Genomic DNA, 55,514 nt, shown 5'->3' with positions numbered 1-55,514 from the left:
CGCCGAGGTCCCGCCCCGGGTCGCCGAGAAGATCATCGCGCGCTGAGCCCCCCGAGGCCGGGGCCGCACGGGACGTGCGGCCCCGGTCAGCTCCAGATGGTCACGTAGACCGGGGGCCGGAAGCGGGACGGCGGGACGCCCGAGCCGGGGGAGCGCATGATGTGCAGCGCCTCGGCGGTGGCCAGGAACCGGCGGAACGCGCCCGCGAGCGGCGGGCGCCGGTCCGGCGCCAGCGTGGTGGCGTGCCAGGTGATCTCCACCGGTGTGGCGGGCGTGCCGATGACGCGCAGCTCGCCGCGCTGCACGCGCGGCGCGACCAGGTGCGCGATCGCCACCGCGAGGCCGTCGCCGTCGGCCGCCGCAGCCCACGCCGCGGTCTGCGTGGGGTAGACGCGGACGCGGTCCTCCGGCACCTTCAGCCGGCGCAGCAGCCGGGACGTCTCGCTGGACGGGTCGGTCCCGGACGGGTCCACCAGCCACAGCGGGCGGGGGGCGGGCGCGGTGCCGACGGCGATGAGCCGGGCCCGGAAGACGGGCTCGCCGACCAGGCCGCCCTGGTCGTCGGCGAGGGGCGGGCCGAGGGCGATGTCGGCGAGGCGGTTGTGCAGCAGGACGGCCATCTCCCGTCCGGCCGCGACACCGGCGTCGCCCTCGACGCCGCGCGGGGAGCGGGCCGCGAACGCCTCCAGCAGCGGGGTCGCGACGAACTCGGCCAGGGCGGGGACGGCGACGACCCGCAGCGTCTCGGGCGCGCCGAGCGCGGCGCGGACCGCGCCCTCCGCCTCCGCGCCGAGCACCACCATCTGCGAGGCGATCGGCAGCAGCCGCGCGCCGCCCTCGGTGAGCGTCATCCCGCCGGGCCCGCGGACCAGCAGCGGGTCGCCCAGGTGCTGGCGCAGCGCGGTGAGCGCCTGGGAGACGGCGGGCTCGCTCACGTTCAGCGCCCGCGCGGCCTCCTTCACCGAGCCGAGCCGGGCGACGAGCACGAACGCGCCGAGCTGCGTCAGCGTCATACCGACCAGTCTGCGCGGTTTCGGGCCCCACGTTAAGGCTTCCCTTATTCGGCCGTTGTGGCCGCATGCGGGCGGGGTGAGAATCCGGCCACATCCACTCCGAGGGGGGGCGCCGTGCAGGTTCCCGCTAATTTCGAGTACGCGAAGGCGACGACCGTCGAGGAGGCCCTCGCACTGCTGGCGCGGCACGGCGACGAGGCCCGGGTGGTGGCCGGCGGCCACAGCCTCATCCCGATGATGAAGCTGCGGCTGGCCCAGCCCGAGGCGCTGATCGACATCAACGACGTGGACGAGCTGGCCCGCATCCGGATCGACGGCGACGAGCTGTGCGTGGGCGCCCTCGTCCGGCACGCGGAGCTGCTCGGCTCCGCCGTCGCTGGGGAGCACTTCCCGATCCTGCACGACGCGGAGCGGGTGATCGCGGACCCGGTCGTGCGCAACCGGGGGACGGTCGGGGGCTCGCTCTGCCAGGCCGACCCGTCCGAGGACCTGTCCGCGGCGTTCGGGGCGCTGCGCGCGTCGGCGGTGATCCGGGGGCCGGACGGGGAGCGGGTCGTGCCGCTGCGCGAGTTCCACACGGGTCCCTACGAGACGGTCATCGAGCCCGGCGAGCTGCTCACCGAGCTGCGCGTCCCGATCAGGCCCGGCGGGTCGAGCGCCTACGTGAAGGTCGAGCGGCGCGTCGGGGACTGGCCGCTCTGCGCCGCCGGCGCCGCGCTCTGGCTGGCGGACGGCCGCATCGCCGAGGCCGGGATCGGGCTGACGGCGGTGCGCGCCGAGCACTTCGTCGCCGCCGAGGCCGAGGACGTGCTGCGCGGCGCCGCCCCGTCCGAGGAGCTGTTCGCCGAGGCCGGGCGGGTCGCCGCCGAGCACTGCGACCCCGGCTCGGACCAGCGCGGCCCCGCCGACTACAAACGCCACCTCGCCGGTGAGCTGACCACCCGCGCGCTGCGCCGCGCCTACGAGAGGTGCCTGACGTGAACATCACCGTGACGGTCAACGGGCAGCCGTACACCCGCGACGTCGAGCCGAGGCTGCTGCTCGTCCACTTCCTGCGGGACGAACTGGACCTCACCGGGACGCACTGGGGCTGCGACACGTCCAACTGCGGCGCGTGCGTCGTCTGGCTGGACGACGTGCCGGTGAAGTCGTGCACGGTCCTGGCGGTGATGGCCGCGGGCAAGGAGGTCCGCACCGTGGAGGGCCTCGAACGGGACGGGGAGCTGGACCCCGTCCAGAAGGGCTTCACCGAGTGCCACGGCCTGCAGTGCGGGTTCTGCACGCCGGGGATGATGATGACGTCGCGGTGGCTCCTCGACCGCAACCCCGACCCGACCGAGGCGGAGATCCGCGAAGCGCTGTCGGGGCAGATCTGCCGGTGCACCGGCTACGAGAACATCGTCCGGTCCGTCCGCTGGGCGGCCGAGCACCCCGTTGAGGACGCGGCCGAGGAAGTGGCGCGATGAGCGAGAACGGGCAGGCCGGGAACGTCTCCGCGGGCAACGGCCACGCGGGCGACGGGCACGCGGGCAACGGGCACGGGTTCGGGCGGGTGCCGCGCAAGGAGGACGCCCGCTTCATCCGCGGCAAGGGCAACTACGTCGACGACCTCAAGCTGCCGGGGATGCTGTACGGGGCGGTGCTGCGCAGCCCGTACGCGCACGCCCGGCTCGTGTCGGTCGACACGGCGGCGGCCGAGGCGCACCCGCAGGTGCGGGCCGTGATCACGGGCGAGACGCTCGCGGGGCTGAACCTGGCGTGGATGCCGACCCTCTCCGGGGACGTCCAGGCCGTCCTCGCGACCGACAAGGTGCGGTTCCAGGGGCAGGAGGTCGCGTTCGTCGTCGCCGACTCGCACTACGCGGCGCGGGACGCCCTCGAACTCATCGACGTCGACTACGAGGCGCTGCCCCCGGTCATCGACGCCCGCCGCGCGCTGGACGAGGGCGCACCGGTCATCCGCGACGACGTCGAGGGGCGCACCGACAACCACATCTTCGACTGGGAGGCCGGCGACGCGTCCGCCACCGACCGCGTCTTCGAGGAGGCCGAGGTCGTCGTCGCGCAGGACGTCCTGTACCCGCGCGTCCACCCGGCGCCGCTGGAGACGTGCGGGATCGTCGCCGACATGGACAAGGTGACCGGCAAGCTCACCGTGCACACCACCACCCAGGCCCCGCACGCCCACCGCACCGTGTACGCGCTGGTCGCCGGGCTGCCCGAGCACAAGATCCGGGTGGTGTCGCCGGACATCGGCGGCGGCTTCGGCAACAAGGTCGGCATCTACCCCGGCTACGTGTGCGCGATCGTCGGGTCGATCGTGACGGGCCGCCCGGTCAAGTGGATGGAGGACCGGTCGGAGAACCTGATGACGACCTCGTTCGCCCGCGACTACCACATGCGGGGCGAGATCGCCGCGACGCGGGACGGCCGCGTCCGGGGGCTGCGGGTGAAGGTGCTCGCCGACCACGGCGCGTTCAACGGGACGGCGCAGCCGACCAAGTTCCCCGCCGGGTTCTTCCACGTGTTCACCGGCTCGTACGACATCGAGGCCGCGCACTGCGCCGTCACCGGCGTCTACACCAACAAGGCGCCCGGAGGCGTCGCCTACGCCTGCTCGTTCCGCATCACCGAGGCCGCCTACCTCGTCGAGCGCATGATGGACGTGCTCGCCGCCGAACTCGGCGCGGACCCGGCCGAGCTGCGGCTCCGCAACCTGCTGCGCGCCGAGCAGTTCCCGTACTCGACCGCGACCGGCTGGGAGTACGACTCCGGCGACTACCCCCGCGCCCTCCGCAAGGCGATGGAGATCGCCGGGTACGAGGAGCTGCGCGCCGAGCAGGCGGCCCGGCGCGAGCGCGGCGAGCTCATGGGCATCGGCATCAGCTTCTTCACCGAGGCGGTCGGCGCCGGGCCGCGCAAGCACATGGACATCCTCGGGCTCGGCATGGCCGACGGCGCCGAGCTGCGCGTCCACCCGACCGGGAAGGCCGTGCTGCGGATCTCCGTCCAGTCGCAGGGGCAGGGCCACGAGACGACGTTCGCGCAGATCGTCGCGCACGAGCTCGGGATACCGGTGGACGACGTGGAGGTCGTCCACGGCGACACCGACCAGACGCCGTTCGGGCTCGGCACCTACGGGTCGCGGTCCACCCCGGTGTCGGGCGCGGCGACGGCGGTGGTCGCGCGGAAGGTGCGCGAGCGCGCCCGGATCGTCGCGGGCGCGATGCTGGAGGCGGCGCCGGAGGACCTGGAATGGACGCCGGGGCGCTGGGGCGTGCGCGGCGACCCGTCGTCCGGCGCGACCATGCAGGAGATCGCGATGGCCGCGCACGGCAGCCTCGAACTCCCCGAGGGCGTGGAAGGCCACCTCGACGCGACGACCGTCTACAACCCGCCGAACCTGACCTACCCGTTCGGCGCCTACATCGCGGTCGTCGACGTCGACCCGGGGACGGGCAAGGTCTCCGTCCGGCGGTTCGTCGCGGTGGACGACTGCGGCGTCCGCATCAACCCGATGATCGTCGAGGGGCAGGTGCACGGCGGCCTCGCCGACGGCGTCGGGATGGCGCTCATGCAGGTCATGGCGTTCGACGAGGACGGCAACCACCTCGGCGCGTCGTTCATGGACTACCTGCTGCCGACCGCGATGGAGTGCCCGTCGTGGGAGCTGGGCGAGACCGTCACGCCGTCCCCGCACCATCCGCTCGGCGCGAAGGGCGTCGGCGAGTCCGCGACGGTCGGCTCGCCCGCCGCGATCGTCAACGCGGTCGTGGACGCGCTCGCGCCCTACGGCGTCCGGCACGCCGACATGCCGCTCACCCCGGCGAACGTCTGGCGCGTCATCCAGGGACGGCCGTTCCGCACGGACCTGGCGATCCCATGATGGACAAGACGGAGAGGCTGCGCGGCGAGCGGACCCCGTACGTGCTCGCCACGGTGGTGCGGGCGGAGCGCCCGACGAGCGCGAAGACCGGCGACCGGGCGCTCGTCCTGCCGGACGGGACGATGGAGGGGTTCGTCGGCGGCCACTGCGCCGAGTCGGCGGTGCGCGACCAGGCGCTGCGGCTGCTGGAATCGGGCGAGTCGACGCTGCTGCGCATCACCCCCGACGCCGGGGGCGATCCGCTGGACGGGCTGGTCACGGTCACCAACCCGTGCCTGTCCGGCGGGACGGTCGACGTGTTCCTCGAAGCGGTGATCCCCCCAGCGCTGCTCAGCGTGTACGGGGACGGCCCGGTCGCGCGTGCGTTCGCCGACGTCGGCCGCGCGGCCGGTTTCGACGTCCGGCCCTCGGCCGCGGCGGACCCGCCGCCGCCGGACGCGGCGGCGGTCGTCGTCGCCACCCACGGCCGCGACGAGGAGGCCGTCCTCAAGGCCGCGCTGGACGCCGGCGTCCCCTACATCGGGCTCATCGCCAGCCGGAAGCGGGGGACGGCGGTGGTCTCGGGGCTGGACGGCGGCGACCGCGTCCGCACCCCGGCGGGCCTGGACATCGGCGCCCGCACCGCGCCCGAGATCGCCCTGTCGGTGCTGGCGGAGATCCTCTCGCTGCGTCCGGCCCGGCCCCGGAGGACAGGGACCGGGGCCGAGCCGGACGTCCACCACCACTGCTGCGACTGAGGGAGGGATCAGGGCGTCGCGCTCGCCGGCGCCCGCCGCCGGCGGCCCGCGAGGCGGGAGTCGAGCGCCCACGCGCCCGGCCCCAGCACCGCGATCAGCAGGAACGCCCAGCAGAACAGCGCCGCGCTCTCGCCGCCGTTGCGCAGCGGCAGCAGCGCGTGCGGCTGGTGGACGGTGAAGTACGCGTACGCCATCGAACCGGACGCCAGCACGGCCGCCGCGCGGGTGCCGAGCCCGGCCAGGACCAGCGCGCCGCAGCCGAGCTGGATCAGCGCGGCCCACCAGCCCGGCCACGCCCCGGCCTCGATCGCGTGGCCGCTGCCCCGGTTGCCGCCCAGCACCCCGAACAGCGACGCCGCGCCGTGGCACAGGAACAGCAGCCCGACGACGCCGCGGAACAGCGCGAGCACGGGCCCGGCCAGCCGGTCCACCGGGATCATCCCTCGGTCACCCACCCGTGCATGATGCCCATGACGTCCGCGAGGCCGGCCTCGGACGCCTTGTACGACGCGGTGATCTTCAGGGTGTCGCCCCGGTTGATCCAGCCGATCGGCGAGCCGCTGCACGACGGCATCCGGGAGACCTCCGTCATGCCGTGGTGGTCGATGAACTCGGGCGTGCCGCCCTCCTCGGCCGCGCTGCGGCAGAGCAGCTGCCCGGTGGTGGTGTTCTCGGTCTGCACCGCGATCCCGCCGTGGTGCAGGTGGCCGCGGATGTGGACGAGGTTCCCGGAGACCGTCGAGCGCCACGTCCGCGACCTCTCGCTCGGCTCGGCGGGGGTGTCCCAGGTGGAGTCGATGCAGCCGCCGACGTCCAGCCAGAGCGGGATGACCGGCGTGATGTGCGAGCCGAGCACCGGCTGGTAGGTGAACGTGAACTCCAGGTAGGCGGTCTTCTCCTCGTGCGCGTGGTTCATCAGGTCGGCGAGCAGCGTCCACCGGTCGAACGGGCCGATCCGGAACCCGTAGCCGGCCGGGAACACGCTCTCCATCCGCTCGTTGCCGGACGCGAGGACGCGCCGCGGCCCGCCGCACACCGTGTCCCACGCCGCCGAATTGAAGATGACGGCGTGGTGCAGCATCGGCCCGGTATTGATGTTGGCATTGCTGCCGTCCGCGTACACGAGATTCGGTTTGAATCCCGTGATGTAGCAGTTCTCGCACGGCTTTTCGACGTTGAACGCGAGCTGGTTCGGCAGCATGCCGTGCTCGCCGTTCTCCGCCTTGGGAATGGTGTAGGGCCCGTACCGCAGCGTCACGGTCTGCGGCGCCGCGGCCTTCGCGGGCGGTGCGGCCTGGGCGGTGGCGGGTGCGGGCGCGGTGCCGGCGAGCGCCATGACCGCGCAGGCGAGGACGATGATCCGTCCGAGGAGCGTTCGTCCGGGGGATGTTCGTGCGGGGGGCGTTCGGTCGAGGGACATGGGTCTCCTCCTTGGGGAGCCGCGCCGCGCGGAGAACCGCGGCGCATTTTTCGGCATGCGGCGGCCGACCGGTGGAAAAGGGAGCTCCGCGACGATGCGGGAATGGTCGGCCGCGACGCACCACACAGTGAACGGCGCCCGGCGCCAAGTCAATTGTGCCGGTTCACAGTGATCGCGGGGCGGACGCCTGAGCTGCCATTCCATGGGGCGCCCGCGAACACGGACCGGCGATTTCACCGATGGACGGGCCGGGGCGCGGCGCCGCGATCAGGGCTAGGCTGCGTCGGGCGCGGGGCGCCGGGCCCCGCCCGGTCGCGGGAGGGAGAGTCCGCAGTGTTCGAATCGGTGCTCGTGGCGAACCGCGGGGAGATCGCCGGCCGGATCCTGCACACCGCCCGCGCGATGGGCCTCAAGGCCATCGCCGTGCACTCCGCGGCCGACGCCGACCTGCCGTTCGTCGCCGAGGCGGACGAGGCCGTCCTGATCGGCCCCGCCGACCCGGCCCGCAGCTACCTCAACGTCCCCGCGATCCTGGAGGCCGCGCACCGCACCAACGCGCGGGCGATCCACCCCGGCGACGGCGTCCTCGCCGAGAACGCCTCGCTCGCCCGGCAGGTCGCCGAGCGCGACCTGGTCTGGGTCGGTCCGCCGCCGCTCGCCATCGCCCGGATGGGCGACAAGATCAACTCGCGGAACCTGATGAAGGAGGCGGGCGTCCCCGTCGCGCCCGGCGCGTGGGAGCCGGTCCCGGACGCCGGCACGGCGGCCGAGGAGGCCGAGCGCATCGGCTACCCCGTCATGGTGAAGCCCGCCGCGGGCGACGGCGGCGTCGGCCTGGCCGCCGCGCACGACGAGCCGTCCCTGCGCACCGCCTACGAGACGGCCCGTGCCGCCGCCGACCGCGTCTTCGGGCACGGCGAGGTGCTGCTGGAGCGGTACGTGCCTGGCGCCCGGCACATCGAGGTGCAGATCCTCGGCCTCGCCGACGGCACGGTCGTCCCGTTCGACGAGCGCGACTGCTCCGTCCAGCGCCGCTACCAGAAGATCGTCGAGGAGACCCCGTCGCCGGGCGTCACCCCCGCCCTCCGGGAGCGCATGCTGGCCGCGGCCGTCCGCGCGGGCGACGCGGTCGGCCACCGGGGCGTCGCCAGCGTCGAGTTCCTCGTCGACCCCGCCGCGCAGGAATTCTGGTTCCTGGAGATGTGCACCCGACTGCCGTCCGGTCACGTCGTCACCGAGATGACCACCGGGATCGACCTCGTCGAGCAGCAGTTCCGCATCGCCGCGGGCGAGCCCGTCTCGTTCACCGGCCCGGACCCGCGCGGCCACGCCATCGCGTTCCGCGTCCACGCCGAGGACCCGCGCGAGTTCCTGCCCGGCTCCGGCGAGATCAAGGTGTGGGAGGAGCCCGTCGGCGACGGCATCCGCATCGACGCCGGGTACGCCGAGGGCAACACCGTCACGCCCGTCTACCACCCGCTGCTCGCCAAGCTGACCGTCCACGGCGACGACCGCGCCCACGCGCTGGCCCGCGCCCGCGCCGCCCTCGGCGCGTTCCGCATCGAGGGCCCGCCGACGAACCTGCCGTTCCTGCGCGAGCTGCTGGACTGCCCCGAGTTCGCGGACGGCTCCTACGACACCGGCGTCGTGGGCCGCATGCGCACGCCGTCGTAAGGTATGGCCGTGTACTGCGACCGCTGCGGCGAACCCGCCGCCGAGGGCGACCACGCCGCCTGCCGCGCCGCCCGCGAGATGGAGCCGCCCCGCTACTGCGCGCACTGCCGCCGCCGCATGGTGGTCCAGGTGACCCCGCTCGGCTGGACGGCCCGCTGCGCCGAGCACGGCGCGCTGCGGAGCGCGTCCTAGAACGCCAGCGCGTAGGTCAGCAGGTCCACTCCCGGCGCCGGTGCCCAGTCCCGCTCCGGGGTGCGCACGAACCCCAGCCGCTCGTACATCCGCTGCGCCGCGCGCATGTTGCGCTGCGTGGAGAGCCGCAGCCCGCGCAGCCCGGCCGCCCGCGCCCGCTCCACGCACGCCGTCACCATGGCGCGCCCCGCGCCCTTGCCGCGCGCCTTCTCCAGGACCGCGAGCATCCGGAGCTCCGCCTCGCCGGGCCCGGCCAGCTCCGCGTAGGGGCTGTCGGGCGGGCAGTAGGCGACGGCCCCCGCGACCTCGCCGCCGACCTCGGCGACGAGCAGCTCGGCCTTCTCGGCCCGGTCGCCCGCGTTCCGCAGGGTCTTCACATAGGACGACTCCGGCGACACCAGCCCGCCGTGCACATAGACCTCGACGGTCAGATCGCCGACGAGCTCGTACTCCTCGGGCCGCGCCACCCGTACGACCAACGCGTCGGACATGGGTCGTCGATCCTCCATGCGGGCCGTGCGGGTGGACGACCTGCCGCCACCGACGACCGCCCGATCAGCGTAGTCGCCGCGGCGGCCGCGGCGGCACCGGCTCCGGTCCCTTGACGGCGCCGCGGCCGGACGGTTGATTGGCGGGGAGCCAATAACACCTGGGAGGGCTGATGCCGGTTCCCCGCTCCATCCTCGGCACGCAGGGCGCCACCGACATGGACCTGGAGGTCGTCGCCGGCGCCTGGCCGGACGACGTGCGCGGCCACTACGTCGTCAGCGCCTCCGACCAGCGGACCCGTCCGCGGCACGCGTTCTTCGGCGACGGGATCATCGCGCGGATGCCGCTCAGGCCGGACCCCGGCGGGCGGTTCCCCTGGCGGGCGCGCGTCATCGACACGCCGTCCGTGCGGCTGCGCGGCAAGCGGCCCGACCTGTTCACCGCCGGGCCGGTAGGCACCGACTCGCCGTGGGGGTTCGTCAACGCCGCCAACACCGCGCCGCTCCCGTGGGGCGACCGGCTCTTCGCGACCTGGGACGCCGGGCGTCCCGTCGAGGTCGACCCCGTCACGCTGGAGTTCGTCGCCGAGGTCGGGCACCGCGACGACTGGAGGCCCGCGATGGACCACGCCGTCCTGCCGCTGGTCTCCACCACCGCGCACCCGGTCGTCGACCCCGAGCGCGGCTGCCTGTGGAGCGTCAGCCGGGACGTGCTGACCGGCGCCGTCTCCGTCATCCGCTACGACGGGACCGGCACCCGCGTCCACCGCTGGGAGGTCGAGGACGCGGCGCTGCCGCAGGCCACCCACACGATCACGCAGACCCGCGACTGGCTGGTCCTGGCCGACACCGCCTACCGGATCGAGGTCGAGGAGATCTTCGGCGGGGACCGCACCGCGCCCAACAACCCGGACGGGCCCGTCCTGCTGATCCGCAAGGACGACCTGCTCCCCGGGCGGAGCACCGTCGCCTGCACCGTGTTCCGCCTGGCCCCCGAGGTCAACCACTTCTACGCCCGCTACGACGACTCCGACGGCGTCGAGGTCGTCATGGAGCACGGAGAGGGCGTCGACATCGGGATGTACCTGCGCGAGGACGACGTCGACGTGTACGGCCGCCCGATCGACCCGGCGCTGCGCGGCATGTACTGCCACGGCATGGCGCCCGCGCTCACGACCGTCCTGCGGTTCGACCCGGAGACCGGCCGGATCACCGAGCGCGCCCGCGCCCGCGACCCGGAGCGCTGGTGGCAGGCCGAGCTGTCCGCCATCGACTGGAGCATCGAAGGGCAGACGGCGCCGACTCGGCACCACCTCGTCTACCTGGGCTTCCACCCCGAGGCGGTCAACCGGCGGGCCATGCGCAACTACGCGGGCCGCGTCGACCCGGCGCTGTTCCCGCCCGAGGAGACCCCGGCCGTCCTGGTGAGCCACGACCGCGAGGACCTCAAGGCGCTGTCCGAATGGACGTTCGCGCTGGACGACTACCCGACCTCGCCGTCCTTCGTCCCGCGCGGGCACGGCGGCAGCCGGTACGCGGGCGCGGAACCCGGCGGGCACGACGGGTACCTGGTCGTGGCCGTCCACAACGACGACCGCTTCCGCGTCGAGCTCTTCGACGCCGCCGACGTCGGGCGGGGCCCCGTCGCCGTGCTGGCCCCGCCGCGCGGGACCACGGTGCCGTTCCTGATCCACTCGGCGTGGATGCCCGAAGCCGTCCCGGCGCCCGACGTCGAGCGCCTCCGCTTCGCCGACGACCTCGACGCCCGCCTGGACCGGCTGGACCCCGGCCTGGCGGCGACCGCCCGCGAGGTGGCCGCCGAACTGGACGCCCGCCGGAGCCCGCGGCGCGGCGGTACCGGGTCGTCCGGCACGGAGGGCGGCTAGCGCAGGTCCGCGCAGGACGACTCGGCGGGGAGCAGCGGCCGGAGGCGGACGGAGTAGGTCTTGCCCCCGCTCCGCCAGGCGGTGCCGGGCTCGGACTCGGGCACCTTCGCCGACGGCGCCAGGGTGCAGATGCTCCCGGCCACCCGGACCCCGTCGCCGAGCGGCTCCAGCGGCCACTTCTTCGCGGTGCCGCTCCCGGGCATCTCACCGGCGAGGACGGCGGTCCTCTCCGGCCTGTACGGCTTCGGCTCCGCGGCCTGGTCGGACGCCGCCCACCCGGCCGGGTCCAGCTTCTTCAGGAAGCGGGCCTCCGGGCCGGCCTGCGACTCCGGCTGGATGATGCGGGTCGTCGCGCCGTCCAGGGTGACCACGGTGACGACCGCGTCGGCGATCCGGTCGGAGCCGACCGTGTGCGAACGGCCGAGGCCCGCGGCGCGCGCCTCGTCCAGGAGCCGGCGCAGCGCATCGGGTCTCAGGCGGTACTCGGTCAGCTCGCCCCGGGACGCGACGACCGCGCGCCCCGTGGAGTAGAGCGAGAACCCGGGGACGGAGCCGGGGCCGCCGATGCCGGCGATGCCGCCGGTCTCCCTCCGGCGCAGGACGAGGTGCTCGCCGGCGGGGGTGTCCTTGGCGGGGGGCGATGCCGCGGACGCGGACGGTGCGGGCGGAGCCGAGGGCCCGGCCTCACCGGAGCCGCCGCCGCAGGAGGTCAGCGCGCAGGCGGCCAGCGCCGCGCAGGCGAGAGCCGGCGCCCGGCGGGAACGCGTGTACGGTCCGGCCATGGAGCTTGGACGCTCCGCCCCGCCCGCGGGTTCCGCCCGCTACAAAGACGCCCGCCGAAGACTGTGGGATCCGGCGGGAGTCCGCGCCGCGGGCCCGCGCTAGTGTGCCGCCTTGTGAGCGTGCTCGTGGTCACCGGGACCTGTACCGGGGTGGGCAAGACGGTCGTCACCGCGGCGCTGGCCGCGGTCGCCGCCGCCCGCGGCGCGTCGGTCGCCGTCGTCAAGCCCGGCCAGACCGGCGCGGGCGACGGGGAGCCCGGCGACCTCGACGAGGTGCGCCGCCTCGCCGGCGTCGCGGACGTGCACGAGTTCGCCCGCTTCCCCGACCCGCTGTCCCCGGCCGCCGCCGCCCGCCGCGCCGGGCTCCCGCCCCTCCGGCTCGCGGACGCGGCGGAACGCGTCCGCGACCTGGCCGGGAGCCGCCGGCTCGTCCTCGTCGAGGGCGCGGGCGGCCTCCTCGTCCGCTACGACGAGGACGGCGCCACCATCGCCGACCTTGCGCGCCGGCTCGGCGCCCCCGCCGTCGTCGTGACCCGCCCCGGTCTCGGCGCGCTCAACCACACCGCGCTCACCCTGGAGGCGATGGCGCACCGCGGCGTGCAGCTCGCCGGGGTGGTGATCGGCGCGTGGCCGGACGACCCGGACCTCGCCATGCGCAGCAACATCCGCGACCTGGAGACCATCGCGGCCCGCCCGCTGTCGGGCGCGCTGCCCGCGGGCGCCGGCGCGCTCGACCCGGCGGAGTTCCTGCTGGCCGCGCACCGCGGCCTGGCCCCCTCGTTCGGCGGCGGCTTCGACGCCGCCGCGTTCCGCGACAGCTACGGCCTCGACAAGGAGAACACGTGACGGACATCCTCGAAACCGCCCGCCGCCAGGTCCTGGACGAGGGCGGGGGCCTGTCCGGACAGCAGGTCCTGGAGGTCCTGACCCTGCCGGACGACCGGCTGGAGGAGCTGCTCGCGCTCGCCCACGAGGTCCGGATGCGCTGGTGCGGCCCCGAGGTCGAGGTCGAGGGGATCGTCTCGCTGAAGACCGGCGGCTGCCCCGAGGACTGCCACTTCTGCTCCCAGTCCGGCAAGTTCGAGTCGCCCGTCCGCTCGGTGTGGCTGAACATCCCCGAACTCGTGGAGGCCGCCAAGGAGACGGCGAAGACGGGGGCCACCGAGTTCTGCATCGTCGCCGCCGTCCGCGGCCCCGACGAACGCCTCATGTCGCAGGTCCGCGAGGGCGTCGAGGCCATCAACGACGCCGTCGAGATCAACATCGCGTGCTCGCTCGGCATGCTGACCCAGGACCAGGTGGACGAGCTCGCCGCGATGGGCGTCCACCGCTACAACCACAACCTGGAGACGGCCCGCTCCCACTTCCCGAACGTGGTCACCACCCACTCGTGGGAGGAGCGCTGGGAGACCCTCCGCATGGTGAAGGACGCCGGCATGGAGGTGTGCTGCGGCGGCATCGTCGGCATGGGCGAGACCACCGAGCAGCGCGCCGAGTTCGCCGCCCAGCTCGCCGAGCTCGGACCCGACGAGGTCCCGCTGAACTTCCTGGCGCCCCGCCCCGGCACCCCGTTCGCCGACCTCCCCCTCGTCGAGGGCGCGGAAGCCCTCAAGACGATCGCCGCGTTCCGCCTGGCCCTGCCCCGCACCATCCTCCGCTACGCCGGCGGCCGCGAACTCACCCTCGGCGACCTCGGCACCCGCGCGGGCATGCTCGGCGGCATCAACGCCATCATCGTCGGCAACTACCTGACCACCCTCGGCCGCCCCGCCCAGCAGGACCTGGACCTGCTCACCGACCTCCAGATGCCCATCAAGGCCCTGAGCCGGACTCTCTGAGGCCGCCGCGGACTCCCGCGCCGGCCGGTCGCGCGCTCACGCGGCCTAGAGCGCTCCCCGGCCTCGACGGGGGTTCCGATCAGCCTTCCCACGTCGTCCAGTGCGCGGTGTCGATCTCGAGATCGAACGGGTCGGGCAGGTGGACCGTCTCGCCGAACGCCCAGGATTCCTGATGGAGGTAGGCGCCCGTGGCCCGATCGGGGATGCAGTACAGCGTCGACCGGGCGATCTTGGGCGCGCGGTCGATGAGGAGGTAGTAGGGGACCTCCGCCTTGGCGTAGCCGGTCCATTTGTTCTTCTCACGGGGCGGGGTCTGCCGGGGCGGGCGATCTCCGTCGGCCCCCCACTTGGAGGTCACCTCCACGGCCATCTCGATGGGTGCACCCAGCGTAGTCGGCTTCTTCGAACCCGTGGTCGAAGATCTTGAGAGCGAGGGGGACGGGTCAGCGGCTCAGGCGGGTGATGAACTTGTAGCGGTCGCCGCGGTACAGGGACTGGGCCCACTCGACCGGCTGGCCCGTCGTGTCGAAGGCGTGCCGGGAGAGCAGGAGCATGGGCAGGCCCACGTCGACGCCGAGGAGCTGGGCGTCGTGGGGGGTGGCGAGGACGGTCTCGATCGTCTCCTCCGCCTCGGTCAGGTGGACGTCGTAGGCGGTGGCGAGCGTCTCGTAGAGGGAGTGGTGGCGGGACAGCTCGCGGCGCAGCCCGGGGAAGCGGCGGGCCGGGAGGTGGGACGTGTCGATCGACATCGGCTCGCCGTCGGCGAGGCGGAGGCGGTGCACCCGCAGGACCCGGCCGCCCGGGCGGATGCAGAGGAGGGTGGCGAGGCTCTCGTCGGCGCTGACGTAGCCCGCCTCCAGGATGCGGGTCTCGGGGCGCAGCCCGTGGTGCCGCATGTCCTCGGTGTAGCTGACGAGCTGGAGCTCCTGCGCGACCTTCGGCTTGGCGACGAAGGTCCCCTTGCCCTGGATGCGCTGGAGGCGCCCCTCGACGACGAGCTCGGCGAGCGCCTGCCGGACGGTGGTGCGGGACGTCTCGTACTTCTCGGCGAGCGACCGCTCGGGCGGCAGCGGGCTGCCGGCCGGAAGCGACTGGATCAGCTCCACCAGCAGCTCTTTGAGCTTGTAGTACTTCGGGATGCGGGGCGCCTGGTTCGGATGGCGTTTACCGAGGCCCGCGAGGGAGGCGCGGTCGAAAGCGTGCTCGAACCCGCCCCCGTGCCGGGGTCCGCCCCTGACCTCCGTCACGGCATCTCCTCACGTTCATCATCGGTTTTCCCCGATGTTATGCGTGCAGACTACGGCCGGTAGAAGACGCCACCGCGGCCAGGGCCTCCCGGAGGCGTGTGAGGTCCGCCTCGTCCAGCGTGGCGCGGGCGGTGAGGCGCAGGCAGGCGCGGCCCTTCGGGACCGACGGCGGGCGGAAGCATCCGGTGCGGAGCCCGTGCTCAGCGCAGATCTCCGCGGCCCGCAGGGCGGCGTGCGGCTCGCCGAGGAAGACGGGGACGACGGCGGCGGCCGGGGCCGCGGTCTCCAGGCCGGAACCGGCCGCGATGTTTGCGATGCGGGCGGCGCGGTCACGCGCGCGGGCGGGCAGCGCCGGGTCGGACTCCAGCACGTCGAGCGCGGCGAGCGCGGCGCCCAGCGCGGGCGGGTTCAGGCCGGTGTCGAAGATGAACGAGCGCCCGGTGTCGACCAGCGCCTCGATCACCTCGGGGGCGCCGAGGACCGCGCCGCCCTGGGACGCGAGCGACTTCGACAGCGTGGCCGTCAGGACCACGTCGGGCTCCCCGGCGAGGCCCGCGGCGTGCGCGGCCCCGCGGCCGTGGTCGCCGACGACGCCGAGCGCGTGCGCCTCGTCCACGACAAGCAGCGCGCCGTGCGCCCGGACGGCCGCGTGCAGCGCGTTCAGCGGGGCCATGTCGCCGTCCACGGAGAACACCGCGTCGGTGACCACGAGGGCGTCGTCCTCGTCGCGCTCGGCGAGCGCCCGCTCGACGGCGGCGGCGTCCCGGTGCGGGACGATCACGACGCGGGACCGCGACAGCCGGCACGCGTCCACGATCGAGGCGTGGTTGACCTGGTCGGAGACCACCAGCGTGCCCGGCCCGGCGAGGGCGGTGACGGCGCCCAGGTTGGCGAGGAAGCCGGAGGAGAAGACGAGCCCGGCGGCGCTGCCGGTGAACGCGGCGAGGCGCCGGTCGAGTTCGGCGTGCAGCTCCGTCGTGCCGGTGACCAGGCGCGACCCCGTCGAGCCGGTGCCGAAGGCGCGGGCCGCCGCGCACGCGCCCGCGACCAGCCGGGGGTCGCCGGCGAGGCCGAGGTAGTCGTTGGACGCCAGGTCGGTGAGCCCGTCCGGGCGGGGGCGCGCCGTCCGGCGCAGCCCCGCGGCCGCCCGCCGCGCCGCCGCGTCCCGGAGCCGCGCCAGGGGGTCTCGTCCTGCGGTCATGCCGGGAATCCTGCCAGGTGGCGCACCGGGCGGGGGATCCGCCCGGGCACAAGGAGGCATGGGCGATGATGGTCGCGTGCCTACCTTGACCGATCTGGTCCGCGATCACACCGATCTCACCGAGGCCGACCTGGAATGGCTGCACGCGCTCGTGTCCGACTGGCAGCTCCTCGCCGACCTGTCGTTCGCCGACCTGCTGCTGTGGGTGCCGCTGCGGTCGGCGGAGGCGCTGCCCGCCGAGGGGGCGTCCCCGAGCCGGCGGACCCGGGTGGACACCGGCGCGGCCGTCCCCGGCTGGGTGGCGATCGCGCAGATGCGCCCGACGACCGGCCCCACCGCCTACCCGGAGGACCTCGTCGGCAAGGTCGTCCGGACGGGGCGGCGCGGGCTGATCGACGTGGCGTGGCGGGAGCGCCGGATCGTCCGGGAGGGCGACCCCGAGTGGGGCAGCGGCATCCCCGTCCGCGAGGAGTCCATCCCGGTGCGGCGCGGCGCGAAGATCCTCGGCGTGATCCAGCGGAGCACCAACCTCAGCTCGGCGCGCACCCCGTCCCGGCTGGAGCTGACCTACCTGCAGAGCGCCAGCGACCTCGCCACGATGATCTCCGAGGGGCGGTTCCCGGTGCCCGGCGAGGAGCCGAACATGGTGCGGTCGCCGCGCGTCGGCGACGGGCTGATGCGCCTCGACCGGTCCGGCAGGGTCACCTACGCCAGCCCCAACGCGCAGTCGGCGTACCGGCGGCTCGGCTTCCCCGCCGACCTGGTCGGGGAGGCGCTCGGCCAGATCACCGCGGACCTGTGCGACACCGGCGAGCCGATGGAGGAGGCGCTGAGCGCCGTCCTGTCCGGCCGCGCGCCCCGCGAGGTCGAGGTCGAGTCGCGCGGCTCCATCATGCAGCTGCGGACGATCCCGCTGGTCGTCGGCGGGACGCGGATCGGCGCGGTCGTGCTGTGCCGGGACGTCACCGAGCTGCGGTGGCGGGACCGGGAGCTGATGACCAAGGACGCCACCATCCGGGAGATCCACCACCGGGTGAAGAACAACCTGCAGACGGTCGCGGCGCTGCTGCGGCTGCAGGCGCGGCGGCTGCGCATCCCGGAGGGGCGCGCCGCGCTGGACGAGGCGGTCCGGCGGGTCGGGTCCATAGCGATCGTGCACGAGACGCTGTCGCACACCCCGGACGAGCTGATCGACTTCGACGACATCGCGGACCGCGTGATCACGATGGCGGGGGAGGTGTCGACGCCGGAGACCAAGGTCACCCCGAAGCGGACCGGCAGCTTCGGGGTCCTGCCCGCCGAGGTCGCGACGCCGCTGGCGATGGCGCTCACCGAGCTGCTGCAGAACGCCCTGGAGCACGGCCTCGCCAACCGGTTCGGGACGCTGGAGGTCGTCGCGCACCGCTACGGCGAGGGGGAGGAGCACCGCGAGCCGCGCGGGATCGCGGTCTGGGGGGAGTGGCCGGAGCCGGGGGCGCACGAGCCCCGCGCCCCGCACGAGGCGGAGCCGGCGGAGCGGCCGTCCGGGCGGCGGCTGGTGACGGTCATCGCGGACGACGGCGTCGGCCTGCCCGAGGACTTCGACGTGGAGAACAGCACCAGCCTGGGGCTGCAGATTGTGCGCACGCTGATCGTGGGGGAGCTGGGCGGCCGGCTGGACTTCCGGCCCCGTCCCGGCGGCGGCACCGAGGTGGTGGTCGACGTCCCGCTGGACCACACCCACCGGCTGGGACGCGCGTGATGGGCGCCGGCCGCGCTGTCAGTACGGTCTCCCGTTACTGCACCCGGAGCGGCCGGCGCCCGTGGCCGCGGCGGCGGCCGCGAAGGCGCTCTAGCGCCGGAGGCTGAGGGCGTTGCGGTTGGCGCGCGCCCGGCGCTTGAGGGCGCGGCGCTCGTCCTCGCCCATCCCGCCCCAGACGCCGGACTCCTGGCCGGACTCCAGCGCCCAGCGCAGGCAGGCGTCGGACACGTCGCAGCGGCGGCATACCTGCTTGGCCTCTTCGATCTGCAGGATCGCGGGCCCGGTGTTGCCGATCGGGAAGAACAGCTCGGGGTCCACGTCACGGCAGGCTGCGCGGTGGCGCCAGTCCATGCGGTCCACTCCTTCGTCAGGTGGTGGAGAAACTCCACATTTGTGAACGGTTTCACATGTCGCGAACGCCCGGGAGGCTGTCGACCAGGTCCAGGGATGAATGTTCGGCGGCGGCCGCGAGCGGGGGACCGGCGGCGTCGGGGTCCCCGTCCAGCGGGCGCACTTTGAGCGTGTCAGGGCGGGTCGGGGCGACGCAAGACCTTTGAGAAAGGATTCTCAAAGTATGGGTGTCGCATGTGTCACACCCGTGGGTCGGCCGTGTTACTTGGCTCTCACCTGACCGCCCATGCGGCCGGAATGACCGCGCTCCACGAACGGCCGCGCACTCAAATGACGATGCGTATCGCCTTCGGAACCGACCGGAAGGTCACGCTCCGCTGTTCCCCGAGGTAGTCCCCGTCCAGCTGAAAGGCCACCGGGCGCGACCCGCGCAGCGTGACCTCCGCCGCGTCGTGGACGTTCACCACGTGGCGTCCCTGCAGCGGGCGCGTCCGCGCGGTCAGCATCTGGACCAGCGCCCCCACGGTGGGGCCGACCTCCAGCGAACGCATCCCGAACACGTCCAGTCCGCGCGCGAAGTTCGCCTTCGGACTCGGATTCACCGGCAGCCGGCCCATGAAAGTCCACGGCGACGTATTGGAGATGAACGCGAGGAACACCCCCGATATCGGCGGGCGCCCCGGCCGTTCCAAAGTGAGCGCGGGACGCCGCCGATCCGTGCCGGAGAAGAAATGCCGGACGGCGGTCCGCACGTACAGCGACGGGTCGGCGCGGACCCCCGCGTCGCGCCTTCGCTCCACCTCCCGGACGACCTCGGCGTCCAGCCCGACGCCCGCGCAGAACGTGAAGTACCGCTCCCCGCCGTCCGGCAGCGTCGCCGTCCCGAGCCCGACCGTCCGGTGCCGGCCCGCCCGCAGCGCCTCCAGCACCGCCGTCGTCGCGCCGATCGGGTCGTCCGGCAGGCCGAGCGCGCGGGCGAACACGTTCGCGCTCCCGCACGGCAGCACCGCCAGTGCCGGGAGGTCGGGGGACGGGCCCTCCGCGAGCAGGCCGTTGACCGCCTCGTTCACCGTGCCGTCGCCGCCGAGCGCGATCACGGCGTCGTAGCCGTCCACCGCGGCCCGCCGGGCCAGTTCGGTCGCGTGGCCGCGGTGGCCGGTCTCGGCGAGCACGAGGTCGAGGTCGCCGGTGAAGGCCCGCACGAGGATGTCGCGGGCCCGCCGGGAGGTCGAGGTCGCCTTGGGGTTGGCGATGAGCATGGCGCGCACGTGCGCAAGGGTAGGGGACGCGCACGTCAGCGGGACGAGTAGGGTTCAGGGTGTGAGCAAGCGCCCCATCACCGTCCAGGCCGCCGCCGCCCTGGAGGCCGCGGAGGGCCTCGCCGCCCTCGGGTTCGGCGGCTACACCGGCGTGGAGACGGCCGTCGGCGCCGCCGTCGACCCGGCCAGCGCGATCGGGGTCACCGTCCTCGCCCTCGCCGGCGGCATCGGCATGCTGGCCTGCGCGCGGGGCCTGCTGCGCGCCGACCAGTGGAGCCGCGCCCCCACGGTGCTCACCCAGCTGTTCGCGCTGCCGATCGCGTGGTCGCTGTGGCAGAGCGACCGCCCCGGCATCGCGATCCCGATGGGCGCGGCCGCCGCTATCGCGCTGGTCGCCGTGCTCAGCCCGCCGAGCACGGCCTGGCTGATCGAGGACGACGACGAGGACGAGCGGGCGGCGCCGGCCGGGCCGGCGAAGCCGGTGAAGGCCGCGCCCGCCGAACCCCGCTCCCTGGGGCGGCGGCTCATGGACCGCCTCAAGGAGCAGCCGACCAAGAACTGACCGTCATGCCGAGGGGCCCGGGAAGCGGACCCGGGCCCCTCGGCATGTGCGGACTTCACTCGTCGGCGGTCAGGCCCTCGCGGAGCTGCGCCAGCGTGCGGGCGAGCAGCCGGGACACGTGCATCTGGGAGATGCCGAGCTCGGCGGCGATCTGCGACTGCGTCATGTTGCCGAAGAACCGCAGCAGCAGGATCTTCTTCTCCCGCGCGGGGAGCTTCTCCAGCAGCGGCTTGAGGGACTCGCGGTACTCCACGCCCTCCAGCGACTCGTCCACCATGCCGAGCGAGTCGGCCACCGCGGGCGCGTCCTCGTCGCCGGAGTCGGGGGCGTCCAGGGAGACGGTGGAGTAGGCGTTCGCCGACTCCAGGCCCTCCAGCACCTCCTCCTCGCTCATCTGCAGGTGCGCGGCCAGCTCGCTCACCGTCGGCGCGCGGCCCTCGCGCTGCGCGAGGTCGCTGATCGCCTTGGTCAGCGACAGCTTCAGCTCCTGCAGCCGGCGCGGAACGCGGACGGCCCAGCCCTTGTCGCGGAAGTGGCGCTTGATCTCACCGACGATCGTGGGCGTCGCGTACGTGGAGAACTCCACGCCGCGCTCCAGGTCGAACCGGTCGATCGACTTGATCAGGCCGATGGTGGCGACCTGGATCAGGTCGTCCAGCCACTCGCCGCGGTTGCGGAAACGGCGGGCGAGGTACTCCACCAGCGGCAGGTGCAGCTCCACGAGCTGGTCGCGGATGCGCTGGCGCTCCGGATCGCCCTCGGGCAGCTCGGCGAGCCGCTCGAACAGCGCGCGCGCCCGCGCCCGGTCGGGCACCGCGCTTTCGGTCCGCTCGGTGCTCGCGGCGGCGACCGTCGTCTCCTCCGTCGTCGTCTTCTCCGTCACGGGGCCCCCGCCGCACCGCGCCGCTTCTGCAGCGTCACGGTGACCCGGTCGTCGGAGCCCACCGCGGCGTCCACCTCGCCCGCCAGGGACGACAGGACCGTCCAGGCGAAGGTGTCGCGGCTGGGCTCCTCGCCGTCCACGGTCAGCACCGACACGGAGATGCGCATGGCGTCCCCGGTCAGCTCGAACTCGCACGTCAGGTCCGTCCCGGGCAGGGCCTGGGCGAGCAGCATCGCGCACGCCTCGTCCACGGCGATGCGCAGGTCCTCTATTTCGTCCAGCGTGAAGTCGAGCCTGGCCGCGAGGCCGGCGGTCGCCGTCCGCAGCACGGACAGGTAGGCGCTCGCGGCCGGCAGCTTCACCGTCACCACGTCGCGGACGGACAACTTCGTGCTGGCCGGCATTGCAGCGGTTTCCTCGGTCACGTCACTCCCTCGCAGGATGGTCCCGCTGCTTCGAAACTACCGCCTGCGGGCCGTGCTCGGAGACTTCGCCGCGCGTGGCTTTCTTACGAAGTCCGCGCCCACCTGACCGGACGCGTCCCAAACCTCGCGAAGGCGAGGTGCGGGTCACGCCCCCGGCCTTCCGTACGCCCCGTTCGTCCTGTTCGAATACCCTGCCGGAGTGATTCGGTATGCGACTCCGGACGACGTCCCGGACATCCTGCGGCTGATCCGCGAGCTGGCGGACTACGAGCGCGCCCTCCACGAGGTGAAGGCCACCGAGCGGCAACTGCACGAGCGGCTCTTCGGCGACGACCCGAAGGTCTTCGCGCACGTCGCCGAGCACGAGGGGAAGGTCGTCGGCTTCGCCCTCTGGTTCCTGACCTTCTCCACGTGGAACGGCACCCACGGCATCTACCTGGAAGACCTGTTCGTCGAGCCGGACGTCCGCGGTCACGGCTACGGCAAGGCCCTTCTGACCGAGCTGGCCCGCATCGCGGACGCCCGTGGCTACGAACGCGTGGAGTGGGCCGTCCTCAACTGGAACGAGCCGGCCATCGCCTTCTACGAGTCCCTCGGCGCCCGCCCGCAAGACGAGTGGACGGTCTACCGCCTCACCGGCGACGTCCTCACCAAGGTCGCCCGCTCCTGACGCCGTTTCCGCGGACCGGGCCGGGACACGGCCGAGGCCCAGCCCCTCGCGGGCTGGGCCTCGTTGTTCACGCAGGTCAGGACTGCTTGGTCTCCCAGAAGATCTTGTCGATTTCCGCGATCTTGCTCAGCAGGTCCTCGGCGACCTTGACGTCCATGGTGGCCTTGGTGCCGCCGCCACCGCCGGCGAGCTTGGTGGCCTCGTTGAACAGCTGGTGCAGCTGCGGGTACTTCTCGAAGTGCGGCGGCTTGAAGTAGTCGGTCCAGAGCACCCACAGGTGCTCCTTGACCAGCTGGCTGCGCTGCTCCTTGATCAGGATCGCCCGGGTGCGGAACTCCGGGTCCTCGTTGGCGGCGTACTTCTCGCAGATCGCCTTGACCGACTCGGCTTCGATCCGGGCCTGCGCCGGGTCGTAGACGCCGCACGGCAGGTCGCAGTGTGCGGACACCGTGGTCTTCGGGCGCAGAAGCTTGAGCAACACCTGCGAATCCCTTCCCTCGTTGCGGATCATGCTCAGGTCACCGACATTACCCTTGTGCCCCTGGGCGCGTCCGGCCAGGGCGCTCGGTATTTCGGCCTAAGACCCGGACCGCGCGGCGGCCCGGAACCTTCCAGGACTGTTGTGACCGCCGCCCGCCGGAGTATGCGGGCGGACGAGGAGGATCATCGCGGCCCGGGACGCGGACCGGCCCGATCGGCGGCCCGGGGGAGAAGGCCGGAGGTGTCGGCGATGTTCGCCTACGCCGTGGGTCGCAGCGGGAGCTCTTGAGCAGGTGTCCGGGGCTCATCGCCACAGGATGAGCGCGGCCCCGCGCCATGGCAGGTCAGGAGGAGGGGCATGGGAATCCGGGCGGTGCTCTGGGGGCTCGGCGGCGCGGCGGTGCTCGCCGCGGCCGGGGCCGGGGTGCGGCGGCTGCGGCCGGTGGAGGTCACCGGGGAGTCGATGCTGCCGGGGCTGCGGCCGGGGGACTGGCTCATCGTCCGGTCCGGAGCCCGTCCCGCACCCGGCGCGGTGGTCGTCGCGGAGCATCCCGGGCGGCCGGGGCTGCTCATCGTGAAACGCGCCGTGCGCCGCACGGATGAAGGCTGGTGGCTGGAGAGCGACAACCAGCGCGCCGCGGGGCGCCAGGACAGCTGGGACTTCGGCGCGGTCCCGGACGGGCTCGTGGTCGGCCGCGTCGTCGCCCGCTACTGGCCGCTGTCCCGCGCGGGGACGGTCACGCGGGGGCTGTCCGGGCGGCACGCCGCGGTCACGCTCGGGCGTCCCGCGCACCGGTCGGAGCAGTAGCGCCGCGAGCGGTTCGCGGTCGTGTCGAAGAACACGCGCTCGCAGCCCTCCGCGCGGCAGATGCCGAGCCGGCCGGGGCCCTGCGCGGCGATCTTCGCGGCGAGCCCCATCGCGGCGCGGGCCGCGTAGCGGTCCGGGACGGAACCGGCGTCGTTGAAGTGCAGGTGCCAGTCCTGGCCGCCGTGCCGCGCCAGCTGCGGGTGGACGGGGTGGTGGATGAGCATGGCGTTGAGGCGCTCCACGGCGTCGTCCTCGTGACCGCGCGCGGCCGCGTCGAAGATCGCGCGGAGCTGGGCGCGCAGCTCGCGCATGGCGTCCAGGTCGCGGTGCGCGATCCGGCCCCCGAAGTGCGGCCGGTGCGCCAGCAGGGCCCGCAGCCCGTCGAGATCGCGCAGGTCGTCGCCGTCGGGGCGGCGCGTGTTCACGAGATCGATCGCCAGGTCTGCGTACGAGGCCAGATTCACTGTCGCTCCCGACGGACTCGACCTTCATCGGACGAATTGCCAGGATCTATTCCCGCTTGACGTGAATTACACCGGTCTCAGGGGAAGATATGCGGCCCGTATGCGAGAGGTAGCGCAAAATTACTCGGATTCGGTCTGCCGGAAGCCGAGTTTGCGGACCAGTCGAACGGCCCGTGCTCCGCGGCCGGAGCGCGGGCCGTTCGAGGACGGTCGGCTCAGATCCGGTTGACGCCCTCGCGGCGGGCCTGCTCGGCCACCGCGGCGGTCACGGCCGGGGCGACCCGGTCGTCGAACGGGTTGGGGATGATGTAGTCGGCGGTCAGCTCGCCGCCGACGATGTCGGCCAGCGCGTTCGCCGCCGCCAGCTTCATGCCCTCGGTGATCGAGTGCGCCCGGACGTCCAGCGCGCCGCGGAAGATGCCGGGGAACGCCAGCACGTTGTTGATCTGGTTCGGGAAGTCGCTGCGGCCGGTCGCGACGACCTTGGCGTGCCGGCGGGCGACCTCGGGGTGGACCTCGGGGGTCGGGTTGGAGAGCGCGAACACGATCGCGTTCTCCGACATCGTGGCGACGCACGACTCGTGGACGGTGCTGCCGGACAGGCCGATGAACACGTCGGCGCCGCGCAGCGCCTCCTCGGTGGAGCCCTTCAGGTGCGACCGGTTCGTGATCGCGGCGATGCGCTCCTTGACCGGGTTCAGGCCGTCGCGGCCCTCGTAGATGAGGCCCTTGCTGTCGGACAGCGCGATGTCGCCGATGCCGCCCTCGATCAGCATCTTGGAGACCGCGATGCCGGACGCGCCCGCGCCGGCGACGACCGCGCGCAGCTCCGACAGCGGCTTGCCGACGAAGCGGGCCGCGTTCTTCAGCGCGGCGAGCGCGACGATGGCGGTGCCGTGCTGGTCGTCGTGGAAGACGGGGATGTCGAGCGCGGCGCGCAGCCGGTCCTCGATCTCGAAGCAGCGGGGGGCGCTGATGTCCTCCAGGTTGATGCCGCCGAAGCTCGGCGCCATCCGGATCACCGTGTCGACGATCTCGTCCACGTCCGTGCAGCTCAGCGCGATCGGCACGGAGTCGACGTCCGCGAACTCCTTGAACAGAAGGGACTTGCCCTCCATGACCGGCATGGACGCGGCCGGGCCGATGTCGCCGAGGCCGAGCACGGCGGTGCCGTCGGTGACGACGGCGACGACCTTCGAGGTCCAGGTGTAGTCGTAGGCCAGCTCGGGGTTGTCGGCGATGGCGGTGCACACGCGGGCGACGCCCGGCGTGTAGGCCAGCGAGAGGTCGTCCTTGTTGCGGACGGGGATGGTCGACCGCATCTCCAGCTTGCCGCCGCGGTGCAGCGGAAAGGCCGGATCGTCGTCCAATGAGAGCGGTTCGGTGGTAATGGGCTCAGCAGCCACAGCGACCCCTGTCAGTGAAAGTTGGCTTTCTGGCGATGCCGCCGCGGTGGTGGTGGTCTGGTGGCCTCGTCACCTGGTGGACATCTCGCGACGTACGGGGGTCACCCGTTGTCCGATTGTGCCACACGGGGTAGTGCCTCCCCGGTGGCCGGGTCAGGTGTTGACCGTCACGTGACGGTCGCCACATGTAGCGGGTCGGTAGCAAAGGGTGCAGTATGCGGAGGTTGCCACGCCGTTCCGGGGCTACCTCGTTGCGTGATTGTTTCGGACCCTTTATCCAGATCAGGGAGGTTGTGCGCCAAACTGTGCACCTGACCTTCGGATCTACGCGGATCCGACGCAACCATCTGGAGGGGGACCAGTGACCACCGGTTCTCTGCGCCGCCGCCTCGTCGCGGCGAGCGCTCTCGTGCTGACCGGCGCCCTCGCCCTGTCCGCATGCGGGGACAGTGACGACTCCGGCGACTCGGGCGGCTCCGCCTCGAACACGAGCGTGGACAGCAAGCTCGCGGCCATGGTCCCGGACGCGATCAAGAGCGACGGCAAGATCTCGATCGGGACTGACGCGTCCTACCCGCCCAACGAGTCCGTCGACCCGGCGTCGCAGAAGATCGTCGGCTGGGACATCGAGCTGTTCGACGCCGTGGCGGCCAAGCTCGGCCTGAAGACCGAGTACCACAACGCGGGCTTCGACACGATCATCCCGGGCGTCCAGTCCGGCAAGTACGAGATCGGTGTCTCCTCCTTCACCGACAACAAGGAGCGGGAGAAGGCCGTCGACTTCGTCACCTACTACTCGGCCGGGACGGCCTGGGCCGCGCTCAAGGGCAACCCGAAGGGCGTCAACCCCGACGACGCCTGCGGCAAGAGCATCGGCGTCCAGCAGGGCACCGTCCAGGTCGACGACCTCACGGCGCGCAGCAAGAAGTGCACGGACGCCGGCAAGCCGGCCATCAAGCAGGTCGTCCGCAAGCAGCAGACCGAGGTCAACAACGACCTGGTCGCCGGCAAGGTCGACGCGATGGCGGCCGACTCCCCGATCGTCGGCGGCGCGGCCAAGCAGACCGGCAAGCTGGAGATCATCGGGCAGGTCTACGACACCGCGCCCTACGGCTACGCGCTCGGCAAGAACTCCGGCCAGTTCAAGGACGCCGTGCTCGGCGCGCTGAAGGCGCTGATGGCGGACGGCACCTACCAGAAGATCCTCACTGACAACGGCGTGGAGAGCGGCGCGATCAGCGAGCCGGCGATCAACGCCGCGCAGAGCTGATCGATGACGGACGACAAGGAGGCCGCAGGGGGACGGCCGGAAGCGATCAAGGCCGTCCCCGTCCGGCACCCGGGCCGCTGGCTGGGCGGGGCCGTCGTCCTCGTGCTGGTCGCGATGTTCGTGCACTTCCTGCTGACCAGCAAGGCGCTCGAGTGGTCGGAGCAGTGGAAGTACCTGTTCTCCGCCCCGGTGCTCAAGGGCGTCCGCAACACCGTCTGGCTGACCATCGCCGCGATGGTCGGCGGCGTGGTGCTCGGCATCATCCTCGCGCTGATGCGCCTGTCGGCCAACCCCCTGCTCAGGGGCGCCGCGTGGGGCTACCTCTGGTTCTTCCGCGGCACCCCCCTCTACACGCAGCTGCTCATCTGGGGCGCGATCGGGACGCTGTTCCCGACCGTCGGGGTCGGCATCCCGTTCGGCCCCGAGTTCGCGACGTGGAAGACCCAGGAGCTGGTCAACGCGGCGATCGCGGCGTCGCTGGGGCTGATCCTCAACGAGGCGGCCTACATGGCCGAGATCGTCCGGGCCGGGATCCTGTCGGTGGACGAGGGGCAGCAGGAGGCCGCGAGCGCGCTCGGCATGTCCAAGATGCAGACCATGCGGCGGATCGTGCTGCCGCAGGCGATGCGGGTCATCGTGCCGCCGACCGGCAACGAGTCGATCTCGATGCTGAAGAACACCTCGCTGGTCGCGGCGGTCCCGTACTCGGAACTGACCTTCACCGCGCAGACGATCTACGCCAGCACCTACAAGATCATCCCGATGCTGGTGATGGCCTGCCTTTGGTATCTGCTGATCTCCTCGGTGATGATGGTGGGGCAGTACTACCTGGAGCGCTACTACAGCAAGGGCACCAGCAAGGGTGCGGAGGCGCGGCAGCGGCTCCGCTTCCGCGGCGGAGGCGGCGGCCAGTGAGCGAGGTGTGGACATGACGGACCTCTCCAAGGGGCCGGCGCCGGAGAGCGGCGGCCTGATGGTCAAGGCCGAGAAGGTGCACAAGTCGTTCGGCCGGCTGGAGGTGCTGAAGGGCATCGACCTGGAGGTCAGGCCCGGCGAGGTGATGTGCGTCGTCGGGCCGTCCGGGTCCGGGAAGTCGACGTTCCTGCGCTGCATCAACCACCTGGAGAAGATCAACGCCGGGCGGCTGTGGGTGAACGGCCACCTGGTCGGCTACCGGGAGTCCGGCGGCAAGCTCTACGAGCTGCGCGACCGGGAGGTGGCCGCGCAGCGCCGCGAGATCGGCATGGTGTTCCAGCGGTTCAACCTGTTCCCGCACATGACGGCGCTGGAGAACGTCATGGAGGCGCCGTGCCGGGTGAAGAAGCAGCCGAAGGCGGAGGTCAGGGAGCGCGCCGTCGCCCTGCTGACGCGGGTCGGGCTCGGCGACAAGGTGCACAACTACCCGTCGCAGCTGTCCGGCGGGCAGCAGCAGCGGGTGGCGATCGCGCGGGCGCTGGCCATGGAGCCGGCGCTGATGCTGTTCGACGAGCCGACGTCCGCGCTGGACCCCGAGCTCGTCGGCGAGGTGCTGGAGACGATGAAGCAGCTCGCGCTCGACGGCATGACGATGGTCGTGGTCACCCACGAGATGGGGTTCGCCCGCGAGGTCGGCGACTCGCTGGTGTTCATGGACGGCGGCGTCGTCGTCGAGGAGGGCACCCCGCGGGAAGTCCTGGCCAACCCGCAGCACCGCCGCACCCAGGACTTCCTCTCCAAGGTCCTGTGACGTTTCAAGATCCTGTGATGTCCGCGCACGGCCCGTCCCCTCATCCGGGGGCGGGCCGCCGCGCCGTCCGCCCGGCGGCTAGTGTCGGGGCATGTTCGCTGTCACCGCCACGCAGATCGACGCAGACAATCCGCTCAACGGGCTGACGCTGGGGGAGCGCCCCGATCCCGAGGCACCGGACGGCTGGACGACCGTCACGGTGCGGGCCGCCGCGCTCAACCACCACGACCTGTGGTCGCTGAAGGGCGTGGGGCTCCCCGCCGACAGGCTCCCGATGATCCTCGGCTGCGACGCGGCCGGGGTGGACGAGGACGGCAACGAGGTCATCGTCCACTCGGTGATCGGCGACCCGGACCGCGGCGGCGGCGACGAGACCCTCGACCCGAAGCGGTCGCTGCTGTCGGAGGTCCACCAGGGGACATTCGCGGAGAAGGTCGCGGTGCCGCGCCGCAACCTCGTGCCGAAGCCCGCCGAGCTGTCGTTCGAGGAGGCGGCCTGCCTGCCGACGGCGTGGCTCACCGCCTACCGGATGCTGTTCGACAAGGCCGGGCTGCAGCCGGGGTCGTCGGTGCTGGTGCAGGGCGCCGGGGGAGGCGTGGCGACGGCCGCGATCGCGCTGGCGTCGGCCGCCGGGTTCCGCGTCTACGCGACGAGCCGGAGCGAGGCCAAGCGCAAGCGGGCCGAGGAGCTGGGCGCGGACGCCGCGTTCGAGTCCGGCGCGCGGCTGCCCGAGCGGGTCGACGCGGTCATCGAGACCGTCGGGCAGGCGACCTGGTCGCACTCGCTGAAGTCGCTGCGGCCCGGCGGGCGGATCGTGGTGTCCGGCGCCACCAGCGGGCAGGTGCCGCCGGCGGAGCTGAACCGGGTGTTCTTCCTGCAGCTGTCGGTGGTCGGCTCCACCATGGGGACGCGGGCGCAGCTGGAGCGGCTCGCGCGGTTCCTGGTGAAGACGGGCACCAAGCCGCTGATCGACCGGGCGCTGCCGCTCGGCCGGGCCCGCGAGGGGTTCGCCGCGATGGCCGAGGGCGACCTGTTCGGCAAGATCGTCTTCACGTCGTGAGGCGGGGGAGCCGCGGCCGGGCGGGCCCGGTCACGGCTCCCTGCGGAAGACCTCGTCCTTCAGCCGCTCCCGGGTCTCGTCCAGCAGGGCCTGGGCGGCGGCGAGGCCGTCCTCGTCCAGGCGGGCCTTGTGCGCCGACCTGCGGACGTCCTCGACGAACTTGCGGAGCAGGCGCTCCAGCTTGAGGCGGGCGACGTCCTCGCGGGTGCCGGTCGCCGTCTTCCAGGCGTCGTCCCAGTTCTTCCGCCACTCCTCCTTCCACGCCTGCTTCTGCTCGCGCCAGTACTCCTTCTGCCGCTTCCACTCCTCCTTCTGGCGCTCGGCGGTCTCCTTCCACGCGTCCTTGGAGGCGGCCTTGTGCTGGTCGCGCATCGTCCGGGCGGCCTGCGTCAGCTCCTCGCGCAGCGTCCGCACGGTCTGCCGGACGTCCTCCTGCACGCCGCGCGCGAACTCCTGCGCCGAGGCGGCGATCTCCTCCTCCAGCTCGGCGAGCTCGTCCATCCGGCGCTCCAGCTCCTCGCGGCCCTTGGCGGTCAGCGAGTACACCTTCTTGCCCTTGATCACCTCGTGCGTGACCAGGCCCTCCGCCTCCAGCCGGGCGAGCCGCGGGTAGATGGTGCCGGGGGACGGCGAGTAGACCCCGAGGAACCGGTCCTGCAGCAGCCGGATCACCTCATAGCCGTGCCGCGGGCTCTCTTCCAGCAGCTTCAGCAGGTACAGCCGCAGCCGGCCGTGCCCGAAAACGGGGCTCACGTGCTCACTTCTCCATTCGGGGACCGGTGGTGATCTCGGGGGAGTCGTCGTCGCGGCCGAGAAGGGTGATCGCGCCGGACACGGTGTTGACCGTCAGCCGGCCGGAGCCGTCGCCGAGCTTGCCGGCGACGCTCTGCGCGATGGTCCGCTCCTGGCGGCCGAGTTCGGGGAAGGACGTCTCGATCCGCCCGGCGGCCGAGCTGAGCGAGACCTGCGCGCCGGCGGACTCGGGGATGCGCAGCGCCACCTCCCCGGACACGGTGTTGACGTCCACGCCGGCGCCGCCGGACAGCTCGACGTCGGCGGCGATGCGGCCGCTGACCGTGCGGGCGCCGAGCCGGCCGACGGACGCGGCGGCGAGGGCCAGGTCGCCGGACACGGACGTGAACGAGACCGTCCCGTCCAGGCCCTGCGCCTCGATCGCGCCGGACACGGTGTTGGCGTCGATGGCGCCCGCGACGCCGTCGAGCGTGACGTCGCCGGAGGCGCTCTTGATGGACGTGCGGGTCGTCATGCCGGTCACGATCGCGTCCGCCGACACGAGGTTCAGCGAGACCGGGCAGTCGTGCGGGACGGTCACCGTGATCTCGGCGCGCGCCTTGTGGGTGCGCAGCCAGCTCAGCACCCCCTCCCACAGCTTCTCGTGGGTGACGGTGAGCATGCCGGCCTCGTGCGTGACCACGAGCGGCGGGCCCTCGACGCCGCCGACGATGACGGACGGGCGCTCGTCGGACGCGAGGACCGAGACGCTGCCCGCGATCACCGTGACCCGCAGGGCGACCACGCCGTCGAAGTCCAGGGTGGTGGGTTCCTCGATCGTCCAGCGCGACATCGCGATGTGCCCTTCGTCCAGCTCGTCCGTCAGTAACACGATATGTCGCGTGTCTCGAAAGTCAAGACATATCGCGTATTGCGGTGCGGGTCACTCGTCGTCCTCGTCGTCCAGGCGGGCGAGCCAGGTGGCGAGGCGGTCGACGGGCGTCTCGAACTCGGGGTTCAGGTCCACGAACTCGCGGAGCCGCTCGGCCAGCCAGGTCAGGCTGACCTCCTCCGCGCCGCGCCGGTCCGTCAGCTCCTCGATGCCCCGATCGGTGAAGTACATGAGACTGGTCTTCCTATTTGATCTTGCGCTCGGGACGCCGAGGGCCCCGGCGCGAACGCACCGGAGCCCTCGGGTCTGCGTGAATCCTGCCGCCGTCAGGCCTGCTTCCGCTCGCCGAAGAGTCTGGCGATCAGCGCCTCCTGCTCGGCCTGGTGCAGCTTCGCCGAACCCACCGCGGGCGACGACGACGCCGGGCGCGACACCCGCGACATCTTCAGGCCCTCGATGTGGTGCGGCAGCTTCAGCGCCATGAACGGCCAGGCGCCCATGTTGGCGGGCTCGTCCTGCACCCACACGATCTCGGCGTCCGCCGGGTACTTCGCCAGCTCCGCCTTGATCTCGTCGACCGGCGGCGGGTAGAGCCGCTCGATCCGGACGACCGCCGTGTCGGTCGCGCCGGTCTCCCGCCGGGCCTTCACGACGTCGTAGTAGATCTTGCCGGTGGTGAGCAGCACCCGCCGCACGCCCGCCGGGTCGATCGCCGGGTCGCTCTCCGGGATGACCGGCTGGAACGCGCCGCCGGTGATCTCCGCGACCGGGGACGTGGCCGCCTTCAGCCGCAGCAGCGACTTCGGGGTGAACACGATCAGCGGCTTGTGCCGGCCCGACAGCACCTGCCAGCGCAGCAGGTGGAAGTAGTTCGCCGGCGTGGTCGGGTACACCACGGTCATGTTGTCCTGCGCGCACAGCTGCAGGTACCGCTCGATCCGCGCGGACGAGTGGTCGGGCCCCTGGCCCTCGTAGCCGTGCGGCAGCAGCAGCACGACGCTGGAGTGCTGGCCCCACTTCTGCTCGCCGGACGAGATGTACTCGTCCACCACCGACTGGGCGCCGTTGGCGAAGTCGCCGAACTGGGCCTCCCAGCAGACCAGGGCGTCGGGGCGGGTCATCGAGTAGCCGTACTCGAAGCCCATCGCCGCGTACTCGCTGAGCAGCGAGTCGTGCACGTAGAACTTCGACACGCCCTGCCCGAACTGCTTCAGCGGCGTGTACTCCTCGCCCGTCTTGCGGTCGACGAGCACCGCGTGCCGCTGGCCGAACGTGCCGCGGCGGGTGTCCTGCCCGACGAGCCGCACCGGGTGGCCGTCGATCAGCAGCGAGCCCATCGCTAGCAGCTCGCCGGTCGCCCAGTCGACCGCGTCGTCCTCGATCATCTGCGCGCGGCGCTGCAGGATCGGCTGGAGCCGCGGGTGCGGGGTGAAGCCCTCCGGCAGGCTGACCTGGGTCTCGATGATCCGCTTGACGGTCTCCTGCGGGATCGCCGTCCCGGCCTTGCCGTGGTCGATCGGGATGCGCTCCTCGACGTCCGGCTTCACGACCGAGCCCGGCTCCAGGGGCTTCTTCGCCGCCTCGCGGGTCTCGGTGAAGGCCCGCTCCAGCTGCTCCTGGTAGTCGCGGAGCGCCTGCTCGGCCTCCTCCACCGTGATGTCGCCGCGGCCGATCAGGGCCTCGGTGTAGAGCTTGCGCACCGAGCGCTTGGCGTCGATCAGGTCGTACATCAGCGGCTGGGTGAACGAGGGGTTCTCGCCCTCGTTGTGGCCCCGGCGCCGGTAGCAGACCATGTCGATGACGACGTCCTTCTTGAACGTCTGCCGGTACTCGAACGCCAGCCGGGCGACGCGCGCGCACGCCTCCGGGTCGTCGCCGTTCACGTGGAAGATCGGCGCCTGGATCATCCGCGCCACGTCCGTCGCGTACACGCTGGACCGCGAGTACTCGGGGGCGGTGGTGAAGCCGACCTGGTTGTTGATGATGACGTGCACGGTGCCGCCGGTGCGGTAGCCGCGCAGCTGCGACAGGTTCAGCGTCTCGGCCACCACGCCCTGCCCGGCGAACGCGGCGTCGCCGTGGATCAGGATCGGCAGCACGGTGAAGCCGGCCTCGCCGACGTCCAGGACGTCCTGCTTGGCGCGGACGACGCCCTCCAGCACCGGGTCGACGGTCTCCAGGTGCGACGGGTTCGCGACCAGCTCGCAGTGGATCTTGGAGCCGTCGCGCGCGACGAAGTCGCCGGACGCGCCGAGGTGGTACTTCACGTCGCCGGAGCCCTGCGCGCTGCGCGGGTCGAGGTTGCCCTCGAACTCGCCGAAGATCTGCCCGTAGGACTTGCCGACGATGTTGGCGAGGACGTTCAGCCGGCCGCGGTGCGCCATGCCGATGACGACCTCGTCCAGGCTGGCCTTCGCCGCAGCCGAGATCACCGAGTCCAGCAGCGGTATGACGGACTCGCCGCCCTCCAGGGAGAAGCGCTTCTGCCCGACGAACTTCGTCTGCAGGAACGTCTCGAACGCCTCGGCGCTGTTGAGGCGGCGCAGCACGTGCAGCTGCTCCTCGCGCGACGGCTTCTCGTGCGGGACCTCGACGCGCTCCTGGATCCAGGCGCGCTCCTCCGGGTCCTGGATGTGCATGTACTCGATGCCGACCGTGCGGCAGTACGCCATCCGCAGCACGCCGAGGATGTCGCGCAGCTTCATCGTCGGCTTGCCGCCGAACCCGCCGGTGGCGAACTCGCGCTCCAGGTCCCACAGGGTGAGGCCGTGCTTGAGGATGTCGAGGTCGGGGTGGCGGCGCTGCTTGTACTCCAGCGGGTCGGTGTCGGCCATCAGGTGGCCGCGGACCCGGTAGGCGTGGATCAGCTCGTGGACGCGGGCGACCTTGGCGACGTCGTCGTCGTGGGTGGCGGAGATGTCCTTGACCCAGCGCACCGGCTCGTACGGGATGCGCAGCGCCTCGAAGATCTCGTCGTAGAAGCCGTCCGCGCCGAGCAGCAGCTCGTGGATGCGGCGCAGGAAGTCGCCGGACTGCGCGCCCTGGATGATCCGGTGGTCGTAGGTGGAGGTCAGCGTCATCACCTTGCTGATCCCCATGCGCGACAGCGTCTCGCCGGACGCGCCCGCGAACTCGGCCGGGTACTCCATCGCGCCCACGCCGATGATCGTGCCCTGGCCGGGCATCAGCCGCGGCACCGAGTGGACCGTGCCGATCGTGCCCGGGTTCGTCAGGCTGATCGTGGTGCCCTGGAAGTCCTCCAGGGTGAGCTTGCCGCCCCGGGCCTTGCGGACGATTTCCTCGTAGGCGGCCCAGAACTGGCGGAAGTCCAGTGTGTCGGCGGCCTTGATGCTCGGCACGACGAGCTGCCGGGAGCCGTCGCTCTTCTGCAGGTCGATGGCCAGCCCGAAGTTGACGTGCTCCGGCCTGATCAGCACGGGCTTGCCGTCGACCTCGGTGTAGGCGGCGTTCATCTCGGGCATCGCCGCGAGCGCCTTGACGATCGCGTACCCGATGAGGTGCGTGAACGAGACCTTGCCGCCGCGCCCGCGCTTGAGGTGGTTGTTGATGACGATGCGGTTGTCGATCAGCAGCTTCGCCGGGACGGCCCGCACGCTCGTCGCCGTGGGGACGCCGAGGCTGGCCTCCATGTTGGCGGCGGTCCGGGCGGCGACGCCGCGCAGCCGGACCTCCTCGGCGCCCGCCGGCACCGGCGGCGGAGCAGGCTTCTCCGCCGTCTTCGGGGCCGGCTGCGGCGCGGGCTTCGGCGGCGCCGGGGGCGGCGCCACCGGGCGCTGCGCCGTCGGCGGAGCGGCCGCGGTGCCGTTGGCGGCCTGGGCCGCGCTCTCGGCGTTCGCCGGCGGGGACGCGGGGCCCGCGGACGGCGGTCGGCTGTCCGGCTGGTAGTCCGCGAAGAAGTTCCACCAGGCTTCGTCAACGGAGTTCGGGTCTTCGAGGTACTTCTGGTACAGCTCGTCGACCAGCCACTCGTTGGCGCCGAAATCTGTGATCTTTGGGTCGGCACTAGTTTGCGACGACTCTGTCGACACGGCGGAGATCGCCCTCTTCCGCTGCTCGCAGGTGAGTTCTGAGACGTCCCCCAGGCTACTGTAGAGACGGCGCCGCCGGGCGAATCAGTGCGTGTGGGGCGGGACGGTCGGCCCCTCGCTGGCCTGGACGAGGACGAAGCCCTGACCCTGGTAGGCCAGCTGCATGGCCTCGCCGCTGCCGCGGCCGATGAGCGCGCCCGCCTTGAAGGTGCGGTTGACGCCGACCTGGAGGCTGGTGCTCCACGCCACGGCGGACTGGCCGTCCGCGAACGTCGGGGCGCGGCCGCAGTCGAGCATGACGGGGGTGCCGTGCGTGGTGAGGGCCACCCAGCCGGTGCCGGTCAGCGTGGTGTTGAACAGGCCGCCCGCGGCGATGCCCGCGCCCTGGACGCGGTTGATGTCCCACTGCAGGGTCGAGTCGAAGGCGAGGATGTTCTTGCCGTTGACGGTGAGGCCCTCGTTCTCCAGGTAGAAGAGGTGGATGTCGTCGGCGTCGTTCGCGACGAACAGCAGCCCCTGGCCCTTGACGCGCATCAGCGGCACGCCCTCGCCGGTGAGGGCCTTCTTCATGAACTTGCCGATGCCGCCGGAGCCCTCGTAGTCGAACTCCATCTGGCCCTGGAACGCGACCATGGAGCCCTGCCGGGCGAGGACGTCCCCGTTGAGGTGGACGCGGAGCATCTTGGAGTTCTGGAGGGCGAAATGGCCGGGAAGCTGCTGGCCCTGATCGAGGTTGCCGAAGAACTGGCTGCGCATGGTCGGGTCATGCCTTTCGTGCGGATCGGTGCAGATCCGCCAGCATAACTACGGACGGAGTCAGCGGTCCCGGCCGTGCGGAGCGGTCCAGTCGACGGCCGGGCCCTTGGCGACCACGCCGGACGGATTGATGTTGCGCTGCGTCACGTAGTAGTGGCGCTTGATGTGGTCGAAGTTCGTCGTCTCGCCGAACGCGGGGATCGAGTACAGGTCGCGCGCGTACGCCCAGAGGTTCTCGTAGTCGACCAGGCGCCGCAGGTTGCACTTGAAGTGCCCGTGGTAGACGGCGTCGAAGCGGGCCAGCGTGGGGTAGAGGCGGACGTCGGCTTCGGTGATCTCGTCGCCGAACAGGTAGCGGCTGGAGGAGAGGCGCTCCTCCAGGCGGTCGAGGGTGTCGAAGAGGGCGTCGAACGCCTCCTCGTAGGCGTCCTGTGACGTGGCGAACCCCGCCTTGTAGACCCCGTTGTTGACGGTGGTGTAGACGAGGTCGTTCAGCTCGTCGATCTCGGCGCGGAGCGCCTCCGGGTACAGGTCGGGCGCCCCCGGCCGGTGGTGGGCGGTGAACTCCGTCTCGAACATCGTGGTGATGTTCGGGAAGTCGTTGGTGACCAGGCGCCCGGTCTCGGTGTCCCAGATGCACGGGACGGTGTAGCGGCCCTGGAACGACGGGTCGGTGGAGAGGTACAGCTCGGACAGGAAGACCGCGCCTGTGACGGGGTCGCGGTCGGGGAACCGCCAGCCCCTCTCGTCCCTGATGGGGTCGACGACGGCGACGCTGATCGCGTCCTCCAGGCCGAGCAGGCGCCGCACGATGAGGGTCCGGTGCGCCCACGGGCACGCGTAGGAGACGAACAGCCGGTAGCGGCCGGGTTCGGCGGGATACCCGGACGACCCGTCCGCGGTGATCCGGTCGGTGAACCGGTTCGGCTGCCGGACGAACCGGCCTCCTTCGACCTCCTGAACGCTCATGCGTGCCTCCATGGTCGCCGGGCCCGGTCTCGGCCGCCGGGCCCGATGTCCGGCCGCCGGGCGCCATCATCGTCCGAACGGCCGATCCGGGCAGGGGAACCCCGCGGCTACCATAACCGTCGTTACCAGGTGTGAAACGGCCGCGGTCGCGGTCCCGGCGTACGAGATGGCGGGGGTCCATGCTCGAGCAGTTCAACGCCCTGGTGGACGGGCTCCCGCCCGCGACGGTCTACCTCCTCATCGCGGCGCTGGTGTTCGCCGAGGCGGCGCTGTTCGTCGGGTTCGTGTTCCCGGGCGAGACGGCGATCGTCGTCGGCGGCGTCCTCGCGAGCCAGGACGTGCTGTCGCTCGCGCTGCTGCTCGTCATCGCGGTGGCCGCGGCGGTCGTGGGCGACTCCGTCGGCTACGAGATCGGCCGCAGGTACGGGCCGCGGCTGCTGGACGTCCGGATGATGCGCAAGCACCGAGCCAAGGTCGCGGGCGCGCAGGACCTCATCCGCCGCAGGGGCGCGTTCGCGGTGTTCATCGGGCGGTTCACCGCGCTGCTGCGGGCGCTCATGCCGGCGCTGGCGGGCAGCTCGCGGCTGCCGTACCCGAAGTTCCTGGCGTTCAACGTCGTCGGCGGCGTGACCTGGGTGGTGACGTTCACGCTCGGCGGCTACTTCGCCGGCGCGGCGTTCGAGCACGCGGCGAAGCTGGCGGGCCGGGGCCTCGCGATCGGGCTCGCGGTGGCGGCCGTCGCGGCGCTGGCGGTGTGGCGGGTCCGCAAGCGCCGCAGGGAGGCCCGCGAGGAGGCCGGGGCGCAGGCCGGCGCGGAGGGGGGCGCCGATGCCGGCGCGGAGGCCGGGGGCGCTCCCGCGCGGCCGCTGCCGTAGCGGCCGCGGCGGGCGGTCACACGTGCATGCGGCCGCTGATCATCGGCAGGTCGAGGTAGGTGCGGATCCCGGGTTCGGCGGCGCACACGGCCGGGACGGAGTTCAGCGCGTGCGCGGACGCGGCGGAGATCACATCGGAGACCCAGTCCTCGCCGGCGGCGAGCGTCAGCGACGGGCGGCCGTCCACCCGCAGCGAGTACCCGGGCCGCCCCCACTCGTCGGACATCCGCGCGGCGTCGGCCTTGTGCACCACCTCGACGGTGATGACGGGGCGCCCGGCGGCGATGCCGCTGAACGTCCAGCGGGCCGCGGCGACGGTGCCCCGCGGGATCGGGCCGGCGGCGGTGGCGAGGTCGGTGCCGGCGAGCCGGTAGTCGACGTCCACGTCGATCTCGTCGAGGTCGACGCCGAGGCCCGCCGCGACCAGGTGCAGGCTCTCGCCGAACATCGCGCGCATCGCGGCGCGGTTCGGCCGCAGCGCCCGCTGGTAGGCCTCCTCGGACTTGCCGAAGCCGAGCATGTCGTGGATCATCCGCCAGGACGGGTGGCGGGCGAAGTCGGAGCACTCGCGGGCGTAGACGTGGGTGATCCGCCGGGACAGCCGCGACAGCACCAGCGGCATCACGTCCGCCATGAAGCCGCCGCTGACGCCGCTGCCGTGCACGGTCGTCCCGCCCCGCTTGCACGCCTGCTCCAGCTCGCCGACGAACTGCGGGCCGTGCGCGTGCGGGTAGACGAGCCCGCTGAGGGAGATCAGGTTCTTGCCGGACGCCAGCAGCGCGCAGATCGTGTCGAGCTCGGCGAACCGGTCGTGCACCGGGCTCGGGGCGTAGATCACGCAGTCGGCGTCCAGCGCCAGGATGTCCTCGATGTCGCGGGTCGCGGCGACCCCGATGGGATCGCGGCCGGCGAGGGCCCCGGCGTCGGCGCCCTCCTTGGCGGGGGTGTGCACCCAGACGCCGGCCAGCTCCATGTCGCCGCGGTCGAGGACGCCCCTGATCGCGCTGCGTCCGAGCGTGCCCGTCGCCCACTGCACGATGCGGTACGGGCGGCGGCCTGCGGTCGGCGCATCGGCAAGGGTCATCGAGACGGGACCTCCGTTGCTCCTCGCGCGTTGCTCCCTGCGTTCGCCCGAGACTACGCGGCGGCTCCGGCGAATTGCGGCGTTCAGCGCAACTTCCCTTCCGCCCATCGTACGCGGGGGAGGACCCCGGTGGAGCGTGCCCGAGCGAGATTCGGTTTAGTGGGTACCACTTGGTAACCCCCGGATGGTTTCCTGGGGGCGGGCCCCACGATGTGAGGAGAAGCGAATGTCGGAACTGCGCTACGACGGCCGGGTCGCGGTCGTGACCGGGGCCGGCCACGGCCTCGGCCGGCAGCACGCCCTGGAGCTCGCCGCGCGCGGCGCGAAGGTCGTCGTCAACGACCTCGGCGGCGACCGGTCCGGTGTCGGCGCCTCCGCCGGCCCCGCCCAGGAGGTCGTGGACGAGATCGCGAAGAACGGCGGCGAGGCCGTCGCGAACCCCGACAACGTCGCGACCCCCGAGGGCGCGCAGGCCGTGATCAAGACCGCGCTGGACGCGTTCGGCAAGGTCGACATCGTCGTCAACAACGCGGGCATCCTGCGCGACAAGTCCTTCAAGAACATGTCCGTCGAGGAGTTCGACGCGGTCATCGCCGTCCACCTGCGCGGCTCGTTCCTGGTGTCGAGCGCCGCCTGGCCGCACCTGCGCGAGCAGGGCTACGGCCGGATCGTGAACACCTCGTCCCCGGCGGGCCTGTTCGGCAACTTCGGCCAGGCCAACTACGCCACGGCGAAGATGGGCCTGGTCGGGTTCACCAAGACCCTCGCCCACGAGGGCGCCAAGTACAACATCAAGGCCAACGCGATCGCCCCGGTCGCCTGGACCCGGATGACCGAGGACCTGCTGCCCGCGGACTTCGCCGACAAGCTGGGCGTCGAGCAGGTGACGCCGCTCGTCGCCTGGCTGGTGCACGAGGCCAACGAGGACTCCGGCGAGGTCTACACCGTCGGCGGCGGCCGGATCGCGAAGATCTTCATCGCGGAGGGCCCCGGCTACGGGCAGAAGACCACCCTGACGGTCGAGGACGTCCGGGACAACTGGGCGGCCGTCAGCGCCGCCGAGCCGCTGACGGTGTTCAAGAACGTCGGCGAGCAGATGGGCCCGCTGATCCAGCAGCTCACCTCCTGAGCCGTTGAGCGGGATCAAGCTCGACCGCCGGGACGGGGTCGTCACGATCACCCTGTCCCGGCCGGAGCGCCTGAACGCCGTCGACGGCGCCCTGACCGAGGAGATGCTCGACGCCCTCAACGAGCTGGCGCGCGACCCGTCCACCCACGTGGTCGTGCTCACCGGCGAGGGCCGCGGGTTCTGCTCGGGCATGGACATCCAGGGCGGCGACCCGGGCGGGGAGAGCGCCGAGGGCCGCGTCCAGCGGCTCTACCGGGGCATCGCGCGCGGCGCCGAGGTCACCGCCCGGCTGCGGGAGATCCCGCAGCCGGTGATCGCGGCGCTGCACGGCCCGGTCGCGGGCATGGGGGTGTCCTGGGCGCTGGCCTGCGACCTGCGGGTCGCCGACCCGACCACCCGGTTCGTCGTGCCGTTCACGAACCTCGGCCTGTCGGCCGGGGACTGCGGGCTCTCCTGGCTGCTGCCGCGCCTGATCGGCCCGGCGAAGGCCGCGGAGGTCGCCTACCGCGCGCAGCGGCTGGACGTGCACCGTGCCGACGAGCTCGGCCTGATCACCGAGATCACCGCCGAGGGCGCGGACCTGGCCGGCGCGCAGGCGCTCGCCGGCGAGCTGCTCGCCAAGTCCCCGTACGGCCTGCGCCGCACGAAGGAACTGCTCAACGCGTCCCTGGACGCGCCCGGCCTCCGCCGCCAGCTCGCCGCGGAGACGGCCGTCCAGACGCTCGCCTTCTTCAGCGAGGACCTCGCGGAGGGCATGGCGGCGACGCTGGAGAAGCGCGCGCCGGAATTCAAGAACCGCTGACGACGCCGGCTGGAAAGGCCCAGGGGGACGGCCCCTGGGCCGCCCGGCGAGCCGCCCGGGGAGGGGCCTACTCGGCGAGGGCGGTGGAGAGCGCCTCCACGTAGCGCAGGGCGGCCAGGCGCGCCAGGGCCGGGTGGGCGCCGAGCGGCGCCGAGTAGGGGGCGCCCACGACCGCGGCGGCGGACGCGACCAGCGCCGCCTCCGGCTCGGGGCCGATCAGGTGCGGCGCGACCGCGATGGACGCGGCGCCCGCCGCGCGCAGCTGCTCCGCCGCGGCCTTGACGGACGCCTCGTCGTTCAGCGAGGCGGTGAAGACCGGCGCGGCCAGCCGGGAGGCGAGCAGCACGCCGGTGACCTCGGCCTGCCGGACGGCGGTCGCGTCCCCCGGCGTCGCGACGATGACGCCGGACGCGGCGGTCACCATCGTCATCAGCCGGATCCGGTCGGCGCGGGCGAGGCCGGCGTCGGCGAGCCGGTCGTGCAGCGCCTCGGCGATGAGCGGGTGCGGGCCGAGCGGCTCGGCGGCGACGGCGCGCACCGGCGAGGAGGCCACGGCGCCGTGCACGGCCCGGTCGAACCTCGGGTCGGGGCCGGTGGACAGCGGCACCACGACGGCCGCTAGCTCGTCCGGCTCCTGCCGCAGCCCGGCGAGGACGCCGTGCAGGCCCGCCTCCTCGCCGTCCAGGTAGCCGACGGCCGCGGGCTGGCCGGTGTGCTCCATCTCGACGAGCCTGGCCAGCTCGGCGGCGGTCTCGGCGCCGGCCTGCCGGGCGTGCCCGGGCACGGCCAGGACCAGCGTGGGGGATCCGGGGGGCAGGAGGAAGGACTCGTCGCCGCGGTGCCGGCCGCCGCGGGGGGCGCGGCGGCGTCGCGACGGCAGTGCCTCGGATGCCTGGCTTTCGGGACTCACGGCGGGAATCGTAACGCCCTCGGGCCCGGGAGCAGTCCTCCCGTCCCGGTGGACCGTGTCCCTCGGCCCGGCGGGGGCGACCTCGTTCCGGCCTCCGTCGTTGCCTGTATGGATCGCGGGTCTCCTTCCCGTGCCGGCGCGACGCGAGCGGTGGTGAAGAAGCAGAGTATGGCGCAATGCTCCCGAGCAACAGGGGGAAATGAAGCAAATTGTCCTGATTTGCCGCTATCCGGTTGCGGCGGATGCGGCAAGATCACCCGGGCCGTGCGCATCGCCGCAGGTGACGCGGAAGGACACCAATGCGTCCGAAAGGCGCCAAAGGGGTTGCGGTCCCGTCACGGGCCGCCTTTATGATCCATGGACCCTCCTGGCCGGAACGTTCGAGGTCACATGAAAACCCCCCGTACGCGATCGATTCGCTCCAAGGTGACCGCGCTGCTGCTCGTGCCACTGCTCTCGCTGGTCGCGCTGTGGGGGTACGCCGCGAGTGCCAGCGGCCGCGAAGCCCTGGCCCAGCGCAAATACCACACCCTCGACCGCAAGTTCGGGCCGAGCGGCCAGAGCGTGCTGGTCGAGCTGGGCAGGGAGCGGCAGATGTCCGCGACGTTCCTCAGCACGCCGCGCAACAGCCCCGGCGGGCCGCCCGTCTCCCTCGTCGCCCAGCGCGCCCGCGTCGACCAGGCCGTCGAGCGGTTCCGCGTCGAGGCCACCTCCGAGGCCGCGCAGGACGCGACGACCGAGGAGATGGACAGCCGCGTCACCGACGTCCTGCGGGCGTTCGGCGGGCTCGGCGGGCTCCGCGCGGCGGTCGACGGCAGGCTCGTCGACCGGCTGACCGCGATCAACAGCTACAGCACGATGGTCGACGACCTCCACCGGCTGTACGACGGCCTCATCGTCATCGACGACGCCGACGTCTACAACTGGACGCTGTCCACCCGGCACGCGGCCCGCGGCATGGAGCTGCTGCAGCGGGAGAACGCGCTGATCGCGTCCGCCGTCGTCACCAAGGGCCGGATGACCCCCGCCGAGCACCGGCTGTTCGTCGAGATGGTCGGCGAGCAGCGCTGGCAGTGGATCAAGCAGCGCACGCTGCTCGACCCCGTCGTCTACCGGACCGGCGTCGCGCCGGTTTTCGCGTCGCCGCAGTACCAGAACTTCAAGTCGATCGAGGACCGCATCGCGAACGCGGACCCGCGCAAGGCGCTGCCCGTCGGGACCCAGGAGTGGCAGCGGACCGCGGAGCCGCTGATCCAGTCGATCAACGAGATGGTCCTCGACAACTCCCGGCAGGCCGCCGAGCACGCCGACCAGCAGGGCCGCGACGCCTACGTCCGGCTCGGCGTCGTCGGCGGGATCGGCCTGCTGGCCATTCTCGCGTCGGTGCTGCTGTCGCTGCGGTTCGCGCGCGGGTTCATCCGCGAGCTGGTCGGGCTGCGCGGCTCCGCCGAGGAGCTGGCCGAGCGGCGGCTGCCCGGCGTCGTCGAGCGGCTCAGCCGCAACGAGAGCGTGGACGTCGCCGCGGAGGCGCCGCCCCTGCACGCGGGCAGCACCACCGAGATCGCCCAGCTCGCCGACTCGTTCGCCAAGGTGCAGCGGACCGCCGTCGACGCCGCCGTCGGCCAGGCCGAGCTGCGCGCCGGCGTCAGCCGCATCTTCCTCAACATCGCCCGCCGCAACCAGTCGCTGCTGCACCGCCAGCTCACGATGCTGGACGGGCTGGAGAGCCGCGCCGAGGCCGACGACCTGGAAGACCTGTTCCGCATCGACCATCTCACCACCCGCATGCGGCGGCACGCGGAGAGCCTGATCATCCTGTCCGGCGCCACCCCCGGGCGCGGCTGGCGGCAGCCCGTCCGGATCGCCGACGTGCTGCGCGCCGCGGTCTCGGAGATCGAGGACTACACCCGCGCCACCGTCCTCACCGACTCCGCGGACGGCCTCATCGGCGCCGCCGTGACCGACGTCGTCCACCTGCTCGCCGAGCTGATCGAGAACGCCGCGACGTTCTCCCCGCCGAACACCGAGGTGCGGGTCAAGGCCGAGCGGGTCGGCGCCGGGTTCGCCGTCGAGATCGAGGACCGCGGCCTCGGCGTCAAGCCGGAGCTGCTCGCCGAGGCCAACCGGCGGCTCGCCGAGCCGCCCGAGTACGACCTCGTCGACACCGACCAGCTCGGCCTGTTCGTCGTCGCGCGGCTCGCCGCCCGGCACGACATCTCCGTGACGCTGCAGCGGTCCCCGTACGGCGGCGTGACCGCGGTCGTGCTGCTGCCGCACGAGCTGGTCGTCCCGGCGGAGCAGATGGCGGCGGGCATGCTGCCCCCGGGCGCGGAGCCCGGCGAGGCGTCCCCGCTCGACACGCGGGCGGACGGCGAGCGGGGTTCCGCGCCCGCGCCGCGCGGCGAGGCCGTCGTCCCGCTGCGCGACGCCGACCGCACGGAGTCGGCCCCCGCGGAGCCGGAGCCCGCCGAGCCGGAGCCCGTGGACGCCGAGCTGGTGGAGCCCGAGGGCGCGGACGCGGAGCCCGCGCAGGCCCGGGTCGCGGAGGAGCCGCCCGTGCTGCCGGAGCTGACCGGGCCGTGGGGCGACCCCGAGCGCCCTGCGGTCCCGGTCCCGCCGCGTCCGGCGCCGAACCCCTGGTCCGACGAGGCCGTACCGCAGCCCGTGGCGACCGTGGAGCAGGACGTGGAGCAGGAGGAGGACGGCGGCGCGCGCGCCGCCGAGGACGACGACTGGGAGCCGGCGGCGACGCACGCCGGGCTCCCCCGCAGGGTCAGGCAGAAGAACCTGGCGCCGCAGCTGCGCAAGAGGCCCCCGCCGCCGCCGGTACCGGCGGGCGGGGGACCCTCCGGAGGCATCGCACGCTCGCCCGAGGAGGCACGCTCGCTGATGGCATCGATACAGCAGGGATGGCGGCGCGGCCGCGCGACGGATGTGGGGGATGAGGGAACCCGATGATGCACAACACCGTGACCGGTGAGCTGAACTGGCTGCTCAACGACTTCGCCGAACGGGTGACGACGGTGCGGCAGGCGGTGATCCTGTCGCGGGACGGCCTGGCGGTCGCGGCCTCCAACGAGCTCGCCCGCGAGGACGCCGAGCACCTGTCGGCGCTGGCGTCCGGCGTGCAGAGCCTCGCGCGCGGCGCCGGCCGGCACTTCGCCGGCGGCAACGTCCGGCAGACCATCATCGAGATGGACGCGCTGCTGCTGTTCGTAACGGCCGCGGGCGACGGCACCTGCCTCGCCGTCCTCGCCGAGGCGGAGGCCGACGCCGGTCTGGTGGCCTACGAGATGGCCGTGCTGGTCAAGCGGGTCGGGCAGCACCTGCAGGCGAGCCCGAGGTTCGGCGGTGACGCGGCCGGCGAGGAGTTCGGAGGCGCCGGGGGAGCCGCGCCGCGAGGATTCTGACCGATGGACCCCTCGGCAGAGCGGTGGCTGGACCGGGACGCCGGTCCGCTCGTGCGTCCGTACGCGCTGACCCGGGGCCGGACCCGCCCGGACGGGGACGGCTTCGAGCTCATCGCGGTCGTGGCCGCCACCGGCGTCCCGCCCGGTGACCGGCTGCGCTACAGCCCCGACCACGCGCGCGTGCTGCGCCGCTGCGCGTCGCCGGTCCCGGTCGTCGACCTGGCGGCCGACCTCGGGCTGCCCATCGGCGTCGTCCGGGTGCTGCTCGGCGACCTGCGGGAGGAGGGGCTCGTCGCGGTCGTCGCCGAGGCGCAGCCCGCGGCCGGGCGGCGCCCGCCGAACGGCGTGCTGAGGGAGGTGCTCAATGGCCTACGCGCACTCTGAGCGGACGGGCCTCGCCTCCCGCCCGCCGGTGACCACCAAGATCCTCATCGCGGGCGGGTTCGGCGCCGGCAAGACGACGATGGTGGGCTCGATCAGCGAGATCAGGCCGCTGCACACCGAGGAGCCGCTGACCGACCGCGGCGTCGGGGTGGACGACGTGTCCGGCGTCGGCGCCAAGTCGACCACGACCGTCGCCATGGACTTCGGCCGCATCACGCTGTCGGACCAGCTGCTGCTCTACCTGTTCGGCACGCCCGGCCAGGAGCGGTTCTGGTTCATGTGGGACGAGCTGGCGGCCGGGGCGATCGGCGCCGTCGTGATCGCCGACACCCGCCGGCTGGCGGGCTCCTTCCCGGCCATCGACTACTTCGAGCGCCGCGGCGTCCCGTTCGTCGTCGCGGTGAACTGCTTCGACGGGGTGCGGACGCACAGCGCCGAGGACATCGCGATCGCGCTCGACCTGGACCCCGGCGTCCCGGTCGTGCTGTGCGACGTCCGCCGCCGCGAGTCGTCCAAGGAGGTGCTCATCGCGCTGATGGAGCACGTGCTGAGCTGGCCGGACGAGGAGCAGGACCGGACCGGGGCGCCGGGCGGTGATCGGATGACCGATCACCGCGAACCCGCGACGTAGTAGGCTCCGGCACACCCCCGTACTAGACGCATCGGGAGGTTCCCCCGCATGTCCCACCCCCCAATGCCGTACGACCCAGTGCAGGAGGACGAGACAGTGAGCAGGGTCCGCCAGCCGTGATGGCCCGCGGTTTCGCCTCCATCCGGGCGAGGATCACGCTGCTGGTCCTCGTGCCGCTGCTGGCGCTCGCCTCGCTGTGGGCGTTCCTCACCGGCATCACCTACGGCGACGCGCACCAGCTGCTGCAGAGCCGCCAGTTCCAGCAGAAGACGGTGCTGCCCACCCAGCGGCTCATCGACGGGCTGCAGAAGGAGCGGCGGCTGTCGCTGGCCGAGCTGGGCGGCGCCCGCAACGACCCCGGCGTGCTGCGCACGCAGCGGCAGGCGACCGACGAGGCGGCCGAGGAGGTGCGCGAGGGGGCCCGCGACGGCGGGCTGCGGGGCGCGATCCAGCCGGAGGTCGTCCGGAAGCTGGACGACCTCGTGGCCAGGCTCGGCGAGCTGAAGTCCATCCGCCGCAGCGTGGACGAGCGGACCGGCGGGCGCGCCGAGGTGCTCCGCGCGTACAGCGAGCTCGTCGACGGCGGCTTCGCGGTCTACAGCTCGACCGCGCCGGCGGACGGGTCCATCACCGCCCGCGCCCGCACGCTCACCTCCTTCGGGCTGGCCCGCGAGTTCATGTCCCGCGAGGACGCCCTGCTCACCGGCGCGCTCGCCGCGGGCCGCATCACCGCGGCCGAACGCGCCCAGTTCGCCAAGCTCGTCGGGGCGCACCACACGATGCACGAGGTCAGCGCGCGCGACCTGTCCGCCGCCGACCACGCCCGGTACGAGCGCCTGATGTCCTCGCCCGCCTTCGTGCGGATGACGAAGCTGGAGGACCAGGTCATCGCCGGCGCCGAACCGCCGCAGGCCGCGGCGCGCCGGGCCGGCGCCCCGGGCACCGGCGCGAACGGGACGGGCACGAACGGGACCGGCGCGAACGGGACCGGCGCGAACGGGACCGGCACCGCCGCGACGCCCGGGCACGCGCACGGCACGCAGCCGGACGGGCAGCAGAACGCGCAGCCTGGTAAGCAGCCGAGCACCGTGCGGGGCGTCGCCGTCATCGAGCCCAGCGTCTGGCGGTCGGTCGCCGACACGGCCAACGGGCAGCTGTACCAGCTGGAGAACCACATCCTCGACGGGGTCGTCGCCCGCGGCCAGCACATCGCGATCGGCGCGTTCACCCGGCTCGGCCTCGCCGGCGGCCTCGGGCTCGCCGCGATCGTGCTGTCGTCCCTCCTCGCGGTGCGCGTCTCCCGGCGGCTGGTGCGCGAGTGCCGCACGCTCGCGGGCGGCGTCGTCGACTTCACCCAGAAGCGGCTGCCGAAGCTCGCCGAGCAGATCATCGCCGGGCGCCCCGCCGAGCCCGAGCCGGAACCCGAGCTCGACTACCGCATCACCGAGATCCGGCAGATCGCCGAGTCGTTCGACCGGGCCCGCGCGGCCGTGCTGGAGGCCGCCGAGGGCGAGGTCGCGGCGCGGCGCGGCATCAGCGAGGTGTTCGTCAACCTCGCGCGCCGCAACCAGGCGCTGCTGCACCGCCAGCTCAGCCTGCTCGACACGATGGAGCGCCGCACCGAGGACCCGTCCGAGCTGTCGGACCTGTTCCGCCTCGACCACCTCGCGACCCGCATGCGCCGGCACGCCGAGGGCCTGGTCATCCTGGCCGGCAAGAGCGCCGGGCGCGGCTGGCGGCGCCCCGTCCCGCTGGTGGACGTGGTGCGCGGCGCGGTCGCCGAGGTCGAGGACTACCCGCGCGTCCGGGTGCAGCCGCTGCCGCGGGTCGCGCTGCTCGGCTCGGCCGTCGCCGACGTCATCCACCTGCTCGCCGAGGTGGTGGAGAACGCCACCACGTTCTCGCCGCCGCAGTCGCCGGTGCGGGTCAGCGGGCAGGCCGTCGCCAGCGGCTTCGCGATCGAGGTCGAGGACCGCGGCCTCGGGATGACCGAGGAGGCGCTGCGCGCCGCCAACGAGCGGCTCGCGAACCCGCCCGAGTTCGACCCGTCCGACAGCGCGCAGCTCGGCCTGTTCGTCGTGGCGCGGCTGGCGCAGCGGCACGGCATCACGGTCACGCTGCGCCCGTCCCCCTACGGCGGGACGACCGCGATCGCGCTGATCCCCGCCTCGCTCATCGTGGAGAACGCCGCCGACGCGGAGCCGCCCGCACGCCGTCCCACCGGGCCGCTGCAGGAGCTGCCGGACCAGGCCGCGGCGCTGTCGGCGTCGGCGAGCCGCACGGGAGGCGAGTCCGGCGGGGTGATGCGGCTGGTCGCCGAGCCCGCCGCCCCGCTGCCCGCCTCGCAGCCCGCTCCGCAGCCGGTCCGGGGGTCCGCGCCGCCGCCCGCGCCGGCCGAGGCGCCGCCGGAGCCTGCGGCGCCGCCGAAGGAGGGCGAGCTGCCCAAGCGCAGGCGCCAGACCCACCTGGCGCCCCAGCTGAAGGAGCGGGTGGACGCGCACCTCGCGGCGCAGGGGCAGGCGCCGCCCGCGGCCGCCGAGCCGCCGGGTTCGCCGCCCGCCCCGGAGCCGGCCGGGATGCCGCTCGCCGCGCCCGTCCCCGTGGACGAGCCCCCGCCGCCCGCCGGGCCGCCCGCCGAACCGCCCGGGACCGCGCCGGCCGGGACCGCTCCGGGCGGGACCGCCCCGCCGGACGCGGACCAGGGCGACGACGCGGCCCGCTCGGCCGAGGCGATGCGATCGATGTTGTCCGCCATGCAGGCCGGCTGGCAGCGTGGCAGGCAGGACGCGGCCGACGCGGAGGCATCCGGCTCGGCGCAGGCCGCGCACAACCCCGGTGACCAGGAGGACGACACCCGATGACACATGCCCAGCACTCCGGCGCGGAGGTCCCGGGCGGAGCCGGAGGTGACCTGAACTGGCTGCTGGACAGTCTCGTCCAGCGGGTCGCCCCGGTGCAGAACGCGGTGGTGCTGTCCAGCGACGGGCTGAAGATCGCCGCGTCCAGCGGCCTCGCCCGCGAGGAGTCCGACCACCTGGCCGCGGTCGCCGCCAGCTTCCAGAGCCTCGCGCGCGGGGCCGGGGAGTCCTTCGGCGGCGGCCCCGTCCGGCAGACCATCGTGGAGATGGAGTCGTCGTTCCTGTTCGTGACGGCCGCCGGGCGCGGGGCCTGCCTCGCCGTGCTGGCCGCCGCCGACGCCGACCTCGGGATCATCGCCTACGAGATGGCGATGCTCGTCACCCGGGTCGGCCGGCACCTGTCCGCCGACCCGCGGGTGGCCGCGGCCGAGCCCGGCGGGCTGTGACATGGGCGGCACGGCCTGGTACGACGACGCGGCGGGGCCCGTGGTCCGCCCGTACGCGCTCACCGGGGGCCGGACGCACTACGACGGCGAGGAGTTCGACCTCGTCGCGCTGATCGCCGCGGCGGACCCGCCGGCGCCCGCGGACGACGCGCTTCCCGCGCCGCCGTGGGCCCCGGAGCCGGAACATGACATGATCCTGGAGCTTTGCCGCACCCCGTTGTCGGTCGCCGAGATAGCGTCGGATCTGGAACTCCCCCTCGGGGTGGTCCGTGTCCTGCTCGGTGATCTGCTCGACCACTCGCTGATTCAGGTCCGGCGTCCCGCGCCGGTGGCGCAGTTCCCCAGCGAGCGCGTACTCAAGGAAGTGATCGATGGAATCCGTGCGCTCTGACGCGGCCGCCCACCACGGCGAGTCCGCGCTGACGGTGAAGATCCTCGTGGCCGGTGGTTTCGGCGTCGGTAAGACCACCCTGGTGAGCGCGGTCAGCGAGATCCGTCCGCTGCGCACCGAGGAGGCCCTGACCGAGAAGAGCATCGGGATCGACGACACCACCGCCGTCGCGAACAAGACCACGACGACCGTGGCGATGGACTTCGGCCGCATCACGCTGCCGAACGGCCTGGTCCTGTTCGTCTTCGGCACCCCCGGCCAGGACCGCTTCTGGTTCATGTGGGACGAGCTGGCCAAGGGCGCGCTCGGCGCGGTCGTCCTGGTCGACACCCGCCGCCTCGCCGACTGCTTCGCCTCGGTCGACTACTTCGAACGGCGCGGCGTCCCGTTCATCATCGGGGTCAACCGGTTCGACGGCGCCGGCCACCACTCCCACGACCAGGTCCGCGACGCCCTCGACCTCCCGGCGGACGTGCCCGTCATCGACTGCGACGTGCGCGACCGCGAGGACGCCAAGCGGGTCCTCATCACCCTGGTCGAGCACATCATGCGCACCATGAGCGGCCGCCAGGCGGTCAGCTACTGAGATCGGCCGAACGGCCCCCGCCCGCCGGGCAGGGGCCGTTCCGCTGTCCCGATCTTTGTCCTCTGAGTGGAAAAAGTCATGTTGATCTAGAGGAAAGGTCTTCTCAAACTGACGAAAGCGGGTTACGGTCTCCGCCATGAGACCCGGGTCACACGGCCCGGGGGGCCGGATCGATTCCCGAGGGGACGGCGTGATGCGCATGTCGGCTCGCCCGCAGAACGTGCATCAGGCACGGCTTCTGCGGCTGCTGCGTGACGAGGGGCCGCGGTCGCGGGCCGAGCTGGGGGACGTCGTCCGGCTGTCGCGGTCGAAGCTCGCGGTGGAGCTGGACCGGCTCGTCGAGCTGGGCCTCGTCGAGGGCGCGGGCCTGGCGGCGTCGCGGGGCGGCCGCCGGTCGGGGATCGTCCGGCTGTCGCCCAGCCTGCGGTTCGTCGCCTTCGACATCGGCGCCACCTCCATCGACGTCGCGGTGACCGACGGCGGCCTGGAGGTGCTCGGCCACGTGAGCGAGCAGTGCGACGTGCGGCAGGGCGCGACGGTCGTGCTGGAGCGGGCGCTCGAGCTGCTCGGCAAGCTGCGCGACGAGGGCCTCATCCCGCAGGTGCACGGGACGGGCATCGGCGTCCCCGGCCCGGTCAGCTTCCGGGACGGCATGCCGGTCGTCCCGCCGATCATGCCCGGCTGGGACCGGTTCCCGGTGCGGGACGCGATCGGCCAGGAGCTGGGCTGCCCGGTGCTCGTCGACAACGACGTGAACCTGATGGCGCTCGGCGAGCTGCACGCGGGGCTCGCCCGGTCGGTCGACGACTTCCTGCTGGTGAAGATCGGCACCGGCATCGGCTGCGGGATCGTGGTCGACGGCGCCATCTACCGGGGCGTGTCCGGCAGCGCCGGCGACATCGGCCACATCCGGGTCGACGACGACGGGCCGATCTGCGCGTGCGGGAACGCCGGATGCCTGGAGGCGTTCTTCGGCGGCGCGGCCCTCGCGCGGGACGCGGAGGCGGCGGCGCGGTCGGGGGAGTCGCCCGCGCTCGCGGCGCTGCTGGAGACGCACGGGGAGCTGTCCGCCGAGCACGTCGGCGAGGCGGCCGCCGCGGGCGACCCCGCCGCGGTGCAGATGATCAGGGCGGGCGGGCGGCACGTCGGGCAGGTGCTCGCCGGGCTCGTCAGCTTCTTCAACCCCGGGCTCGTCATCATCGCGGGCGGCGTCGCGGGCCTCGGCCACACGCTGCTCGCCGAGATCCGCAGCGTCGTCTACCGCCGGTCCGCGCCGCTCGCGACCGGCAACCTGCCGATCGTGCTGTCCGAGCTCGCCGGGACGGCCGGCGTGGTCGGCGGCGCCCGGCTCATCAGCGACCACGTCTTCTCCGCGTCCTGAGGAGGCCCCCGAATGGAACCGCTGCTGCAGATGCGCGGCATCGTCAAGCAGTTCCCCGGCGTCCGCGCGCTGGACGGCGTCGACCTCGACGTCCTCCCGGGCGAGGTGCACTGCCTGCTCGGGCAGAACGGCGCCGGCAAGTCCACCCTCATCAAGGTGCTCGCCGGCGCGCACCAGCCGGACGCGGGCGAGATCGTCTTCGCCGGGGAGCCGGTGCGGCTCGCCGGGCCGACCGCCGCGATGCGGGCCGGCATCGCGACCATCTACCAGGAGCTGGACCTCGTCGACGGGCTGTCGGTCGCCGAGAACGTCTTCCTCGGGCACGAGAAGGCGCGGCTCGGGTTCATGCGCCGCGGCGACGCCGAGCGGGCGGCGCGCGAGCTGCTCGAGCGGCTCGGGCACGGCGAGATCCCGCCGCGCCGCGAGGTCGGGCGGCTGCCGGCGGCGGGCAAGCAGGTCGTCAGCATGGCCCGCGCCCTGTCGCACGACGCCCGGCTGATCGTGATGGACGAGCCGTCCGCCGCGCTCGCGCACGACGAGGTCGGCAACCTGTTCCGCATCATCCGGGAGCTGACCGCCGCCGGCGTCGCGGTCGTGTACATCTCGCACCGGCTGGAGGAGATCCGCGAGATCGGCGACCGGGTGACCGTCCTCAAGGACGGCCGGGCGGTCGCGGGCGGGCTGCCGGCCCGGACCACCTCCACCGACCGGATCGTGTCGCTGATGACCGGGCGCGACGTGGAGTACGTGTTCCCCGAGCGGCCGGAGGACGCCGGCGACCGGCCCGAGGTGCTGCGGGTCGAGGGCCTGACGCTGCCCGGCGCGTTCGAGGACGTGTCGCTCACCGTCCGCGCGGGCGAGATCGTCGGGCTGGCCGGCCTCGTCGGGTCGGGGCGCTCGGAGATCCTGGAGACGATCTACGGGGCGCGGCGCCCGTCCAGCGGCCGGGTCCTCGTGGACGGCCGCCCGGTCCGCCCCGGCGACACCGGCGCGGCGGTGCGGCGCGGCATGGGCATGGCGCCGGAGGAGCGCAAGAGCCAGGCGCTGCTGATGAACGAGACCGTCGCCGGGAACGTCAGCGTCGCCGGCCTGTCCCGGTACGCGCGGTTCGGCTGGCTGAACCGGCGGCGCGAGCTCGCGGACGTGCGCCGCCAGATCGAGGCGCTCGACATCCGGCCGCCCGACCCGCGGCGCCCCGTGGTGACGCTGTCCGGCGGCAACCAGCAGAAGGTCGTCCTCGCCCGGTGGCTGCTCGACTCGGCCGGGCTGCGGCTGCTGATCCTGGACGAGCCGACCCGCGGCGTCGACGTCGGCGCCCGCGCCGAGCTGTACACGGTGATCCGCGAGCTGGCCGGGCGCGGGATCGGGGTGCTGCTCGTGTCCAGCGAGGTGCCCGAGGTGCTCGGGCTCGCCGACCGCGTCCTCGTCGTACGGGAGGGGCGGGTCGTGCACACCGGCGCCGCCCGCGACCTCGACGAGGGCGCCGTGCTCAACATGATCATGGAAGGGAGTGCCCTGTGACCGAGACGCGTCCTTCGACGGGGGTGCTCGGCCCGCTGGCCAAGAAGGCGGGGGCCGGCGGGCCGTGGCGGCCGTTCGCGCGGGGCGGCGGCGCGGCGAGCCGGGAGATCCACCACCTCGGGCTGGTCGCCGCGCTGGTGCTGCTCGCGGCCGTCGGCCTGGTGACGGAGCCGGACAACTTCGCGACGTCCGGCAACGTGGTCGGCATCCTCGCGCTGGCCGCCACCATCGGCGTGATCACCGTCGGCCAGACCTTCGTGATCATCGGCGGCGGGATCGACCTGTCCGTCGGGTCGGTGATGGCGCTGGCCTCGGTGTGGGCGACCACGGTCGCGACGCAGTCCTACGGGCCGGGCGTGATGGCGCTGTGCGCGATCCTCGTCGGGACGGGCTCGGGCGTCGTGACCGGGCTGCTGATCTCCTACGGGCGGATGGTCCCGTTCATCGCGACCCTCGCGATGCTCGTCGCCGCGCGGGGCCTCGCGCAGCGGATGTCGGACCGCAAGACCCAGCTCGTCCGCCCCGAGAACGACGCCATCGTGTCGCTGTCCACCACGAGGGTGCTCGGCATCCCGCTCGTCGTCTACATCTTCGCGGCCGTCGCGATCGCCGGCTGGGTGCTGCTCAACCGCACCACGTTCGGGCGCCGCACGTTCGCGGTCGGCGGCAACCCGGAGGCGGCGCGGCTCGCCGGCATCGACGTCCGCCGGCACACCCTGCTGCTGTACGCGCTGTCCGGGTTCTGCTGCGGCATCGCGGCGATCATCATCATGGCGCGCACCACCACCGGCTCCAGCACCCATGGAGACCTGTACGAACTGGACGCGATCGCCGCCGTCATCATCGGCGGGACGCTGCTCACCGGCGGGCGCGGCACCGTCGTCGGGTCGATCCTCGGCGTGCTGATCTTCACCGTCATCACCAACCTGTTCATCCTGAACGGCCTGCAGACCAGCGACCAGCTCATCGCCAAGGGCGCGATCATCGGGATCGCCGTGCTGCTGCAGCGCCGCGGGCTCCGCTCGCCCACCTGACCCAGTCCACGACCCAACCCGGAATGTCCAGCGCCGCGCGCCGCGGGGATGCGCGCGGCGGGGGACGACCCTTCCCTTCATCAGGAGCACGTCATGCGTGATCAGAGCCCTCGTCCCACCCGCAGAGGCGTCCTGTTCTCCGGCGCCGTGGTCGCGGCGGGCAGCCTCGCCGCCGCCTGCACGAGCAACAATGAGAAGGACGACGCCGCGCCCGCCGCGCAGGCCGGGTCGCTCGCCGGCGACAACGACAAGCCGGGCAAGCAGATCACCCTCGGGTTCTCCGCGCCCGCCGCCGACCACGGCTGGATCGCGGCGATCGCCAAGAACGCCGAGGCGCAGGCCAAGAAGTACTCGGACGTGACGTTCAAGCCGGTCGAGCCGACCAACGACATCAACCAGCAGATCTCCGCGGTCGAGTCGCTGATCCGGGCGAAGGTGAACGTGCTGGTGATCCTGCCGAACGACGGCGAGCAGCTGAACCAGGTCGCCCGCAAGGCGATGGACGCCGGCATCCCGGTCGTCAACCTCGACCGCGTCTTCCCCGACAAGCTGTCGTACCGGACGTGGATCGGCGGCGACAACTACGGCATGGGCGTCTCCGCCGGCCACTACATCGGCCAGAAGCTGAAGGACAAGGGCGTGTCCGACCCGGTGATCGTGGAGATCCAGGGGATCGCGACGCTGCCGCTGACGCAGGAGCGCAGCAAGGGCTTCGCGGACGCGCTGAAGTCCTACGGCTTCTCCGTCACGGCCAAGCAGGACGCGAAGTTCACCGTCGAGTCCGGCAACCAGGTGGCGAGCAACCTGCTGCAGGCGCACAAGAAGATCGACGCCATGTGGAACCACGACGACGACCAGGGCGTCGGCGTGCTCGCCGCGATCAAGCAGTCCGGCCGCAAGGAGTTCTTCATGGTCGGCGGCGCCGGCTCGGCGAACGCGATGCGGGAGATCAAGTCGGGGAGCGGCGTGCTGGAGGCGACCGTCACCTACCCGCCGACGATGGCCGCGTCCGCGATCAAGCTGGGCCGGCTGATCGCGCAGGGCAAGGGCATGGCCGACCTGGTGGAGCTGCAGGTCCCGCAGTCGGTCACGCTGGCGTCCGAGACGGTCACCAAGGAGAACGTCGACCAGTACATGCCGCTGGGCTTCGAGTCCTGAGCGACGGGGGCGTCCGCGCGCCCGCCCCTCCTCCCGTGGGCGGGCGC

The 55,514-nt window shown here is 72.9% G+C and carries 55 protein-coding genes; 32 read left to right on the top strand and 23 right to left on the bottom strand.

The features are described 5' to 3' along the window. Window positions 1-86: 86 nt before the first annotated feature. Window positions 87-1,013, bottom strand: a complete 927-nt coding sequence (locus ABTW95_RS20655; protein ID WP_396445642.1) for a LysR family transcriptional regulator — start codon at window positions 1,011-1,013, stop codon at window positions 87-89. A 114-nt stretch (window positions 1,014-1,127) separates the two neighbouring features. Here ABTW95_RS20655 and ABTW95_RS20650 point away from each other — a divergent pair, with 114 nt between their 5' ends. From ABTW95_RS20650 to ABTW95_RS20635, 4 genes are read left to right on the top strand one after another with little or no spacing between them, the layout of a single operon-like run. Next, window positions 1,128-1,994 carry an FAD binding domain-containing protein gene (locus ABTW95_RS20650; RefSeq protein ID WP_396445641.1) on the top strand — a complete coding sequence of 289 codons (867 nt, stop codon included), beginning with the start codon at window positions 1,128-1,130 and terminating at the stop codon, window positions 1,992-1,994. Beyond that, window positions 1,991-2,479, top strand: a complete 489-nt coding sequence (locus ABTW95_RS20645) for a (2Fe-2S)-binding protein (RefSeq protein WP_396445640.1) — start codon at window positions 1,991-1,993, stop codon at window positions 2,477-2,479. Before ABTW95_RS20650 ends, ABTW95_RS20645 begins: the two co-directional genes overlap by 4 nt. Further along, complete coding sequence (locus ABTW95_RS20640) at window positions 2,476-4,899, top strand: aerobic carbon-monoxide dehydrogenase large subunit (RefSeq protein ID WP_500227120.1); 2,424 nt, start codon at window positions 2,476-2,478, stop codon at window positions 4,897-4,899. Before ABTW95_RS20645 ends, ABTW95_RS20640 begins: the two co-directional genes overlap by 4 nt. Beyond that, window positions 4,896-5,636 (top strand): XdhC family protein, encoded by a 741-nt coding sequence (locus ABTW95_RS20635; RefSeq protein ID WP_500227119.1) that lies wholly within the window; start codon window positions 4,896-4,898, stop codon window positions 5,634-5,636. Before ABTW95_RS20640 ends, ABTW95_RS20635 begins: the two co-directional genes overlap by 4 nt. A gap of 8 nt (window positions 5,637-5,644) precedes the next feature. Here ABTW95_RS20635 and ABTW95_RS20630 read toward each other — a convergent pair whose 3' ends face one another. Both ABTW95_RS20630 and ABTW95_RS20625 read right to left on the bottom strand, forming a co-directional pair. Beyond that, window positions 5,645-6,091, bottom strand: coding sequence for a DoxX family protein (locus tag ABTW95_RS20630; protein WP_500227118.1), 447 nt, complete (start codon window positions 6,089-6,091; stop codon window positions 5,645-5,647). Then, window positions 6,073-7,056: a hypothetical protein gene (locus tag ABTW95_RS20625; RefSeq protein ID WP_500227117.1), complete on the bottom strand. Its 984-nt coding sequence runs from the start codon at window positions 7,054-7,056 to the stop codon at window positions 6,073-6,075. Before ABTW95_RS20625 ends, ABTW95_RS20630 begins: the two co-directional genes overlap by 19 nt. Window positions 7,057-7,389: 333 nt before the next feature. Here ABTW95_RS20625 and ABTW95_RS20620 point away from each other — a divergent pair, with 333 nt between their 5' ends. Continuing rightward, window positions 7,390-8,730 (top strand): acetyl-CoA carboxylase biotin carboxylase subunit, encoded by a 1,341-nt coding sequence (locus tag ABTW95_RS20620; protein ID WP_396453746.1) that lies wholly within the window; start codon window positions 7,390-7,392, stop codon window positions 8,728-8,730. Between the two features lie 3 nt (window positions 8,731-8,733). After that, window positions 8,734-8,922 (top strand): biotin synthase auxiliary protein BsaP, encoded by a 189-nt coding sequence (bsaP, locus tag ABTW95_RS20615; protein WP_396445635.1) that lies wholly within the window; start codon window positions 8,734-8,736, stop codon window positions 8,920-8,922. Here bsaP and ABTW95_RS20610 read toward each other — a convergent pair. Then, window positions 8,919-9,413, bottom strand: a complete 495-nt coding sequence (locus ABTW95_RS20610) for a GNAT family N-acetyltransferase (protein WP_396445634.1) — start codon at window positions 9,411-9,413, stop codon at window positions 8,919-8,921. The genes bsaP and ABTW95_RS20610 overlap by 4 nt on opposite strands. A gap of 170 nt (window positions 9,414-9,583) precedes the next feature. Here ABTW95_RS20610 and ABTW95_RS20605 point away from each other — a divergent pair, with 170 nt between their 5' ends. Beyond that, the gene (locus tag ABTW95_RS20605) at window positions 9,584-11,296 is read left to right on the top strand and encodes a carotenoid oxygenase family protein (protein WP_500227116.1); all 1,713 of its coding nucleotides are present in this window, start codon (window positions 9,584-9,586) and stop codon (window positions 11,294-11,296) included. Here ABTW95_RS20605 and ABTW95_RS20600 read toward each other — a convergent pair. Beyond that, window positions 11,293-12,078 carry a hypothetical protein gene (locus tag ABTW95_RS20600; protein WP_500227115.1) on the bottom strand — a complete coding sequence of 262 codons (786 nt, stop codon included), beginning with the start codon at window positions 12,076-12,078 and terminating at the stop codon, window positions 11,293-11,295. The genes ABTW95_RS20605 and ABTW95_RS20600 overlap by 4 nt on opposite strands. Window positions 12,079-12,192: 114 nt before the next feature. On the opposite strand from ABTW95_RS20600, the gene bioD reads away from it, so the two are divergent. Next, window positions 12,193-12,924 (top strand): dethiobiotin synthase, encoded by a 732-nt coding sequence (bioD, locus tag ABTW95_RS20595; RefSeq protein WP_396445632.1) that lies wholly within the window; start codon window positions 12,193-12,195, stop codon window positions 12,922-12,924. Next, a complete protein-coding gene (gene bioB / locus ABTW95_RS20590) occupies window positions 12,921-13,916 on the top strand; it encodes a biotin synthase BioB (RefSeq protein WP_500227114.1) in 996 nt (331 codons plus the stop codon). Before bioD ends, bioB begins: the two co-directional genes overlap by 4 nt. A 79-nt stretch (window positions 13,917-13,995) precedes the next feature. Here the strand turns inward: bioB and ABTW95_RS20585 are convergent, their stop codons facing one another. The 3 genes from ABTW95_RS20585 to ABTW95_RS20575 form a co-directional block, all read right to left on the bottom strand. Beyond that, window positions 13,996-14,286 carry a PDDEXK family nuclease gene (locus tag ABTW95_RS20585; protein WP_500227113.1) on the bottom strand — a complete coding sequence of 97 codons (291 nt, stop codon included), beginning with the start codon at window positions 14,284-14,286 and terminating at the stop codon, window positions 13,996-13,998. A gap of 73 nt (window positions 14,287-14,359) precedes the next feature. Next, window positions 14,360-15,163, bottom strand: a complete 804-nt coding sequence (locus ABTW95_RS20580; RefSeq protein WP_396445629.1) for a GntR family transcriptional regulator — start codon at window positions 15,161-15,163, stop codon at window positions 14,360-14,362. A gap of 37 nt (window positions 15,164-15,200) precedes the next feature. Next, window positions 15,201-16,364, bottom strand: coding sequence for an 8-amino-7-oxononanoate synthase (locus ABTW95_RS20575; RefSeq protein ID WP_500227112.1), 1,164 nt, complete (start codon window positions 16,362-16,364; stop codon window positions 15,201-15,203). Window positions 16,365-16,440: 76 nt separating this feature from the next. Between ABTW95_RS20575 and ABTW95_RS20570 the strand changes: the two genes are divergently transcribed. After that, complete coding sequence (locus ABTW95_RS20570) at window positions 16,441-18,105, top strand: GAF domain-containing sensor histidine kinase (protein WP_500227111.1); 1,665 nt, start codon at window positions 16,441-16,443, stop codon at window positions 18,103-18,105. A gap of 90 nt (window positions 18,106-18,195) precedes the next feature. Here ABTW95_RS20570 and ABTW95_RS20565 read toward each other — a convergent pair whose 3' ends face one another. Together ABTW95_RS20565 and ABTW95_RS20560 are read right to left on the bottom strand one after the other, a co-directional pair. Next, on the bottom strand, window positions 18,196-18,456 hold the full coding sequence (locus ABTW95_RS20565) for a WhiB family transcriptional regulator (RefSeq protein WP_396445626.1): 261 nt from the start codon (window positions 18,454-18,456) through the stop codon (window positions 18,196-18,198). A gap of 326 nt (window positions 18,457-18,782) precedes the next feature. Next, window positions 18,783-19,724: a diacylglycerol/lipid kinase family protein gene (locus tag ABTW95_RS20560; RefSeq protein ID WP_500227110.1), complete on the bottom strand. Its 942-nt coding sequence runs from the start codon at window positions 19,722-19,724 to the stop codon at window positions 18,783-18,785. A 52-nt stretch (window positions 19,725-19,776) separates the two neighbouring features. Between ABTW95_RS20560 and ABTW95_RS20555 the strand changes: the two genes are divergently transcribed. Next, entirely contained in the window at window positions 19,777-20,277 is a 501-nt protein-coding gene (locus ABTW95_RS20555; RefSeq protein ID WP_500227109.1) for a hypothetical protein, read from the top strand. A 55-nt stretch (window positions 20,278-20,332) separates the two neighbouring features. Here ABTW95_RS20555 and ABTW95_RS20550 read toward each other — a convergent pair whose 3' ends face one another. Both ABTW95_RS20550 and ABTW95_RS20545 read right to left on the bottom strand, forming a co-directional pair. Next, window positions 20,333-21,091 carry an RNA polymerase sigma factor SigF gene (locus tag ABTW95_RS20550; RefSeq protein ID WP_026401215.1) on the bottom strand — a complete coding sequence of 253 codons (759 nt, stop codon included), beginning with the start codon at window positions 21,089-21,091 and terminating at the stop codon, window positions 20,333-20,335. Window positions 21,092-21,156: 65 nt separating this feature from the next. Beyond that, window positions 21,157-21,585, bottom strand: coding sequence for an ATP-binding protein (locus ABTW95_RS20545; RefSeq protein ID WP_067794237.1), 429 nt, complete (start codon window positions 21,583-21,585; stop codon window positions 21,157-21,159). Window positions 21,586-21,784: 199 nt separating this feature from the next. Here ABTW95_RS20545 and ABTW95_RS20540 point away from each other — a divergent pair, with 199 nt between their 5' ends. After that, window positions 21,785-22,255 carry a GNAT family N-acetyltransferase gene (locus ABTW95_RS20540; protein WP_396445623.1) on the top strand — a complete coding sequence of 157 codons (471 nt, stop codon included), beginning with the start codon at window positions 21,785-21,787 and terminating at the stop codon, window positions 22,253-22,255. Between the two features lie 76 nt (window positions 22,256-22,331). Here ABTW95_RS20540 and sodN read toward each other — a convergent pair whose 3' ends face one another. Further along, complete coding sequence (gene sodN, locus ABTW95_RS20535) at window positions 22,332-22,736, bottom strand: superoxide dismutase, Ni (RefSeq protein WP_396445622.1); 405 nt, start codon at window positions 22,734-22,736, stop codon at window positions 22,332-22,334. 357 nt (window positions 22,737-23,093) lie between these two features. Between sodN and sodX the strand changes: the two genes are divergently transcribed. After that, complete coding sequence (sodX, locus tag ABTW95_RS20530; protein WP_396445621.1) at window positions 23,094-23,543, top strand: nickel-type superoxide dismutase maturation protease; 450 nt, start codon at window positions 23,094-23,096, stop codon at window positions 23,541-23,543. Here the strand turns inward: sodX and ABTW95_RS20525 are convergent. Together ABTW95_RS20525 and ABTW95_RS20520 are read right to left on the bottom strand one after the other, a co-directional pair. Then, entirely contained in the window at window positions 23,444-24,007 is a 564-nt protein-coding gene (locus ABTW95_RS20525) for a CGNR zinc finger domain-containing protein (protein ID WP_396445620.1), read from the bottom strand. The two genes, sodX and ABTW95_RS20525, sit on opposite strands and share 100 nt — an antisense overlap. Before the next feature lie 215 nt (window positions 24,008-24,222). Continuing rightward, window positions 24,223-25,413, bottom strand: coding sequence for an NAD(P)-dependent malic enzyme (locus tag ABTW95_RS20520; RefSeq protein ID WP_396445619.1), 1,191 nt, complete (start codon window positions 25,411-25,413; stop codon window positions 24,223-24,225). A gap of 361 nt (window positions 25,414-25,774) precedes the next feature. Here ABTW95_RS20520 and ABTW95_RS20515 point away from each other — a divergent pair, with 361 nt between their 5' ends. The 4 genes from ABTW95_RS20515 to ABTW95_RS20500 all read left to right on the top strand — a co-directional run bounded on the left by ABTW95_RS20515 (window position 25,775) and on the right by ABTW95_RS20500 (window position 29,469). After that, window positions 25,775-26,683 (top strand): ABC transporter substrate-binding protein, encoded by a 909-nt coding sequence (locus ABTW95_RS20515; RefSeq protein ID WP_396445618.1) that lies wholly within the window; start codon window positions 25,775-25,777, stop codon window positions 26,681-26,683. Between the two features lie 3 nt (window positions 26,684-26,686). Next, window positions 26,687-27,598, top strand: coding sequence for an amino acid ABC transporter permease (locus tag ABTW95_RS20510; RefSeq protein ID WP_396445617.1), 912 nt, complete (start codon window positions 26,687-26,689; stop codon window positions 27,596-27,598). A 13-nt stretch (window positions 27,599-27,611) separates the two neighbouring features. Continuing rightward, window positions 27,612-28,409, top strand: a complete 798-nt coding sequence (locus ABTW95_RS20505; protein ID WP_500227108.1) for an amino acid ABC transporter ATP-binding protein — start codon at window positions 27,612-27,614, stop codon at window positions 28,407-28,409. A gap of 91 nt (window positions 28,410-28,500) precedes the next feature. Next, the gene (locus ABTW95_RS20500; RefSeq protein ID WP_500227107.1) at window positions 28,501-29,469 is read left to right on the top strand and encodes a zinc-binding dehydrogenase; all 969 of its coding nucleotides are present in this window, start codon (window positions 28,501-28,503) and stop codon (window positions 29,467-29,469) included. Between the two features lie 30 nt (window positions 29,470-29,499). Here ABTW95_RS20500 and ABTW95_RS20495 read toward each other — a convergent pair whose 3' ends face one another. From ABTW95_RS20495 to ABTW95_RS20470, 6 genes are all read right to left on the bottom strand, one after another. Further along, window positions 29,500-30,222, bottom strand: coding sequence for a PadR family transcriptional regulator (locus tag ABTW95_RS20495; RefSeq protein ID WP_396445614.1), 723 nt, complete (start codon window positions 30,220-30,222; stop codon window positions 29,500-29,502). A gap of 4 nt (window positions 30,223-30,226) precedes the next feature. Then, complete coding sequence (locus ABTW95_RS20490) at window positions 30,227-31,093, bottom strand: DUF4097 family beta strand repeat-containing protein (protein WP_396445613.1); 867 nt, start codon at window positions 31,091-31,093, stop codon at window positions 30,227-30,229. A gap of 51 nt (window positions 31,094-31,144) precedes the next feature. Further along, entirely contained in the window at window positions 31,145-31,324 is a 180-nt protein-coding gene (locus ABTW95_RS20485; protein ID WP_067633492.1) for a DUF6104 family protein, read from the bottom strand. A 95-nt stretch (window positions 31,325-31,419) separates the two neighbouring features. After that, window positions 31,420-35,142, bottom strand: a complete 3,723-nt coding sequence (locus ABTW95_RS20480) for a multifunctional oxoglutarate decarboxylase/oxoglutarate dehydrogenase thiamine pyrophosphate-binding subunit/dihydrolipoyllysine-residue succinyltransferase subunit (RefSeq protein ID WP_500227106.1) — start codon at window positions 35,140-35,142, stop codon at window positions 31,420-31,422. An 84-nt stretch (window positions 35,143-35,226) separates the two neighbouring features. Continuing rightward, window positions 35,227-35,898, bottom strand: a complete 672-nt coding sequence (locus ABTW95_RS20475) for an AIM24 family protein (protein WP_396445611.1) — start codon at window positions 35,896-35,898, stop codon at window positions 35,227-35,229. Window positions 35,899-35,958: 60 nt separating this feature from the next. Further along, a complete protein-coding gene (locus tag ABTW95_RS20470; RefSeq protein ID WP_396445610.1) occupies window positions 35,959-36,867 on the bottom strand; it encodes a glutathione S-transferase family protein in 909 nt (302 codons plus the stop codon). 179 nt (window positions 36,868-37,046) lie between these two features. On the opposite strand from ABTW95_RS20470, the gene ABTW95_RS20465 reads away from it, so the two are divergent. Next, entirely contained in the window at window positions 37,047-37,742 is a 696-nt protein-coding gene (locus ABTW95_RS20465) for a DedA family protein (protein ID WP_500227105.1), read from the top strand. Window positions 37,743-37,758: 16 nt separating this feature from the next. Here the strand turns inward: ABTW95_RS20465 and ABTW95_RS20460 are convergent, their stop codons facing one another. After that, on the bottom strand, window positions 37,759-38,826 hold the full coding sequence (locus ABTW95_RS20460; RefSeq protein ID WP_500227104.1) for an NAD(P)H-dependent amine dehydrogenase family protein: 1,068 nt from the start codon (window positions 38,824-38,826) through the stop codon (window positions 37,759-37,761). A gap of 226 nt (window positions 38,827-39,052) precedes the next feature. Here ABTW95_RS20460 and ABTW95_RS20455 point away from each other — a divergent pair, with 226 nt between their 5' ends. Both ABTW95_RS20455 and ABTW95_RS20450 read left to right on the top strand, forming a co-directional pair. Further along, window positions 39,053-39,955, top strand: a complete 903-nt coding sequence (locus tag ABTW95_RS20455) for an SDR family oxidoreductase (RefSeq protein WP_500227103.1) — start codon at window positions 39,053-39,055, stop codon at window positions 39,953-39,955. Between the two features lie 4 nt (window positions 39,956-39,959). Continuing rightward, entirely contained in the window at window positions 39,960-40,757 is a 798-nt protein-coding gene (locus ABTW95_RS20450) for an enoyl-CoA hydratase/isomerase family protein (RefSeq protein WP_396445606.1), read from the top strand. 67 nt (window positions 40,758-40,824) lie between these two features. On the opposite strand, the gene ABTW95_RS20445 is transcribed toward ABTW95_RS20450, so the two are convergent. Beyond that, window positions 40,825-41,667 (bottom strand): sirohydrochlorin chelatase, encoded by an 843-nt coding sequence (locus ABTW95_RS20445; RefSeq protein ID WP_396445605.1) that lies wholly within the window; start codon window positions 41,665-41,667, stop codon window positions 40,825-40,827. Window positions 41,668-42,093: 426 nt separating this feature from the next. Between ABTW95_RS20445 and ABTW95_RS20440 the strand changes: the two genes are divergently transcribed. From ABTW95_RS20440 to ABTW95_RS20385, 12 genes are all read left to right on the top strand, one after another. Then, window positions 42,094-44,625, top strand: a complete 2,532-nt coding sequence (locus ABTW95_RS20440) for a sensor histidine kinase (protein ID WP_500227102.1) — start codon at window positions 42,094-42,096, stop codon at window positions 44,623-44,625. Further along, a complete protein-coding gene (locus tag ABTW95_RS20435) occupies window positions 44,625-45,077 on the top strand; it encodes a roadblock/LC7 domain-containing protein (protein ID WP_396445716.1) in 453 nt (150 codons plus the stop codon). Before ABTW95_RS20440 ends, ABTW95_RS20435 begins: the two co-directional genes overlap by 1 nt. A 3-nt stretch (window positions 45,078-45,080) precedes the next feature. Beyond that, the gene (locus tag ABTW95_RS20430) at window positions 45,081-45,461 is read left to right on the top strand and encodes a DUF742 domain-containing protein (RefSeq protein ID WP_396445603.1); all 381 of its coding nucleotides are present in this window, start codon (window positions 45,081-45,083) and stop codon (window positions 45,459-45,461) included. Next, window positions 45,442-46,092, top strand: coding sequence for a GTP-binding protein (locus ABTW95_RS20425; protein ID WP_396445602.1), 651 nt, complete (start codon window positions 45,442-45,444; stop codon window positions 46,090-46,092). The genes ABTW95_RS20430 and ABTW95_RS20425 overlap by 20 nt, the downstream gene beginning before the upstream one ends. A 119-nt stretch (window positions 46,093-46,211) precedes the next feature. Next, the gene (locus ABTW95_RS20420; protein WP_500227101.1) at window positions 46,212-48,953 is read left to right on the top strand and encodes a sensor histidine kinase; all 2,742 of its coding nucleotides are present in this window, start codon (window positions 46,212-46,214) and stop codon (window positions 48,951-48,953) included. Beyond that, window positions 48,950-49,396, top strand: coding sequence for a roadblock/LC7 domain-containing protein (locus ABTW95_RS20415; protein ID WP_396445600.1), 447 nt, complete (start codon window positions 48,950-48,952; stop codon window positions 49,394-49,396). The genes ABTW95_RS20420 and ABTW95_RS20415 overlap by 4 nt, the downstream gene beginning before the upstream one ends. A gap of 1 nt (window position 49,397) precedes the next feature. Beyond that, window positions 49,398-49,787: a DUF742 domain-containing protein gene (locus tag ABTW95_RS20410; RefSeq protein ID WP_396445599.1), complete on the top strand. Its 390-nt coding sequence runs from the start codon at window positions 49,398-49,400 to the stop codon at window positions 49,785-49,787. Next, the gene (locus ABTW95_RS20405; RefSeq protein ID WP_396445598.1) at window positions 49,768-50,373 is read left to right on the top strand and encodes a GTP-binding protein; all 606 of its coding nucleotides are present in this window, start codon (window positions 49,768-49,770) and stop codon (window positions 50,371-50,373) included. The genes ABTW95_RS20410 and ABTW95_RS20405 overlap by 20 nt, the downstream gene beginning before the upstream one ends. Window positions 50,374-50,566: 193 nt before the next feature. Continuing rightward, window positions 50,567-51,754, top strand: a complete 1,188-nt coding sequence (locus ABTW95_RS20400) for an ROK family transcriptional regulator (protein WP_500227100.1) — start codon at window positions 50,567-50,569, stop codon at window positions 51,752-51,754. Window positions 51,755-51,766: 12 nt separating this feature from the next. Continuing rightward, window positions 51,767-53,275, top strand: a complete 1,509-nt coding sequence (locus tag ABTW95_RS20395; RefSeq protein WP_396445596.1) for a sugar ABC transporter ATP-binding protein — start codon at window positions 51,767-51,769, stop codon at window positions 53,273-53,275. Further along, window positions 53,272-54,309, top strand: coding sequence for an ABC transporter permease (locus tag ABTW95_RS20390; protein WP_396445595.1), 1,038 nt, complete (start codon window positions 53,272-53,274; stop codon window positions 54,307-54,309). The genes ABTW95_RS20395 and ABTW95_RS20390 overlap by 4 nt, the downstream gene beginning before the upstream one ends. A 93-nt stretch (window positions 54,310-54,402) precedes the next feature. Continuing rightward, window positions 54,403-55,467 (top strand): ABC transporter substrate-binding protein, encoded by a 1,065-nt coding sequence (locus ABTW95_RS20385; protein ID WP_396445594.1) that lies wholly within the window; start codon window positions 54,403-54,405, stop codon window positions 55,465-55,467. Window positions 55,468-55,514: the final 47 nt, after the last annotated feature.

This window comes from Spirillospora sp. NPDC127506 (assembly GCF_040302145.1).
Classification (GTDB): Bacteria; Actinomycetota; Actinomycetes; order Streptosporangiales; family Streptosporangiaceae; genus Spirillospora.
Note: the sequence above shows the minus strand (reverse complement) of the source record. Positions and strands in the feature narration are given on the sequence as shown.

Excerpts from the sequence above, each read along its gene's own strand:
- ABTW95_RS20410 (WP_396445599.1), top strand. The coding sequence starts at position 49,398 with ATGGGCGGCACGGCCTGGTACGACGACGCGGCGGGGCCCGTGGTCCGC.
- ABTW95_RS20460 (WP_500227104.1), bottom strand. The coding sequence starts at position 38,826 with ATGACCCTTGCCGATGCGCCGACCGCAGGCCGCCGCCCGTACCGCATC.
- ABTW95_RS20425 (WP_396445602.1), top strand. The coding sequence starts at position 45,442 with ATGGCCTACGCGCACTCTGAGCGGACGGGCCTCGCCTCCCGCCCGCCG.
- ABTW95_RS20385 (WP_396445594.1), top strand. The coding sequence starts at position 54,403 with ATGCGTGATCAGAGCCCTCGTCCCACCCGCAGAGGCGTCCTGTTCTCC.
- ABTW95_RS20470 (WP_396445610.1), bottom strand. The coding sequence starts at position 36,867 with ATGAGCGTTCAGGAGGTCGAAGGAGGCCGGTTCGTCCGGCAGCCGAAC.
- ABTW95_RS20625 (WP_500227117.1), bottom strand. The coding sequence starts at position 7,056 with ATGTCCCTCGACCGAACGCCCCCCGCACGAACATCCCCCGGACGAACG.
- ABTW95_RS20585 (WP_500227113.1), bottom strand. The coding sequence starts at position 14,286 with ATGGCCGTGGAGGTGACCTCCAAGTGGGGGGCCGACGGAGATCGCCCG.
- ABTW95_RS20610 (WP_396445634.1), bottom strand. The coding sequence starts at position 9,413 with ATGTCCGACGCGTTGGTCGTACGGGTGGCGCGGCCCGAGGAGTACGAG.
- ABTW95_RS20575 (WP_500227112.1), bottom strand. The coding sequence starts at position 16,364 with ATGACCGCAGGACGAGACCCCCTGGCGCGGCTCCGGGACGCGGCGGCG.
- ABTW95_RS20465 (WP_500227105.1), top strand. The coding sequence starts at position 37,047 with ATGCTCGAGCAGTTCAACGCCCTGGTGGACGGGCTCCCGCCCGCGACG.
- ABTW95_RS20405 (WP_396445598.1), top strand. The coding sequence starts at position 49,768 with ATGGAATCCGTGCGCTCTGACGCGGCCGCCCACCACGGCGAGTCCGCG.
- ABTW95_RS20640 (WP_500227120.1), top strand. The coding sequence starts at position 2,476 with ATGAGCGAGAACGGGCAGGCCGGGAACGTCTCCGCGGGCAACGGCCAC.
- ABTW95_RS20395 (WP_396445596.1), top strand. The coding sequence starts at position 51,767 with ATGGAACCGCTGCTGCAGATGCGCGGCATCGTCAAGCAGTTCCCCGGC.
- ABTW95_RS20500 (WP_500227107.1), top strand. The coding sequence starts at position 28,501 with ATGTTCGCTGTCACCGCCACGCAGATCGACGCAGACAATCCGCTCAAC.
- ABTW95_RS20565 (WP_396445626.1), bottom strand. The coding sequence starts at position 18,456 with ATGGACTGGCGCCACCGCGCAGCCTGCCGTGACGTGGACCCCGAGCTG.
- ABTW95_RS20655 (WP_396445642.1), bottom strand. The coding sequence starts at position 1,013 with ATGACGCTGACGCAGCTCGGCGCGTTCGTGCTCGTCGCCCGGCTCGGC.
- ABTW95_RS20435 (WP_396445716.1), top strand. The coding sequence starts at position 44,625 with ATGCACAACACCGTGACCGGTGAGCTGAACTGGCTGCTCAACGACTTC.
- ABTW95_RS20420 (WP_500227101.1), top strand. The coding sequence starts at position 46,212 with ATGGCCCGCGGTTTCGCCTCCATCCGGGCGAGGATCACGCTGCTGGTC.
- ABTW95_RS20510 (WP_396445617.1), top strand. The coding sequence starts at position 26,687 with ATGACGGACGACAAGGAGGCCGCAGGGGGACGGCCGGAAGCGATCAAG.
- ABTW95_RS20415 (WP_396445600.1), top strand. The coding sequence starts at position 48,950 with ATGACACATGCCCAGCACTCCGGCGCGGAGGTCCCGGGCGGAGCCGGA.
- ABTW95_RS20600 (WP_500227115.1), bottom strand. The coding sequence starts at position 12,078 with ATGGCCGGACCGTACACGCGTTCCCGCCGGGCGCCGGCTCTCGCCTGC.
- ABTW95_RS20485 (WP_067633492.1), bottom strand. The coding sequence starts at position 31,324 with ATGTACTTCACCGATCGGGGCATCGAGGAGCTGACGGACCGGCGCGGC.
- ABTW95_RS20505 (WP_500227108.1), top strand. The coding sequence starts at position 27,612 with ATGACGGACCTCTCCAAGGGGCCGGCGCCGGAGAGCGGCGGCCTGATG.
- ABTW95_RS20400 (WP_500227100.1), top strand. The coding sequence starts at position 50,567 with ATGCGCATGTCGGCTCGCCCGCAGAACGTGCATCAGGCACGGCTTCTG.
- ABTW95_RS20605 (WP_500227116.1), top strand. The coding sequence starts at position 9,584 with ATGCCGGTTCCCCGCTCCATCCTCGGCACGCAGGGCGCCACCGACATG.
- sodX (WP_396445621.1), top strand. The coding sequence starts at position 23,094 with ATGGGAATCCGGGCGGTGCTCTGGGGGCTCGGCGGCGCGGCGGTGCTC.
- ABTW95_RS20635 (WP_500227119.1), top strand. The coding sequence starts at position 4,896 with ATGATGGACAAGACGGAGAGGCTGCGCGGCGAGCGGACCCCGTACGTG.
- ABTW95_RS20430 (WP_396445603.1), top strand. The coding sequence starts at position 45,081 with ATGGACCCCTCGGCAGAGCGGTGGCTGGACCGGGACGCCGGTCCGCTC.
- ABTW95_RS20475 (WP_396445611.1), bottom strand. The coding sequence starts at position 35,898 with ATGCGCAGCCAGTTCTTCGGCAACCTCGATCAGGGCCAGCAGCTTCCC.
- ABTW95_RS20455 (WP_500227103.1), top strand. The coding sequence starts at position 39,053 with ATGTCGGAACTGCGCTACGACGGCCGGGTCGCGGTCGTGACCGGGGCC.
- bsaP (WP_396445635.1), top strand. The coding sequence starts at position 8,734 with ATGGCCGTGTACTGCGACCGCTGCGGCGAACCCGCCGCCGAGGGCGAC.